Annotated in this window: 57 protein-coding genes and 1 other RNA gene (2 of these 58 running past the window's edge); 36 read left to right on the top strand and 22 right to left on the bottom strand. The window is 72.6% G+C overall.

From position 1 onward, the window contains the following. The 5 genes from rpoD to HJG45_RS00780 all read left to right on the top strand — a co-directional run. Positions 1–628, top strand: the 3' end of a protein-coding gene (gene rpoD / locus HJG45_RS00800) for an RNA polymerase sigma factor RpoD (protein WP_171610181.1). It extends 1,292 nt beyond the left edge of the window; the window shows 628 of its 1,920 coding nt (coding positions 1,293–1,920); its start codon lies beyond the left edge, outside the window; its stop codon occupies positions 626–628. Between the two features lie 67 nt (positions 629–695). Beyond that, positions 696–1,211, top strand: coding sequence for a GNAT family N-acetyltransferase (locus HJG45_RS00795; protein WP_171610641.1), 516 nt, complete (start codon positions 696–698; stop codon positions 1,209–1,211). A gap of 203 nt (positions 1,212–1,414) precedes the next feature. Further along, positions 1,415–1,621: a cold-shock protein gene (locus tag HJG45_RS00790; protein WP_171610180.1), complete on the top strand. Its 207-nt coding sequence runs from the start codon at positions 1,415–1,417 to the stop codon at positions 1,619–1,621. Between the two features lie 86 nt (positions 1,622–1,707). After that, the gene (locus HJG45_RS00785) at positions 1,708–1,932 is read left to right on the top strand and encodes a hypothetical protein (RefSeq protein ID WP_171610179.1); all 225 of its coding nucleotides are present in this window, start codon (positions 1,708–1,710) and stop codon (positions 1,930–1,932) included. A 12-nt stretch (positions 1,933–1,944) separates the two neighbouring features. Continuing rightward, positions 1,945–2,118, top strand: a complete 174-nt coding sequence (locus HJG45_RS00780; protein WP_171610178.1) for a hypothetical protein — start codon at positions 1,945–1,947, stop codon at positions 2,116–2,118. Positions 2,119–2,357: 239 nt separating this feature from the next. Here HJG45_RS00780 and HJG45_RS00775 read toward each other — a convergent pair whose 3' ends face one another. Then, on the bottom strand, positions 2,358–4,475 hold the full coding sequence (locus HJG45_RS00775) for a sodium-translocating pyrophosphatase (protein WP_171610177.1): 2,118 nt from the start codon (positions 4,473–4,475) through the stop codon (positions 2,358–2,360). A 300-nt stretch (positions 4,476–4,775) separates the two neighbouring features. On the opposite strand from HJG45_RS00775, the gene HJG45_RS00770 reads away from it, so the two are divergent. Then, positions 4,776–5,963 (top strand): homoserine O-acetyltransferase, encoded by a 1,188-nt coding sequence (locus HJG45_RS00770; protein WP_171610176.1) that lies wholly within the window; start codon positions 4,776–4,778, stop codon positions 5,961–5,963. Between the two features lie 28 nt (positions 5,964–5,991). Here HJG45_RS00770 and HJG45_RS00765 read toward each other — a convergent pair whose 3' ends face one another. From HJG45_RS00765 to HJG45_RS00750, 4 genes are all read right to left on the bottom strand, one after another. Then, positions 5,992–6,423, bottom strand: coding sequence for a response regulator (locus HJG45_RS00765; RefSeq protein WP_171610175.1), 432 nt, complete (start codon positions 6,421–6,423; stop codon positions 5,992–5,994). Between the two features lie 158 nt (positions 6,424–6,581). Next, positions 6,582–7,811 (bottom strand): glycosyltransferase, encoded by a 1,230-nt coding sequence (locus HJG45_RS29320; RefSeq protein WP_171610174.1) that lies wholly within the window; start codon positions 7,809–7,811, stop codon positions 6,582–6,584. Further along, on the bottom strand, positions 7,808–8,452 hold the full coding sequence (locus tag HJG45_RS00755; RefSeq protein ID WP_171610173.1) for a DUF4214 domain-containing protein: 645 nt from the start codon (positions 8,450–8,452) through the stop codon (positions 7,808–7,810). The genes HJG45_RS29320 and HJG45_RS00755 overlap by 4 nt, the downstream gene beginning before the upstream one ends. A gap of 51 nt (positions 8,453–8,503) precedes the next feature. Next, complete coding sequence (locus HJG45_RS00750; RefSeq protein WP_171610172.1) at positions 8,504–9,883, bottom strand: glycosyltransferase family 1 protein; 1,380 nt, start codon at positions 9,881–9,883, stop codon at positions 8,504–8,506. A gap of 299 nt (positions 9,884–10,182) precedes the next feature. Here HJG45_RS00750 and HJG45_RS00745 point away from each other — a divergent pair, with 299 nt between their 5' ends. After that, positions 10,183–12,378 carry a glycosyltransferase gene (locus HJG45_RS00745; RefSeq protein ID WP_368040498.1) on the top strand — a complete coding sequence of 732 codons (2,196 nt, stop codon included), beginning with the start codon at positions 10,183–10,185 and terminating at the stop codon, positions 12,376–12,378. A gap of 187 nt (positions 12,379–12,565) precedes the next feature. Here the strand turns inward: HJG45_RS00745 and HJG45_RS00740 are convergent, their stop codons facing one another. The 5 genes from HJG45_RS00740 to HJG45_RS00720 are packed head-to-tail and all read right to left on the bottom strand — an operon-like array spanning position 12,566 to position 17,202. After that, a complete protein-coding gene (locus HJG45_RS00740) occupies positions 12,566–14,320 on the bottom strand; it encodes a polysaccharide biosynthesis/export family protein (protein ID WP_254452209.1) in 1,755 nt (584 codons plus the stop codon). Beyond that, complete coding sequence (locus tag HJG45_RS00735) at positions 14,310–15,512, bottom strand: capsule biosynthesis protein (RefSeq protein WP_171610170.1); 1,203 nt, start codon at positions 15,510–15,512, stop codon at positions 14,310–14,312. Before HJG45_RS00735 ends, HJG45_RS00740 begins: the two co-directional genes overlap by 11 nt. Then, positions 15,469–16,116, bottom strand: coding sequence for an ABC transporter ATP-binding protein (locus HJG45_RS00730; RefSeq protein ID WP_171610169.1), 648 nt, complete (start codon positions 16,114–16,116; stop codon positions 15,469–15,471). The genes HJG45_RS00735 and HJG45_RS00730 overlap by 44 nt, the downstream gene beginning before the upstream one ends. Before the next feature lie 4 nt (positions 16,117–16,120). After that, complete coding sequence (locus HJG45_RS00725; protein WP_171610168.1) at positions 16,121–16,918, bottom strand: ABC transporter permease; 798 nt, start codon at positions 16,916–16,918, stop codon at positions 16,121–16,123. After that, positions 16,915–17,202: a DVU3141 family protein gene (locus HJG45_RS00720; protein WP_254452208.1), complete on the bottom strand. Its 288-nt coding sequence runs from the start codon at positions 17,200–17,202 to the stop codon at positions 16,915–16,917. The genes HJG45_RS00725 and HJG45_RS00720 overlap by 4 nt, the downstream gene beginning before the upstream one ends. A 255-nt stretch (positions 17,203–17,457) precedes the next feature. Here HJG45_RS00720 and HJG45_RS00715 point away from each other — a divergent pair, with 255 nt between their 5' ends. Continuing rightward, entirely contained in the window at positions 17,458–19,239 is a 1,782-nt protein-coding gene (locus HJG45_RS00715; protein WP_171610166.1) for a beta-3-deoxy-D-manno-oct-2-ulosonic acid transferase, read from the top strand. A gap of 87 nt (positions 19,240–19,326) precedes the next feature. Here HJG45_RS00715 and HJG45_RS00710 read toward each other — a convergent pair whose 3' ends face one another. After that, on the bottom strand, positions 19,327–19,563 hold the full coding sequence (locus HJG45_RS00710) for a hypothetical protein (RefSeq protein WP_171610165.1): 237 nt from the start codon (positions 19,561–19,563) through the stop codon (positions 19,327–19,329). Positions 19,564–19,637: 74 nt separating this feature from the next. After that, on the bottom strand, positions 19,638–20,606 hold the full coding sequence (locus HJG45_RS00705; RefSeq protein ID WP_171610164.1) for an AEC family transporter: 969 nt from the start codon (positions 20,604–20,606) through the stop codon (positions 19,638–19,640). 89 nt (positions 20,607–20,695) lie between these two features. On the opposite strand from HJG45_RS00705, the gene HJG45_RS00700 reads away from it, so the two are divergent. The 4 genes from HJG45_RS00700 (at position 20,696) to HJG45_RS00685 (ending at position 25,967) form a co-directional block, all read left to right on the top strand. Next, positions 20,696–21,763 (top strand): LLM class flavin-dependent oxidoreductase, encoded by a 1,068-nt coding sequence (locus tag HJG45_RS00700; RefSeq protein WP_171610163.1) that lies wholly within the window; start codon positions 20,696–20,698, stop codon positions 21,761–21,763. An 87-nt stretch (positions 21,764–21,850) separates the two neighbouring features. Next, on the top strand, positions 21,851–22,837 hold the full coding sequence (locus HJG45_RS00695; protein ID WP_171610162.1) for a TAXI family TRAP transporter solute-binding subunit: 987 nt from the start codon (positions 21,851–21,853) through the stop codon (positions 22,835–22,837). A 182-nt stretch (positions 22,838–23,019) separates the two neighbouring features. Then, positions 23,020–24,918 (top strand): TRAP transporter fused permease subunit, encoded by a 1,899-nt coding sequence (locus tag HJG45_RS00690; protein WP_171610161.1) that lies wholly within the window; start codon positions 23,020–23,022, stop codon positions 24,916–24,918. An 11-nt stretch (positions 24,919–24,929) separates the two neighbouring features. After that, positions 24,930–25,967, top strand: a complete 1,038-nt coding sequence (locus HJG45_RS00685; RefSeq protein WP_171610160.1) for an amino acid ABC transporter substrate-binding protein — start codon at positions 24,930–24,932, stop codon at positions 25,965–25,967. Between the two features lie 150 nt (positions 25,968–26,117). Here the strand turns inward: HJG45_RS00685 and HJG45_RS00680 are convergent, their stop codons facing one another. Further along, positions 26,118–26,894 (bottom strand): SDR family NAD(P)-dependent oxidoreductase, encoded by a 777-nt coding sequence (locus tag HJG45_RS00680; RefSeq protein ID WP_171610159.1) that lies wholly within the window; start codon positions 26,892–26,894, stop codon positions 26,118–26,120. A 15-nt stretch (positions 26,895–26,909) separates the two neighbouring features. Continuing rightward, positions 26,910–27,923 (bottom strand): lysine-2,3-aminomutase-like protein, encoded by a 1,014-nt coding sequence (locus HJG45_RS00675; protein WP_171610158.1) that lies wholly within the window; start codon positions 27,921–27,923, stop codon positions 26,910–26,912. 126 nt (positions 27,924–28,049) lie between these two features. Here HJG45_RS00675 and epmA point away from each other — a divergent pair, with 126 nt between their 5' ends. Next, positions 28,050–29,093 (top strand): EF-P lysine aminoacylase EpmA, encoded by a 1,044-nt coding sequence (gene epmA, locus HJG45_RS00670; RefSeq protein WP_171610157.1) that lies wholly within the window; start codon positions 28,050–28,052, stop codon positions 29,091–29,093. A 142-nt stretch (positions 29,094–29,235) separates the two neighbouring features. Here epmA and HJG45_RS00665 read toward each other — a convergent pair whose 3' ends face one another. The 7 genes from HJG45_RS00665 to HJG45_RS00635 all read right to left on the bottom strand — a co-directional run bounded on the left by HJG45_RS00665 (position 29,236) and on the right by HJG45_RS00635 (position 33,834). Further along, a complete protein-coding gene (locus tag HJG45_RS00665; protein WP_171610156.1) occupies positions 29,236–29,547 on the bottom strand; it encodes a DUF2171 domain-containing protein in 312 nt (103 codons plus the stop codon). A 50-nt stretch (positions 29,548–29,597) separates the two neighbouring features. Next, entirely contained in the window at positions 29,598–30,320 is a 723-nt protein-coding gene (locus tag HJG45_RS00660; protein WP_171610155.1) for an FkbM family methyltransferase, read from the bottom strand. Between the two features lie 70 nt (positions 30,321–30,390). Then, positions 30,391–31,275: a PhzF family phenazine biosynthesis protein gene (locus HJG45_RS00655; RefSeq protein WP_171610154.1), complete on the bottom strand. Its 885-nt coding sequence runs from the start codon at positions 31,273–31,275 to the stop codon at positions 30,391–30,393. Continuing rightward, positions 31,265–31,684: a VOC family protein gene (locus HJG45_RS00650; protein WP_217362780.1), complete on the bottom strand. Its 420-nt coding sequence runs from the start codon at positions 31,682–31,684 to the stop codon at positions 31,265–31,267. The genes HJG45_RS00655 and HJG45_RS00650 overlap by 11 nt, the downstream gene beginning before the upstream one ends. Positions 31,685–31,695: 11 nt before the next feature. Then, positions 31,696–32,325: a thiamine phosphate synthase gene (gene thiE / locus HJG45_RS00645; RefSeq protein ID WP_171610152.1), complete on the bottom strand. Its 630-nt coding sequence runs from the start codon at positions 32,323–32,325 to the stop codon at positions 31,696–31,698. A 103-nt stretch (positions 32,326–32,428) separates the two neighbouring features. Beyond that, positions 32,429–33,352, bottom strand: a complete 924-nt coding sequence (locus HJG45_RS00640) for a class I fructose-bisphosphate aldolase (protein WP_171610151.1) — start codon at positions 33,350–33,352, stop codon at positions 32,429–32,431. 77 nt (positions 33,353–33,429) lie between these two features. Beyond that, complete coding sequence (locus HJG45_RS00635) at positions 33,430–33,834, bottom strand: hypothetical protein (RefSeq protein ID WP_171610150.1); 405 nt, start codon at positions 33,832–33,834, stop codon at positions 33,430–33,432. Positions 33,835–33,953: 119 nt separating this feature from the next. Here HJG45_RS00635 and HJG45_RS00630 point away from each other — a divergent pair, with 119 nt between their 5' ends. From HJG45_RS00630 to HJG45_RS00605, 6 genes are all read left to right on the top strand, one after another. Next, entirely contained in the window at positions 33,954–34,220 is a 267-nt protein-coding gene (locus tag HJG45_RS00630; RefSeq protein ID WP_171610149.1) for a hypothetical protein, read from the top strand. 4 nt (positions 34,221–34,224) lie between these two features. Beyond that, entirely contained in the window at positions 34,225–34,557 is a 333-nt protein-coding gene (locus tag HJG45_RS00625; protein WP_171610148.1) for a cell division protein ZapA, read from the top strand. A gap of 75 nt (positions 34,558–34,632) precedes the next feature. After that, positions 34,633–34,787, top strand: a non-coding RNA gene (gene ssrS, locus HJG45_RS00620) — 6S RNA. Continuing rightward, entirely contained in the window at positions 34,774–35,367 is a 594-nt protein-coding gene (locus HJG45_RS00615; RefSeq protein ID WP_171610147.1) for a 5-formyltetrahydrofolate cyclo-ligase, read from the top strand. Before ssrS ends, HJG45_RS00615 begins: the two co-directional genes overlap by 14 nt. A 171-nt stretch (positions 35,368–35,538) precedes the next feature. Continuing rightward, complete coding sequence (locus HJG45_RS00610) at positions 35,539–36,360, top strand: TIGR00282 family metallophosphoesterase (protein WP_171610146.1); 822 nt, start codon at positions 35,539–35,541, stop codon at positions 36,358–36,360. A 134-nt stretch (positions 36,361–36,494) separates the two neighbouring features. Further along, on the top strand, positions 36,495–36,740 hold the full coding sequence (locus HJG45_RS00605) for a hypothetical protein (protein WP_171610145.1): 246 nt from the start codon (positions 36,495–36,497) through the stop codon (positions 36,738–36,740). Positions 36,741–36,935: 195 nt separating this feature from the next. On the opposite strand, the gene HJG45_RS00600 is transcribed toward HJG45_RS00605, so the two are convergent. Further along, positions 36,936–37,565 (bottom strand): MSMEG_1061 family FMN-dependent PPOX-type flavoprotein, encoded by a 630-nt coding sequence (locus tag HJG45_RS00600; RefSeq protein ID WP_171610144.1) that lies wholly within the window; start codon positions 37,563–37,565, stop codon positions 36,936–36,938. A 125-nt stretch (positions 37,566–37,690) separates the two neighbouring features. Between HJG45_RS00600 and HJG45_RS00595 the strand changes: the two genes are divergently transcribed. The 17 genes from HJG45_RS00595 to HJG45_RS00515 all read left to right on the top strand — a co-directional run. Next, on the top strand, positions 37,691–38,440 hold the full coding sequence (locus HJG45_RS00595; RefSeq protein ID WP_171610143.1) for a YebC/PmpR family DNA-binding transcriptional regulator: 750 nt from the start codon (positions 37,691–37,693) through the stop codon (positions 38,438–38,440). Positions 38,441–38,477: 37 nt separating this feature from the next. After that, positions 38,478–38,990: a crossover junction endodeoxyribonuclease RuvC gene (gene ruvC, locus HJG45_RS00590; protein ID WP_171610142.1), complete on the top strand. Its 513-nt coding sequence runs from the start codon at positions 38,478–38,480 to the stop codon at positions 38,988–38,990. After that, positions 38,987–39,613: a Holliday junction branch migration protein RuvA gene (gene ruvA, locus HJG45_RS28320; RefSeq protein ID WP_171610141.1), complete on the top strand. Its 627-nt coding sequence runs from the start codon at positions 38,987–38,989 to the stop codon at positions 39,611–39,613. The genes ruvC and ruvA overlap by 4 nt, the downstream gene beginning before the upstream one ends. An 89-nt stretch (positions 39,614–39,702) precedes the next feature. Beyond that, the gene (ruvB, locus tag HJG45_RS00580) at positions 39,703–40,725 is read left to right on the top strand and encodes a Holliday junction branch migration DNA helicase RuvB (RefSeq protein ID WP_171610639.1); all 1,023 of its coding nucleotides are present in this window, start codon (positions 39,703–39,705) and stop codon (positions 40,723–40,725) included. After that, positions 40,722–41,234, top strand: a complete 513-nt coding sequence (locus tag HJG45_RS00575) for a YbgC/FadM family acyl-CoA thioesterase (protein WP_368040484.1) — start codon at positions 40,722–40,724, stop codon at positions 41,232–41,234. Before ruvB ends, HJG45_RS00575 begins: the two co-directional genes overlap by 4 nt. Positions 41,235–41,285: 51 nt before the next feature. Beyond that, complete coding sequence (gene tolQ / locus HJG45_RS00570) at positions 41,286–42,041, top strand: protein TolQ (RefSeq protein WP_171610140.1); 756 nt, start codon at positions 41,286–41,288, stop codon at positions 42,039–42,041. A 4-nt stretch (positions 42,042–42,045) separates the two neighbouring features. Continuing rightward, positions 42,046–42,564 (top strand): protein TolR, encoded by a 519-nt coding sequence (gene tolR, locus HJG45_RS00565; protein ID WP_171610139.1) that lies wholly within the window; start codon positions 42,046–42,048, stop codon positions 42,562–42,564. Between the two features lie 382 nt (positions 42,565–42,946). Further along, entirely contained in the window at positions 42,947–44,137 is a 1,191-nt protein-coding gene (locus HJG45_RS00560) for a hypothetical protein (RefSeq protein WP_171610138.1), read from the top strand. A gap of 67 nt (positions 44,138–44,204) precedes the next feature. Beyond that, positions 44,205–45,581, top strand: a complete 1,377-nt coding sequence (gene tolB, locus HJG45_RS00555) for a Tol-Pal system beta propeller repeat protein TolB (protein ID WP_254452207.1) — start codon at positions 44,205–44,207, stop codon at positions 45,579–45,581. Positions 45,582–45,730: 149 nt separating this feature from the next. Beyond that, positions 45,731–46,210 carry a peptidoglycan-associated lipoprotein Pal gene (pal, locus tag HJG45_RS00550; RefSeq protein ID WP_171610137.1) on the top strand — a complete coding sequence of 160 codons (480 nt, stop codon included), beginning with the start codon at positions 45,731–45,733 and terminating at the stop codon, positions 46,208–46,210. A 495-nt stretch (positions 46,211–46,705) separates the two neighbouring features. Further along, positions 46,706–47,581 (top strand): YbgF trimerization domain-containing protein, encoded by an 876-nt coding sequence (locus HJG45_RS00545; protein WP_171610136.1) that lies wholly within the window; start codon positions 46,706–46,708, stop codon positions 47,579–47,581. A 35-nt stretch (positions 47,582–47,616) separates the two neighbouring features. Further along, a complete protein-coding gene (gene tilS / locus HJG45_RS00540) occupies positions 47,617–48,894 on the top strand; it encodes a tRNA lysidine(34) synthetase TilS (RefSeq protein WP_171610135.1) in 1,278 nt (425 codons plus the stop codon). 102 nt (positions 48,895–48,996) lie between these two features. Continuing rightward, a complete protein-coding gene (gene ftsH / locus HJG45_RS00535; protein ID WP_171610134.1) occupies positions 48,997–50,919 on the top strand; it encodes an ATP-dependent zinc metalloprotease FtsH in 1,923 nt (640 codons plus the stop codon). 15 nt (positions 50,920–50,934) lie between these two features. Further along, a complete protein-coding gene (gene folP, locus HJG45_RS00530) occupies positions 50,935–52,032 on the top strand; it encodes a dihydropteroate synthase (RefSeq protein WP_254452206.1) in 1,098 nt (365 codons plus the stop codon). Between the two features lie 73 nt (positions 52,033–52,105). Further along, entirely contained in the window at positions 52,106–53,470 is a 1,365-nt protein-coding gene (glmM, locus tag HJG45_RS00525; protein ID WP_171610133.1) for a phosphoglucosamine mutase, read from the top strand. Beyond that, entirely contained in the window at positions 53,467–54,279 is an 813-nt protein-coding gene (gene thiD / locus HJG45_RS00520; RefSeq protein WP_171610132.1) for a bifunctional hydroxymethylpyrimidine kinase/phosphomethylpyrimidine kinase, read from the top strand. Before glmM ends, thiD begins: the two co-directional genes overlap by 4 nt. Continuing rightward, positions 54,279–54,954, top strand: the 5' portion of a protein-coding gene (locus HJG45_RS00515; RefSeq protein ID WP_171610131.1) for a PhzF family phenazine biosynthesis protein. The gene runs 215 nt beyond the window's last position; only the first 676 of its 891 coding nucleotides appear in the window; it begins with the start codon at positions 54,279–54,281; the stop codon falls past the right edge of the window. The genes thiD and HJG45_RS00515 overlap by 1 nt, the downstream gene beginning before the upstream one ends.

The raw sequence follows: 54,954 nt of genomic DNA, 5'->3' as shown, positions 1-54,954 counted from the left end.
CCAGGAGGGCAATATCGGTCTGATGAAGGCGGTGGACAAGTTCGAGTATCGCCGCGGCTACAAGTTCAGCACCTACGCCACCTGGTGGATCCGGCAGGCGATCACCCGCTCCATCGCCGACCAGGCGCGCACCATCCGCATCCCGGTCCATATGATCGAGACGATCAACAAGCTGGTGCGGACCTCGCGGCAGATGCTGCACGAGATCGGCCGCGAGCCGACGCCGGAGGAACTGGCCGAGAAGCTCGGCATGCCGCTCGAGAAGGTGCGCAAGGTCCTCAAGATCGCCAAGGAGCCGATCAGCCTCGAGACGCCGATCGGCGACGAGGAGGACAGCCATCTCGGCGACTTCATCGAGGACAAGGCCGCGATCATCCCGCTCGACGCCGCCATCCAGTCGAACCTGCGCGAGGCGACGACGCGGGTGCTCTCCTCCCTCACGCCGCGCGAGGAGCGCGTGCTGCGCATGCGCTTTGGCATCGGCATGAACACCGATCACACCTTGGAGGAGGTCGGCCAGCAGTTCAACGTGACGCGCGAGCGCATCCGCCAGATCGAGGCCAAGGCGCTGCGCAAGCTGAAGCATCCGAGCCGCAGCCGGAAGCTCCGCAGCTTCCTCGACAATTAGGCCGCGGCCCCTGGCCGTGGCGACGGAGCCCATCATTCCGGTCGCGGTCGACGTGACCTTCCTGCGCATGGACCGCCGGCCGGAGATCCATGCGCGACCGCTGCCCGCCGGCACCGCGGTCGTGCCGGCGCGGCGCTGCACCACCGCCTTCTACCGCTACCTCTATCACACGGTCGGCCAGGATTATTGCTGGTGGCTGCGCCGAACGCTGTCCGAGGGCGAGCTCGCGGCGATCCTGCGCGACCCCGCCATCAGCATCCATGTCCTCTACCAGGATGGCGAGCCGGCCGGCTTCTACGAGCTCGACCGGCGCAACCGCCCGGTCGTCAACATCGCCTATTTCGGGCTGATGCCACATGCCATCGGCCATGGGCTTGGCCGCGCCTTCCTGCGGCACGCGGTGGATGCGGCCTGGGCCGAGGCGCCGCGCGGCGTCACGGTGAACACCTGCACCGCCGACCATCCGCGGGCGCTGCCGAACTACCTCGCCGCCGGCTTCACCCGGCTGCGGACGGTGCGCGAGATCTGGCAGGTGCCGGCGCGGCTCGGCCTGCCCATACCCGAGCGCCTGCGCCACCGCTGAGGGGGTAAATTCCCCCTATTTGGGGGCGAATGGCTTGTGCTCTCGGCGCATTGGGCGCATGGTGCGCCGGTCAACCCGTCTGGTTCGGCCCGTTTCGCTTGCTCATGCCATTGAGCGCCGAGCCTGGTTCCCGTCCCGTCATGGCAGATTGGCCTGTCCCGCGGCGTTCGCGGGACGGAACCCATGCATTATGGATTTTTCCTATGTCCACTGGCACCGTGAAGTGGTTCAACGCGACCAAGGGTTATGGCTTCATCCAGCCCGAGGACGGCAGCGCCGACGTCTTCGTCCACATCTCCGACGTGCAGCGCGCCGGCCTGCAGAGCCTGAATGACGGCCAGCGCATCTCCTTCGACGTGCAGCGCGGCCAGAAGGGCAAGCTCTCGGCCTGCAACCTGAAGCTCGACTGAGCCGAAGGCCCGCCGCCCGGGGGAACTGGCTGCAGCCCCGGGCGACCTGCATCCGTGCCCTGCGCAGCCCGAAAGGCAGGATGATCATGGTCGCACCGCATCGCTTCAGCGTCGGGCAGCTGGTCGAATTCGTTCCCCATCGCTTCGACGGCAACATCCCGCGCGGCCCCTATACGGTCGTGCGGCAGTTGCCGGGCCCGGATACCGACCGTGAGTATCGGGTGAAGCACCAGCGGGACGGGCATGAGCGCGTGGTGCTGGAAAGCCAACTGCGCGGCGGTCCCGTCGCCGCTTTTCCCCTGACACCCTGATCGGAGAACAGCGTGGCGCGGCGACCGAATTATGGACAGCAGCGGGCCGAGATAAATCGCGGCAAGCAGGCCAAGCAGGCCGAGAAGCAGCGCGAGCGCGAGGAGGCGGTCGCCCGTCGCAAGGCGGAACGCGATGCCGAGCCTGATGCGCCGCCGCCGCAGCCGGATCGCGCGACGTCCGAGTGATGCCGCTGGACCGGTCGCCTGGCCGGTCCGCTGGATATGCCACGAGATCGGTCGTTCGACCGGTCCGAGGCCCCGAACGGGGCCCGCCGGCCGCGCCGCGAGGCGCGCCTGACGGCGCGACGCGGCGAAGGCCCAGGCAAACCGAAGGTTTGCGCCCGGCGCCTGAGGGCCTTGGTATGAAAATGAGAAGGGCCGGCGGGTCACCCCGCCGGCCCTTTCCATGTTCGGATCCCCGGCGCTCAGCTATGCGCCAGGATCGCCAGCAGCAGCAGCGCCACGATGTTGGTGATCTTGATCATCGGGTTCACCGCCGGCCCGGCCGTGTCCTTGTAGGGATCGCCGACCGTATCGCCGGTCACCGCGGCCTTATGGGCCTCGGAGCCCTTGCCGCCGTGATGGCCTTCCTCGATGTACTTCTTGGCGTTGTCCCAGGCGCCGCCGCCGGTGGTCATGGAGACCGCGACGAAGAAGCCGGTGACGATGACGCCGATGAGCATGGCGCCCAGCGCCTCGAAGCCCGCCGCCTTGCCGGCGATCGCCTGCACGCCGAAATAGACCACCAGCGGAGAGAGCACCGGCAGCAGCGAGGGGATGATCATCTCCCGGATCGCCGCCTTGGTCAGGATGTCGACGGCGCGGCCGTAATCCGGCCGGTCGCGGCCCTCCATGATGCCGGGCTTCTCGCGGAACTGCCGCCGCACCTCCTCGACCACGCTCATCGCCGCGCGGCCGACGGCGGTCATCGCCATGCCCCCGAAGAGGAAGGGCAGGGCGCCGCCGAAGAGCAGCCCCATGACGACATAGGGGCTGGACAGGCTGAAGGTCAGCGTGCCGACGCCCTGGAAGTAGGGGAAGGTCGCGGCGTTCGCGGCGAAGTAGGTGAGGTCCTGGGTATAGGCGGCGAAGAGCACCAGCGCGCCGAGGCCCGCCGAGCCGATCGCATAGCCCTTGGTCACCGCCTTGGTGGTGTTGCCGACGGCATCCAGCGCATCCGTGGTGACGCGGATCTCCTTCGGCAGGCCGGCCATCTCGGCGATGCCACCGGCATTGTCCGTCACCGGCCCGAAGGCGTCGAGCGCGACGACCACGCCGGCCAGCGCCAGCATCGTGGTGACCGCGATGGCGATGCCGTAGAGCCCCGCGAGGTTGTAGGTGACGAGCACGCCGGCGATGATGATCAGCGCCGGGACGGCGGTGCTCTCCATCGAGACGGCGAGGCCGCGGATGACGTTGGTGCCGTGGCCGGTCACCGAACTCTCGGCGATGGCCTTGACGGGCCGGTAGTCGGTGCCGGTGTAGTATTCCGTCACCACGATGATGAGCCCGGTCACCGCCAGGCCGACGATGCCGCAGAGAAAGAGCGAGAACGGGCTGAAGACGACGCCGCCCGCGGCGATCGGGCCGCTGCCGAAGATCAGGTAGGTGAGCGGCAGCAGCACGACGAGCGAGAGCACGCCGGTGACGATGAAGCCGCGATACATCGCCCCCATGATCGAGTTGTTCGCCGGCAGCTTGACGAAATAGGTGCCGATGATGGAGGTGATGACGCAGACCGCGCCGATCGAGAGCGGATAGAGCATGCCGAGCGCGAGCCGGTCCACCGGGAAGGCGATGGCCGCGAGCACCATGGTGGCGACCATGGTCACCGCATAGGTCTCGAACAGGTCGGCGGCCATGCCGGCGCAGTCGCCGACATTGTCGCCCACATTGTCGGCGATGGTGGCCGGGTTGCGGGGATCGTCCTCAGGGATGCCGGCCTCGACCTTGCCGACCATGTCGCCGCCGACATCGGCGCCCTTGGTGAAGATGCCGCCGCCGAGCCGGGCGAAGATGGAGATGAGGGAGGCGCCGAAGCCGAGGGCGACGAGCGCGTCGATCACCGTGCGGTCGTTGGGCGCCAGCCCGGCGATGACGGTCAGCACGAAGAAGTAGACGGCGACGCCGAGCAGGGCGAGGCCGGCGACCAGCAGCCCGGTGATGGCGCCGGACTTGAAGGCCACGTCGAGGCCGGCGGCGAGCGACTGGGTGCTCGCCTGCGCGGTGCGCACATTGGCCCGCACCGAGACGTTCATGCCGATGAAGCCGGCGGCGCCCGAGAGCACCGCGCCGATCAGGAAGCCGATCGCCACCGGGAAGCCGAGCGTGAGGATGATGAGCACGAAGAGCACCGCGCCGACGATGCCGATCGTGGTGTATTGCCGCCGGAGATAGGCCGAGGCGCCTTCCTGGACCGCCCTTGAGATTTCCTGCATCCGGGCACTGCCGGCGTCGAGCGCCATGACCTGCCTGGCGGTGATCACGCCGTAGGCGATGGATGTCGCCCCCAGCACGATCACCAGCAGCAACGTTAAGGTCATCAAAGTCGCAACCCCCCTCTGTCTTGTCTGGCGCCTGGCCGGGCGCTGGCCGACCCGCGCAGCCACCGGGAGGAGGCCGAGCGCCGCGGTGGCGGTCGGCCGGCCCGGTCGGGTCGGACGGCGCGCCATCGCGCGGCGCAGGCAGGCAAGGCTAAGCGGGGCTGCGGCAGGGGCGCAACGGTAAGAACTCCCCACAAAGCCGCTTCGCGGCGTTGCGGGACGGTCGGGGATCGGGCCGCGGTCTTGCTGCCGCCATGATTGCCTCCCACCATGTGCCGCGGGACAGGGGAGAGCAGGGGCATGATCCGACGGCGGGGCCTCCTGACCGCGGCAGGGGCCGCGGCGGGCGTGGCCGGCATGCTGGCGGCGCCGGCCGCGCAGGCGCAGGGGGTGGTGGAGAAGCGCGTCTTCGAAGCGAGCAATTTTCAGACCCGCGGCGGCGCGACAATCCCGAAGGTGCGCATCGGCTACCAGACCATGGGCGAGCTCACTGCCGCGGGGGACAACGCCGTCCTCATCTGCCACTTCTTCAGCGGCAACAGCCATGCCTTCGGCCGGCTCCAGCCCGGCGGCCCCGCCGGCTACTGGGATGCGATCATCGGCCCCGGCAAGGCGATCGACACGGGCCGGTTCTTCGTCGTCTCGGCCGATACGCTGGTGAACGTTAACGTGCCCGACGCCAATACGGTGACGACCGGGCCGGCGAGCATCAATCCCGATACCGGCCGCCCCTGGGGCATGGGCTTTCCCGTCATCGCCATGCGCGACTTCGTCGAGGTGCAGAAGCGGCTGCTCGACGGGCTCGGCGTCAAACGCCTGGCCCTGGTGGCGGGCCCCTCCAATGGCGGCCTGCAGGCCATCGAATGGGCCGCGGCCTATCCGGATTTCGTCGTCCGGACGATGCCGGTCATCGCCGCCGAGATCGATGCCTGGCTGCAGGGTTGGCTCGATCTCTGGGAGAGCCCGATCCGGCTCGACCCGAACTGGCGCGAAGGCGATTATTACGGCCAGGGGCGCGAGCCGCCGCTGCGCGGCCTGGCCGAGGCCTGGAAGCTCGTCACGCTGCAGGCGCGCGACCGGGTCTGGGCCCGGCAGTTCGACCGCCAGCTGCCCGAGGGCCAGGATCCGGCGCGCCGGATCGGGGACCGCTTCGCCATCGAGAAATGGCTCGACGATGCGGCGATGGCCCGGGCGCGGACCTCGGATGCCAATGCCTTCATCTACATGGTCCGCGCCAACCAGCTCTTCCTGAACGACTATCCCAGCCTGGCCGCGGCGGTCGCCGGCGCGGCGCCGCGCTGGCTCGTGGTCTCCAGCCCGACCGACCGCGTCTTCCTGCAGTCCGGAGTCGAGGAGTTCATCGCGGCGCTGCGCAGCGCCGGCAAGCAGGTGCAGACCGCCGAGGTGACGGGGCCGCTCGGACATCTCAACGGCGTCGTCGCCATGGCGCCGGTCGCGGCACAGATCAGCGCCTTCCTCGCGGACTGAGAGCCGGTGAGGCCGGGCGTCATGCCGCTCAGCAGGGCATGGCCGCCGGGGCGGGCCGCCCGCTGCCGCCGGAGAGGACGGGCGGCGTGATCCGTGCCAGCGCCGCGGTGAGCTGGCGGAGGTCGAAGGGCTTGAGGAGCAGCGCGGTCGCTGCCGGCCCGGCCTCGGCGAGCAGCCGCGCCCCGGCCGGCGGCAGGTAGCCGGTCATCACCAGCACCGGGAGGCCGGGCTGCTCCGCCCGCAGGCGCGGGATCAGCTCGAGCCCCGAGACGCGCGGCATGGCGAGATCCGTCACCAGCAGATCGAAGGGGCAGGTCGCCGCGATGTCGAGCGCCGCCGCGCCATCCTCCGCGTGCATGACGTCATGGCCCATCTCGGCGAGCGCCTCGCCCACCACCAGCGCGGCCAGGGGTTCGTCCTCGGCCAGGAGCACGCGGATACCATCGCCGTGACTGCCCATGCGATCTTCCCTTCCATTCGGTGGTCTTGGCCTGGCGGGCCGGGGTCCCCCGATACTTCGCAAGGTCTAAACAACCATGGGTGGAGAAACACGTCACGGTCACGCGATAGTTGCGAAATCCCGGAGCGGGCACTTCGGTGCCAGCGAAGGGACGCCGCTCAACCCCAGGCGGCGATGGCCGCGCGATAGGCCCGGGCCGAGGCCTCAAGGTTGCAATGGCGGCGAAGATGCTCCCTCGCCGCCGCGCCCTGCGCCGCCCGCCGCGGCGGGTCCCGCAGCAGTGCGGCGAGCAGCGCCGCGAGACGGGGCGCCGCCTCCGGCCCCGGCGCCAGCCGCGCCACCGTGCCCTCCGGCATCTCCGCCGCCGGCCCGACGGCATCGACCACCGCCGGCAATCCCATGCCGAAGGCACGGACGAGCGCCCCGGAGCTCTCCCCGGCCTGGGGATGGCGGAGATTGACGAGCAGGTCGGCGGCCCGGGCCTGCCAGAGGAAGTCGGCATCCGACAGCCAGCCGGTCACCCGGACGCGGTCCCGCAGCCCGAGCCGGTCCAGCAGCCCGGCGAGGTCCAGCGCCGGATCGGGGGCGCCGGCGATCACGTAGAGCAGGTCAGGGATCTCCGCCGCGAGCCGCGCGACCGCCTCGAGCACGAGGTCGATCCGCTTGGCCGGCGTCGCATGGCCGAGGGAGAGCAGGATCGGCGCCGCCGCCGGCAGGGCGAGCCGTGCCCGCGCCTCTGCCTGCCCCAGCCCATCCAGCCTGGCCACGTCCGGCGAGAGGTGGTGCGGCACGATGCGCAGCGGCGGACCATCCGGCCGCTGCACCCGCCCGGCGGCGAAGCGGCTGTGCAGGATGACGCCCCGGGCCCGGCGCAGCACCTGCCGGTGCATCGGCAGCAGGAAGCGGAGCATCGGGTCGAAGAGCCCGGCGGCGCGCTGCCGGGCGATGCGCCGCCCGGCCTCGCCATGCTCGGCGACGAGCGCGGCCTCGTAGGCGGCGGCATTGCCGCGGGCGAGGGTCAGCGCCTCCACCAGATGGTGCAGCACCGGGTCGTGCAGGGTGACGATGCCGGGCCGGGACAGCGCGGCGGCGTAGGCATGCGCATGGTCGAGGCTGTTGCCGACCTGATGCAGATGCGGCCAGCCATGCAGCGCCGGCCGTTGCCGATAGGCAAGGAGAGGGAGCACCTCCACCCCGGGCAGCGGCTCGACGCCCTGGTGCTGCGCCACCACCGCGACCACCGGCCTGTCGCGGGCGAGGGCCGGCAGCAGCTCCGCGGCATAGCTGGCGACTCCCGAGCGCGCCGGCGGCAGGGGGGTGAAGACGACCAGCCCGCGCTCCGCCCCGTCGGGGTTGGGATCCGACAGCGGCGCCCCCGCCCGGCTCACGCGGCGGGCCGGGCTTCGAGGGCCAGGAGCCGCGCCTCCAGGCTCCGGAGCCGGGCCTCGAATTTTGCCTCCGCCGCCGCGACCAGCGTGCCGGCATGGTCGGCGACCAGCCGCGCCAGCGCCTCCACCGCCGCGTCGCGCCCCGCCGCGGCCTCCCCCGGGGCCGGTCCTAGCAACCCGTCGAGGCGCTCCGTCACCTCGCGCCGCAAGGCGTTGATCTCGAAATGCAGCGCCGCGTCGCGCGCCTCGATCAGCGCACCGGCCGGGCCGGCCCCGGTGAGCAGCCCCGTCGCCTCTTGCAGCCGGGCCACTTCACGCTGCAGCCATTCGGTGCGCAGCGACAGGGAGAGGGCGAGGACCCGATGCGGCCCCGGCGGCAGGGGCGGGGCGTCCTCGAAGCCGATCCGCGTCCCGTAGCGGCCCGCCTCGGCCGAGCTCGCCATCTCGCGCAGCATGGCGAGCCGCCGCTCCGGCTGGCCGGCAATGGCGTCCCGGTAGTGCCGGTAGCCGACGGCATCCGGCCAGCGGCCGAGAAGGGCGAGGTAGAGGTTGACGACGAAGTCGTGGTCCTCGCCGCCGAGCAGCTCGGTGGCGGCGAAATGCCGGCTGTCGGTGGCGCTGTCCACGCTGTCGTTCCCCATGCGGGCTCCGGTCCGTCGTCCCGGAGTCTCCTCGTCCGGTCGGGCTCTGCGCTACTCCGCGGCCATGCGCATCTCCGGCGCGCCGCCGGCCTGCGCGGTCCCGGCCGGCACGCCGAGCCGGGCATAGAGCGCCTCGAGCCGCGCCGCATAGCGCTCCGGGCTGAACTGCGTCGCCTGGCGCGGACCGGCATCGGCGAGGCGGGCGCGCAGCGCCGGGTCGCGGTCGATCGCCCGGATCGCCTGCACCAGGTCGGAGATGTCGTAGGGATCGACCTTCAGCGCCGCATCGCCCACCACTTCCGGCATGGAGGCGGTGTTGGAGGTGATCACCGGCGTGCCCAGCAGCATGGATTCCAGCGCCGGCAGGCCGAAGCCCTCGTAGAGCGAGGGGAAGAGCACCGCCCGCGCGCCGCGGATCAGGTTCACCAGCAGGCGGAAGGGCGCGTAGTCGAGCAGCATGACACGGTGCCGCGTGCGCAGGACGGAGCCTTCCTGCACGAGGTAGCGCACATGGTCGTCGTGCAGCAGCCGCAGCTCCTCCTCCGACTTCCAAGCCTTCTTGCCGACGATCACGAGCGGCCCCTCGACATTGCTGGCGAGATAGGCCTGGATCAGCCGGCCGACATTCTTCTTCGGCTCGATGGCGCCAAAGAACAGCCAGTATTTTCCCGCCTCCAGGCCGAAGCTGCCGCTGATCTCGGCCTGGACCTGCTCCATCGGCAGGTCGCGCAGCCGACGCGGGATGTCGACCGCCTGATAGGTGTTGGTGACTCGCTCCTCGGGCACGCCGAGGAGGGAGACGATGTCCCGCTTCGAGGCCTCGGAGACGGTGACGATGTGGTCCGCGACCTTGCCGAGCATGCGGTTGAGGCGGAAGTAGCGGCGCTTGTTGTCGAGGGTGGTGTAGGGCAGCCGCAGCGGCACCAGGTCGTGCATGGTGTAGATGTTGCGCGCGCCGCGCGCCCGCAGCGCCAGCGGATAGGTCCAGTGCATCAGCTGCGGCGTCGCCGGGATGTCGACGGCGAGGCGGGTGCCAAAGATGCGTTGATGCATGAAGGATTGCTGGAACAGGTCCTGGGTGTTCCAGATCTCGTCGAAATGCGGCAGGCGATCGCGGAAGGTGGTCGACACCACCCTCCCGGTGATCGGCACCGGCACGCCGAGCTCGCCGAATGGCGCGCGCAGCAGGCGGCGCGTGCGGCGCAGGGCGACGAGCCATTTCGGCGGGGCGCCGACGCGCTCGTCGAAGAAGGCGATCTCGCGGATCAGCTCGGCGGTGGAGGGCGCGGCGCGGGTGCCGTAGAGCACGCCGACCTCATGACCGAGGCGGCCGAGGGCGAAGCTCAGGTTGCGCGCATAGGTCGCGACGCCCGTGCCCTGGCTGAGCGCGAGATTGTAGCCATCCAGGAATACCCGGGCGGGACGCGTCATATTCGATCTCCATCGCTCGCCATCGCCGATCCGACATGGGATGCCGGCGCCGGCCGGCGCCCGCTGCACCCGATCCCTGGAAGCGGCATGCAGTGCGATGCCGGGGAATGGTTATCGCGCGGTTAATCGGTGAGGCGGTGTCATCGCGTTGTTGCGATTGCGGCGCGAGAGGGTCGCATTCATGAAGAGGTAAGCGGAACCGCGCGTCCACTGCCCAACGGCGCCATTTTCCGCCGCGGTGCCGGCATCATTAGGATTCAGAAATGGACATGCCGCTGCAGGATGCAGTCTTGGACGAAGTGCGGTCCGGGGGCGAGGCGCGGTCCGGGCTTGATGCCATGCGGGAGAAGGGCGACCGGCTGCGCGACGCACGTGCCTGGGCCGATGCCGCGGAAGCCTATGGCGCCTATCTCGCCGTATGTCGCGACGACGCGCCGATCATGGTCCAGTACGGGCATTGCCTGAAGGAGCTCGGCGATCCGCGCGGGGCGCTGGTCTGCTACCGCGCGGCGGAGAAGCTGCTGCCGCAGGACAGCGACATCCAGCTGCAGCTCGGCCATGCGCTGAAGCTGCTGGGGCGGCAGGAGGAGGCGACCGATGCCTATGCCCGCGCGCTCAGCCTCGACCCCGGCAATCCCGGCGCCCGGCACGAATTGTTCGGCGCGCCCGTCGACGACGCGCCGACCGGACCGGACTCCGTGGCGATGCCGCCAGCCAGCCCGGTCACCGCCGGACCGGCGGCGAGCAGTCGTGTCGGCGCCGATGCGCTCCTCTTCGATGCCTCCGACCTGCTCGACTATGTGCGCCACAACCGCGCCCCGACGGGCATCCAGCGGGTGCAGCTCAACGTCATCCGCGAGGCCCTGCAGGGCGAGGCGGCGCCGGCGCTGGTCTGCGCCTTCGATCCCGCGGCCGGGGCCTGGCGCCTGGTGCCGGCGGCGCTCTTCCTCGAGCTGGCGCGCCTATCCGCGACCGGCATCGACACCGCCGATCCCGCCTGGGAGGCGGTGGTCGCCGCGACGCAGCAGGCAGTCCAGGGCGGCACGGTGCTCGACTTCGCCCCCGGGGCGGCGCTCGTCAATCTCGGCACCTCCTGGTGGCTGCCGGACTACCTGTCGCGGGTACGGCAGGCGAAGGCGCGCTTCGGCATCCGCTACATCCCCTTCCTGCACGACTGCATCCCGCTGATCGTGCCGGAGCACTGCGCCGAGGGGCTGATCGAGGAATTCGCGCGCTGGTTCGCCGGCCTCTGCCTGCATGCCGATCGCGTGCTGGTCAACTCAGCCTGCACCGCGGCCGACTTCCGGCGGCTGCAGCGGGCGCTGCTGCCGGGACTCGAGATCCCGAGCAGCGTCGTGCCGCTGGATGCCGCGCCGGATGCAGTCGAGCCCGGCGCGTTGCCGTCGCGGCTCGCCGATGGCCGGCCCTTCATCCTCTTCGTCGGCACCATCGAATCGCGGAAGAACCACCTGCTGGTCTTCCAGGCCTGGCTGAGCCTGGTGCGCCGGCATGGTGCGGAGCGCGTGCCGGACCTGGTCTGCGTCGGCAAGCGAGGCTGGCTGGCGGAGGAGGCGCTGCGGCTGCAGGCCCGCTCCGACATCCTGCGCGCCAAGGTACACCTGCTGCACGACATCCCGGACACGGTGCTGGCGGCGCTCTACCGCGGCTGCCTCTTCACCCTCTACAACAGCTTCTACGAGGGCTGGGGGCTGCCGGTCACCGAGAGCCTGGCGCATGGCAAGGTGGCGCTGGTGCCGGAGCATTCCGGCCTGCGGGAGTCGGGCGCGGCGGGCGCGGTCTTCTTCGCGCCGAACAGCGAGCCCGATCTGGTCGAGCAGGTCTGGCGCCTCAGCACCGATGCGGCGCATCGCGCCGCGCTGGAGCAGCGCGTGGCGGCGCAGTTCCGGCCCCGCCGATGGGCGGAGATCGCGGCGCGGATCAGCCGGGAGAGCGCCCTCGGCGAAGCGCCGCCGCTGCCGCCGCCGCTCGCGCGCATCGCCCCGCCCCTCGGGGCGTCGCACCGTCTCGCGCTGCTGCCGGGCAGCGCGCCGCTGCGCGCCATGGCGCTTGCCGATGCGATGCGCGAGGGCGAGGGCTGGTCGGCCCTGGAAGGCTGGGGATGCTGGGCGCGGCCCGGCGAGAGCCGGCTGCGGCTGCCCCTGCCGGCCGAGGCGGCGGGCGCGGCGCTGCGGGTCCATCTCGAGATCCAGGCGCCGGCGGAGCCGATCCTCCTCCTGCTGCGGGCCGGGCGGGAGGATGGCGCGGCGCCCGTGACGCAGCGCCTCGAGATCCCCGGCGGCGGGCGGATCATCGCCGTGCTGGCGCTGCCGCCGGAGAGGGCGGGCGACCTCGTCATCGCCATCGATCCCGCCTGCGCCGCCGGCATTGGCGCCGAGCGGGTCGGCCTCTGCAGCGTGATGGCCTGCCGCGAGGAGGATCTCGCGGCGCGGCTCGCCTATCTCGAGCCGCGGGCCATCGCCACGCCCGCCGACTGACGGCGGCGCCCGCGCGCCCGTCCGGGCGCCGCCCGAGGCTGATCCATCGCTCGGTGCTGCATCCTCCGGGTCGGCTCGCCGCCCCGGCCCATTCGCCTGCCTCCGCCGCGGGCGCGCCCGCCGGCCAGCAGCAAGAAGGGCCGGGACCTGCCGGTCCCGGCCCTTCCGATCAGGCGCGCCGGCCGCGTCAGAGGAAGACGCGCGTCGCCACCGCGATCTGGTAGATCAGGCCGAGCAGGTCGCTGCCGATCTGGAAGATCTTGGGATCGAGGCGGGGCAGGACGATGAGCTCGTCGCCCGGCCGCGGCACCTCCTGCGGGTCGAGCAGCAGCTCGCCGCTCGCCCGGCGGATCATCAGCGAGCTGTCGCTGCCGCGCGGCGTGTAGCCGCCGGCCGATTTCACGTAATCCGCCAGCCGCAGCTCCGGCCGCCAGACCACCGCCCGCGGCGCCGTGACCTCGCCGGCGACGAGCACCGTCTGCGACCGCTCGGGGATGACGATGACGTCGCCATCCTCCAGCCGCACCGGCGCGCACTGGCCTTGGGTGTCCATCACCACCAGCCGCCCCTCCGGCTGGGTGCGGCGGGCGCGCTGGATGTAGGAGGAGACGAGGTTCGCCTCGCTCGCCCGGATGGCGGCGACGCCGGTGGTCGGCGAGACCGCCATGAAGAGCTGCCGCTCCAGCCGGTCCAGCGCCTCGTCGATGGCGCGGCGCTGCTGCATCGCCACCGAGGGCCGCAGCAGGAAGACCGAGCGGGTATCCGCCAGCACCGGGTCGACGGCGATGTAGTCGAGCATCTGGCAGAGCTGCGCGTCGCGGTCGGCGACCAGCACCGAGGGGCCGATGCGGCTGCCCTCCACCGTGACGCGCACGGTGCGGGCCGGGCTGTCGGTGATGAAGCTCACCGTGTCCTGGTCCTGCAGCACGAGGCCGGGCACCTCGGCCAGCGTGACGTAGCGCGAGAAGGGCTGGCCGTTGCGCGTGCCCTTCACCACCGCATTGGTGGCGGAGGGGAGGGGACGGGCATATTCGATCAGCTCGCGTCCGGTCATGGCGCGGGCCGGCACCTCGAAGAGGTAGTTGTTGCGCACGGCGCCGTCGGCGCCGACCACGGCGCGCTGCCGGGCGACCACCAGCGTGTCGCCCTCCTGCAGCCGCAGCGGCGGCAGGCGGCCGTCGAGCAGGAAGCGGTAGAGGTCGATATTGGCGATGGCCCGGCCGCCGCGCTGCACCGCGATCTCGCGGTAGGAGCCGCGCCCGGCATCGACGCCGCCGGCCCGCACCAGGAAGTCCACCACGCTGTCGGCGGCCGAGCCGGCGAAGCGGCCGGGGGTGCGCACGAAGCCGGTGACGAAGACGCCGATCCGCTGCGTCGAGAGCAGCGTGGCATAGGCCTGCACCTGGTTGGTGTAGACCTTCTGCACCTCGGAGCGCACCGCCGCCTGCAGGTCGCCGGCGCGGATGCCGGCGACGCGGATCGGGCCGATATTGGGGAGGAAGAGCATGCCGGAGGGATCGACCTGGTCGACCACCTCCGCCTCCACCGCGCCCCAGACCCGGACCGAGACGCGGTCGCCGGGCACCAGCACGTAGTTCGGGTTGGGGGCGTCGCTGACCGCCGTCGCCTCCCGCGTGAAGAGCGAGGCGCCGAAGACGGCGGTGGCGCCGGAGGCGCGGTTGTCGTCGCCGAGCGGGCCGCTGACGATCGGCCCGCCCTCGGACTGGGTCGCGGTGCCGGCGCGGTTCACCACCACGCCGCCGCTGCCGCCGACCAGGGTCTGCGCCGATTGCACGTCCGGCGCGGCCGAGGGCGGCGAGGCGAGCCGCGAGGCGGTGCCGAGCGACTGCATCTGCTGCACGTACTGCATCGGCGTCTGGGCCGATGCCGGGACGGCGGCGATCAGCCCGGCGAGCGCTGCAATTCCGAGGTTAGGACGCATGTTCCCGCATTCCTGCAATGAGCAGCCAGGCCAGCCCGTAGAGGACCGACAGGCAGATGAAAATGTAGAGGGTGGTCAGGGTCGCCTTGGGATAGCGCGCGTATTCCGCCAGGTTCGGCTCGACGACGCGCAGCAGGAAGATCTGCTGGCGCTGCGCATCGGCGCGGGCGCGCTCGAGCGAGGCATTGGCCGAGGCGAGCTGACTGAGGGCGAGCTCGCGCTCCACGCTCAGCCGCTCGAACTCGCCAACCTGCTGCGACACGCCCTCGCTGGTGCTGCCGAGCCGGTGCCGCTCCTCGACCACCTGGCCGGTCAGCGCCGCGACCTTGTTGCGGAGCGGCAGCAGGGAGGGGCTGTCGGGGCGGGAGAAGCGCTGCGCCTCCGCCAGATCGGCGCGGGCCTGGGCCAGCGCCCCTTCCAGCTTGCCGATATTCTCGAGGGTGAGGCCGGCCGAGCGGGTCGGGTCGACCGACCGCTCGCGCTCGCGGAACCGGCCGACCTCGAGCTGGATGGTCTTCAGCCGGGTCTCGGCGCGGGCGACGTCGTCGCGTGCGACGCGCAGCCCGTCCTCCTGCATGCGCAGGTTCAGCCGGTTGACCAGCTCCTCGGACAGCCCCAGCAGGTTCTGCGCGATCAGGCGCGAATCCTCGGAGCGGAAGCTGCGGACCCGCAGCGTCGTGATGCCGCTCGTCGTGTCGTATTCGGCGCTCGCCATGCGCTTGAAGTAGTCGAGCAGCCGCTCGGCGGTCGGGTCCGACCACCACAGCCGGGCCAGCGCGTCGGCCTCCGGGCGGCGGAAGATCTCAATCACCGGCACGCGCTGGCGCAGCGCCGCGACGGCGTCGTGCGATTCCAGGTAGTCGCGCACGCCCATGGCGTCCTCGGAGGCCGGCTTGAAGCCGGAGCCCTGCGCCATCTCGGCCAGCGCCCCGGCCCCGCCGCCGCCGCCGCTGGATCGGCCGCGGACGAGGAAGCGGGCCTCGGTCTCGAATTGCGGGGCCGCGATGCCGAAGAGGTAGATCGCGGCCAGCAGGGTCGGCAGCAGCACCATCAGCTTGAAGGCGTTGCGGCGCGCGAAGCGCCGGGCGCGCACCAGCAGGCCCGGCATCGGCACCGGACCGGACCAGCCGGCCGGATCGATGGCGGCCTCAGGCAGCCTGGTAGGCTGCGATCGCTTGGTCCAGATCGTCATAACGAATCAACCTGCCATCCTGGAGGATTGCTGCGGTCTTGCAGAAGGCGCGCACGGTCTCGGCCTGATGCGAGACGAGCAGCAGGGAGGCGCGCGCATTGAGGTCGGCCAGTGCCGCGCGCGCCCGCTCCGCGAAGCGGCTGTCGCCGACCGCGATCGCCTCGTCGACGAGGTAGCAGTCGAACTGCACGGCCAGGGACAGCGAGAAGCCGAGGCGCACGATCATGCCGGAGGAGTAGGTCCGGACCGGCATGCGGAAGTAGTGCCCGAGATCGGCGAAATTCTCGACGAACTCCACCGTCTCCCGGATCGGCTTGTCGTAGATCCGGGCGAGGAAGCGGGCATTGTCGGCGCCTGAGATGCTGTAATGCATGGCGCCCGCGAAGCCGAGCGGCCAGGAGACGCTCATCCGGCGCTCGATCCAGCCGCTGTTCGGATGCTCGACGCCGGCGATCAGGCGCAGCAGCGTCGACTTGCCGGCGCCGTTGCGGCCGAGGATGCCGACCTTCTCGCCCGGCTCGAAGGTGATGTCGACGCCGCGCAGCACCTCCTTGGCGCCGAAATGCGTCGGGTAGCTCTTGTGGACGTCGTGCAGGCGGATCATGGCGTCAGACGATCAGGTGCCGCCGCGCCTTCCGCAGCGCCGCCATGCCGAGCATGTTGAGCGCCGCGACCCAGCCGGTCACGTAGGGGATGTCGAAGCTGGTCGGCACGAGGGTGCCGTAGAGCCCGTTCCGCACCAGCTCGAAGCAGTGGACGGTCGGGATCGTCAGCACCGCCTTCTGCATCTCGGTCGGCAGCCAGAACACCATGAAGAAGGCGCCGGTGAAGCTGATCGAGAGATAGGTGGCGAGATGGGTGATGCGGTCGAACAGCTCGGTGTAGACGCTGCCGGCCGCGATCAGCAGCGCGATGCCGTGCGACAGGCCGAGCATTAGCGCCATGCCGAGCACCATCTTGCCGGGCTCCGCCGGCCAGATGTTGGCGGTCGCGCCGAAGAGGAGGATGTAGCCGGCGAGCGCGGTTCCCACCGCGGCGCCCTCGAGCAGGTGCCGCGACAGCATGATGTCGAACACCGTGATCCGGCGATGGTAGAGCAGCGACTGGTTGCCGACGATGCCGGCGGGCGCGCGGTTCACGATGCCGCGGAACAGGTAGTAGGGGATGTAGCCGATCACCCAGAAGGTGAAGGGCTCCAGCCCGCCCGGTAGCGAGTGGCCGGTCACGTGGTGGATGGCGCCGATCGCGCCGCCGAGCATCATCGGCTCGAGGAACAGCCAGACATAGCCGAGATTGTCGCGGCCGAAGCGCGTGCCCATCTCGCGCAGCATCAGCGCCCCGATCACCCGCGTCTGGATCCGGAAGCAGGACCACAGGCTCGCCTGCGGCCCGATCGCCTCGCTCACGGCCGCGCCGCGCCGCTTCCCAGCAGCAGCGGACGCGTCGTCGTCCAGCCCTGCTCGGATCGGCAGTAGAGGCTCGACCGGCCGGCGCCGACCAGTACCTCGCGGCATTCGCGGCCGCTCGCCGCGGCGTAGCTGCGCACGACCTGCATCTGCGCCATGCCGCCATCGGCGAGCACGACCCGGCCACTCTGGCCCTGGGCGGCGCCGCCGAGGAACTGGCCGAGGCCATCCCGCGGGGCCGCCGCCACCGGCGGGAGAGGCGCGGCGGCCGGCGTCTCCCGCATCCCGCCGCAGCCGGCGAGGAGGAGTAGCCCACCGAACGCGGCAGCGACCGGCCGGACCGTGAAGGCCCGGCATCCGGACATGCCCGAGACCAGATTCATATGTTCGCAGCCTCCGCGGCTTCCTCTACCAACACTTGAATGAGGAGCAACCAAATTCCTGGGAACGTTTTGCACCCTCTGGAGCGCTGCGCCCCGAAGCAGATGAACCGGACCTGTCCGATGGATGGGACTCGGCCTTCGGCACGCCCCGTGACCATGCCGTTGCATGCTGTCCAGACTGTTGATGCGCGCCGACCGGACGGGTCGACGGAGGGGCCGTTCCGCGCGCCGCGCTTCGGCCGCGCCTTCGCGCCGGTGGCGCAGGTCGACGGCTCGACCGCCGCGGTCATCGCCCGGGGATTGGCGGCCGCCCTGGCCGATCTGGCGGCGCGGGACGCGGCGCGCGAGGTGATGCGGCAGCTGCGGGCGGCGCGGGTCGGCGGCGCGCCCGGCCTGCCGGATCCCGGCCCCGCCGGGCTCGGCCTGCTGCGGGACCCTGCGGCGTTGGTGCTCGACCCGGGCGACCCGGCGCGCCGGCCGGCGGCCCTGGCCATGCTGCGGACGGCAGAGGCGTCGGGCCAGGAGGTGCTGCTGGCCCTCGACCCGGATGCGCCGCCGGGCGCCGCGCCGGTCCTGGCCGGCAAGGGCCGGCGCTGCCTGCCCGGCCGTCTGGCCCCCTGGACCTTGCTCGACCTCGCCGCGGCGCTGCACACGCTTTCGCCGGAGATGGCGCTGCTCGCCGGCGCGGCGGGGCTGGCGGTGCGGCTCGACGGCGCCATCCCCTGGGGCGGGGCGCCGCCCGAGGCGGCCTTCGCCGCGCTGCTCGCCGCCACGCGCTGGACCGACCCTTTCCGCGACCGGCCCTGGACCGCCGGGGAGGGCATCGCTCAGCTCGCCGCCTGGCGGGAGGCGGAGGCGGCGAACCGCCGCATCGTCGCCTGCACCGGAATCGAGTGGTTTAAGCACCGGGCGATGCTGCAGGCGCTCGCCGGCCAGTCCGGGCCGCCCCGCATCGTCATGCGCGGCAGCACCGCGATCCGGCTGGCGCGCGCGGCGGGCGGCGATGCCGCGGTCTGGGCGTCGGTGATGCCGGAGACCCTGCCCGCCCGCGCCGCCGCGGCGGGGGTGGGGCTGGTGCGGATCGAGGACGGCTTCATCCGCTCGGCTGGCCTCGGCGTGCACCGGGCGCGCGCCGGCTCGCTGGTGCTGGACGGGTTCGGCATCCATTACGATGCCGCCTCGGAGAGCGCGCTGGAACGGTTGCTGGCCGGCACCGAGTTCAGCCCGGCGCTGCTGGAGCGCGCGGCCGGGCTGCGCGCCATGCTGCTGCGCTCGGGGGTGACCAAGTACAACCTCGCCGGCGAGGCGCGGCTGCCCGCCCTGCCGGCCGGCCGGCGCGTGATCCTGGTGCCCGGCCAGGTGGAGGACGATGCCGCCATCCGCCTCGGCGGCGGCCGGCTGCGGAGCAACCTCGCCCTGCTGCGCGCGGTGCGCGAGGCGAATCCGGATGCCGTGATCCTCTTCAAGCCGCATCCGGATGTCGAGGCGGGGATGCGCCGCGGCCGGGTGCCGCGGCGGGAGCTGGCGCGCTTCGCCGATCATGTGCTGCGCGAGGTGCCGATCGGCCCGCTCTACGGCGTGGCGCAGGAACTGCACTGCCTCTCCAGCCTGGCCGGCTTCGAGGCGCTGCTGCGCGGCCTGCGCGTCACCACCTGGGGCCGGCCCTTCTATGCCGGCTGGGGGCTGACCGAGGATCGCGACCCGCCGCCGCGGCGCGGCCGCGCCCTCACCCTCGACATGCTGGTCGCCGGGGCGCTGATCCTGCACCTGCGCTGCATCGATCCGGTGACCGGCCTGCCCTGTCCGCCGGAGGTGCTGGTCGAGCGGCTGGCGGAGCGGCGGGGCCCGGCGGCGCCGGCGCCGCGGATGCCGGCGGCGCTGCGGGCCTTCACCGCCCGCTGCTCGCGCGCCCTGGCGGCGTGGTGGGCGGCCCGGTGACGCCTTCTGCCAGCGGACCGGTCACGCCGTAGGCCCAGGCGAACCGGAGGTTCGCGCCTGGCGTCTGCGGGCAGAAATAGATCCCGATCAGCCGAGATGGTCGTGGAAGCTGTCGTCCGGGACGCGATAGCGCTCGGGATTGACCGGCGGGTCGGACAGCCAGGCCGGACGGGTCGAGGCGGGCTCGCGCAGCCGCGGCGGGCCGACGCCGAAGGCCGGGAGGGTATCCCCGGCGCTGGCAGCCGTGGGGGCGACCTGGCTGCAGGCGCCGAGGACGGGAAGCAGGGCCACCAGGGCCGCCAGGATCGCGCTTCGGCGTGTCATGTCCTCTCCGCCTACCGAGCCTGCCGCCTGCCGCGCAAGTGACGGTGCAGCGACCTCCCTCCCGGACGAGCCCGTTACGGCCCTGGCCCCGCCGGGGTGAGCAGCCAGGCCGTGGCCGGGAAGGCCAGTGCGGCGATGACTGTCGAGAGCAGCACGACCGCCGAGACCGCCTCGGCGCCTGTATGGAAGCGCTGGGCCAGGACGAAGGCATTGGTCGCGGTCGGCATCGCCGCGAGCAACACCCCGGCCTGGACCCAGAAGGCCTCGAGCCCGAGCACCGGCCCGAGCAGCAGCCAGACCAGCAATGGATACGCAAGAAGCTTGCCAATGGTTGCCGCCCCCGCGACGGCCGCCAACCGCCATTCGAGGCCGAGGCGGCCCAGCACCCCGCCCAGGGCGAAGAGCGCCGTCGGGCCGGCGCTGGCGCCGAGGAAGGCGAGGAAGCGCTCGGCCGGGTCGGGCAGGGGCAGGCGAAGCGCGCCGAGGATCGCACCGCCGCCGATCGCCAGCAGCACCGGGTTGAGCAGCAGGGAGCGCAGCACGCGGGTCATCACCCCCCGCTCGCCGATAGGCGCCATCAGCACGCTGCCGAGGGCGATGACGATCGCGACTTCCGACATGATCGCCATGGCGACCGGGCCGGCCGCGCGCTCGCCGATCAGCGGCAGCAGCAGGGGCGGACCGAGATAGCCGACATTGCCCATGGCGGCGGCGGCGGCGATGGCGGCCGCCTGGCCGCGGCGCCGCCCGGCGAAGCCCATGGCACCGAGCATGACGGCCGAGAAGACGATCAGGCAGGCGCCGAGATAGCCGCCGAAGAAGCGGATGTCGAAGCTCTCAGCGAGGGGCTGCGCCGCCATCAGCCGCAGCAGCATGGCCGGCAGGGCGAAGCTGAAGGCGAAATTGCCGACCGCATCGGCCACCGCCGGCGTGATGGCGCCGCGACGCAGGGCCACCCAGCCCAGGCCGACCACGGCGAAGATCGGCAGGCAGAGCGAGAGGAAGCCGAGCACGGCGGCAGCATAGCCCGGACCGGTCCCCATGCCAGCGGCCCATGCCGGAGGGCCTTGCCAGCTTGCCGCGGCGAGCCGGGCGCGCTTTGCTGGCCGGGAAGGTCCAGGGAGGGACGACCATGGAATTCGGGATCGCCATGCCGACCGATGCCGAGAGCTGGCGGCTGGCGGAACGCGCCGAGGCGCTCGGCTTCCGCTCGGCCTGGTTCTACGACACGCAGATGCTGAGCGCGGACTGCTTCGTCGCCATGGGCGCCGCGGCGATGAAGACCAGCCGCATCCGCCTCGGCACCGGGGTGCTGATCCCCTCGAACCGCATCGCCGCCGTCACCGCCAATGCCTTCGCCTCGCTGAACAAGCTGGCGCCGGGGCGGGTCGATATGGGGCTCGGCACCGGTTTCACGGGGCGGCGGGCGATGGGGCTCGGCGCCATGAAGCTGAAGGAGTTCGAGGAGTACATCCGCGTCATGCTGGCACTGATCGCCGGCGAGACGGTGGAGACCGAGATCGAGGGGCAGCGGCGGAAGATCCGGCTGCTGAACCCCGATCTCGGCTTGATCGACACGCGGACGCCGATGCGCCTGCACCTCGCCGCCGCCGGGCCGCGGGCGCGGGCGCTCACCGCGCGGCTCGGGGCGGGCTGGATCAACTTCTTCTCCGACGTGCCGGCGGCGGTCGCGATGCTCGGCGAGATGCGCGGGGCCTGGCAGGCGGCCGGCCAATCGGCGGCGCTCGAGGCCACGGCCTTCGTGCTCGGCTGCGTGCTGGAGGAGGGCGAGCCCTATGACAGCCCGCGCGCCATCGCCCAGGCCGGGCCGCGCGCGGCGGTGATGCTGCACCGGGCGGCGGACGAGGCGCTGACCGGCCTGCACAACATCTCGCCGGTGCCGGAGAGCTGCCGCGCCGCGGTGGAGGGCTATGTCGCGCTCGCCCGCGGCTTCGAGCCGAAGGATGCGCCCTGGCTCGAGAATCACCGCGGCCATCTGATGTTCGTCAAGGCGGAGGAGCGGCCCTTCGTCACCGCCGACCTGATCCGGGTGAGCAGCTTCACCGCGACCGAGGCGGAGCTGAAGCGTCGGGTCGGCGACCTGCGCGATGCCGGCTACACCGAGTTCACCGTGCAGATCGTCCCCGGGCAGGAGCAGGCCATCGAGGATTGGGGCCGGATCATGCGCGCCTTCCGCTGAGGCGCCGTTCCGCCCGCACCGCGCCGGTTGCCGGCCGGGGGCGGGCGCCGCATCATTCCTCCCCGATACACTGGGAGACCCTGGCCAATGAGCCATCTCTGGACGCGCCGCGTCCTCGCCGGCGGCCTGCTGGCCGCCCCCTTCCTCCGCCCCGCGCGGGCGCAGCAGAGCCTGGAATGGGTCGCCGGCTCGCTCGGCGGCGGCTGGTACACCATGGCCGCCGGCCTCTCGGCGCTGGTGAAGGACGAGAACCCGGACATCCAGATCCGCGTCGTCCCCGGTGGCGGCCTGGCCAATGCGACGCGGGTGAATCGCGGCCAGTCGCCCATGGGCTGGGGCATCGACGCCTTCGCCGCCGCGGCGCGCCAGGGCGAGGAGCCCTATTCCGAGAAGCACCTGGCGCTGCGCTGCCTCGGCAGCGGCTATTCGCCGACCGAGCACAATTTCCTGCGCCGCGCCGATGGCGGGCCGGCCGACATGAAGGCGATCCTGACCCAGAAGGGGCTGAAGCTCGCCTGCCCGCAGCGTTCCTCGACCGATGAGATGACGCTGCGCCGCATCCTGAAATTCTACGGCACCAGCCCGGAGAAGATCCGCGCCGAGGGCGGCACCTATCTGAACGGCAGCTATTCCGATATCGGCGGCGCCTTCACCGATGGGCAGGTGGACTATCTCTACGTGGCGCTGGCCCGCCCGGCCTCGCTGCTGACCGAGATCGCCCAGGGGCGGCGCACCGGCAGGCTGGTCGAGTTCCCGGCCGATCTCCGCAAGCACCTGATCGACCAATATGCCTATGCCGAGGGGGTCATCCCGGCCGGCACCTATCCGGGGCTGCAGACCGGCGAGATCAACGTCACCACCATGGACAGCGTCATCATGGTGCACGAAAGCTTCGCCGAGGAGGCCGCCTACAGGATCACGCGCACCCTGATCCGCAACAAGGGGCCGCGCCTGACGGCGATCCATTCCAGCATGGGCGCGTGGAACCCGGCGACCTCCTGGAAGTACCAGGGCCTGCCGCTGCATCCCGGCGCGGCGCGGGCCTTCCGCGAAGGCGCCGGGATGCCGGCCTGATCCGGGCCGAGCCGGCGGCTCGGCCCAGGGGGCGAAGCCAGGGAAGCCTAGCCAGGAAGGCCAAGCCAGGGAAGCCAAGCCAAGGGCGGGGCCCGGAGACCTGACCGGCGCCCGCCCCGACCGCTGCCGCGCGCGGCGCAAGAAGACCACGCGGCCCCGCGACTCACTCACCAGGAATTCCGATGCGCGACCTGGCCGTGCCCCTCAAACTCGCCGTCACGCTCTGGCTCGCGGCCGCGGCGGCGATCCATCTCTATTTCGGCGGCTTCGGCTTCCCCGAGCCGATCACGACGCGCGGCTTCCACCTGCTGGTCTTCGTGCCGCCGCTCTTCCTGCTCTATCCCGCCCGCAAGGCCTCGCCGCAGGGCCGGCCGAGCCTCCCCGACTGGCTCTGGGCCGCCGCCGCCGCGGCGCCGCATGCCTGGGTGATGGCGCATTGGGCCGAGGTCTCCGACCGCATGGAGTATGTCGACCCCTTCACGCCGACCATGGCGGTGCTGGCGGTGCTCGCCATCGTCACCTTGCTGGAGGCGACGCGCCGCGCGGTCGAGGTCGGCCTCGCCTGGATGGTCATCATCAGCCTCGCCTACATGCAATGGGGCCACTGGCTGCCGGGCGTGCTGAACACCCGGCCCTTCAGCCCGAGCGAGATCCTGGAAGCCTCCTGGCTGGTGCCGACGGCGGGCGGCATCTACGGGCCGCTGACCGGCATCGTCGCCACCACCATCGCGGTCTTCATCATCTTCGGCGCCTTCATGCAGGGCAGCGGCACGGGTCGGCTGTTCAGCAACCTCGGCGCCGCCGCCGCCGGGCGCTTCACCGGCGGGCCGGCCAAGGTGGCGGTCATCACCTCCGGCCTGTTCGGGACGATGAGCGGCAGCAGCGTCTCGAACGTCATCACCACTGGCGCCATGACCATCCCGCTGATGATCCGCATCGGCTACCGCCCGACCATCGCTGGCGGGATCGAGAGCGCGGCCTCGGTCGGCGGCGCGCTGATGCCGCCGGTGATGGGCGCGGCGGCCTTCGTCATGGCCGAGATCACCGGCATCGCCTATGGCAGCATCGTCGTGGCGGCGGCGATCGGCGCCATCCTCTACTACTTCGCCATCCTGGTCGCGGTGCATGTCGAGGCGAAGCGGGCCGGCATGGCGCCGATGCCGGCGGCCGACATCCCCTCCTGGCGGGAGGTGGCGCAGGATGCGCATCTCGTCCTCCCTGTCGCCCTGCTGGTCTGGCTGATGATGGACCGCTGGAGCGGCAATTTCGCCGCCTTCTGGGCGACCATCGCCATGATCGCGGTCGCCGCGCTGCGCCGGCGCAGCCGCATGGGCTGGCGCGCCATCCTGCAGAGCCTCGCCAATGCCGGGCTGACCATGGCGCCGCTCGCCGTCTCCATCGCCGGCGCCGGCATCGTGGTCTCGGCCCTGACCGCGACGGGGATGGTCGTCGCCCTCGGCGGCATCATCAAGGATCTCGCGGCCGGCAGCTTCCCGCTGCTGCTGGTGCTGCTGGCGGTGACGGTGCTGGTGCTCGGCATGGGGCTGCCGACCACGCCCTCCTACATCATCGCCGCGGCGATCGGCGTGCCGCAGATCCTCGAGCTCGGCTCGGCCGCGCTCGGCGTGCCGCAGGCCGATCTCCTCCTGCCGGCGCATCTCTTCATCTTCTACTTCGCGGTGCTGGCCGATGCCTCGCCGCCGGTGGCGGCGGCGGCCTTCGCCGCGGCGGCGATCGCCCGCGCCAGCCCGCTCGTCACCAGCATGGAGGCGACGCGCTTCGGCATCGCCGGCTTCACCGTCGGATTCGCCTTCCTCTACGATCCCGGGATCATGCTGCATGGCGGCCTCGGCGGCATCCTGCTGGCGACGGCGATCCAGGTGGTGGCGCTGACCGCGCTCTGCGCCGCCTATGCCGGCTTCCTGCTGCGGCCGATGGGGGCGGTGGCACGGCTGTTGCTGGCGGCCGGCGGGGCCTTCGCCGCCTTCTACCACGGCGTGCCGGACCTGCTTCGCCTCGGTATCGGGGCCGGGGCATTGCTGCTGCTCGGCGCAGGACCGCTGCTGCTGGCGCGACGATGAGGAGGATCGGCATGCTGCGACGCTCGGCCCTGTCCCTGGCCCTGTCCCTGGCCCTCCTGCTTCCGGCCATGGCCGCGGCGCAGCCGGCCGCGCCGGGCCCGACGCTCACTGCGGTGCGGGCGCGCGGCGCGCTCTCCTGCGGCATCTCGACCGGCGATCCGGCCTGGAGCCAGCCGGACAGTCGCGGCATTTGGCAGGGCATGGATGCCGATCTCTGCCGCGCCTTCGCCGCCGCGGTGCTCGGCAGCGCCGACAGGCTGGTCTGGCAGCACCTGACCGGGCAGAACCGCTTCCCGGCGCTGGTCACCGGGCAGGTGGAGGTGCTGACCCGCACCACGACCTGGACCTTTATGCGCGACGCCCAGCTCGGCCTCAATTTCACCGCCCCGAATTTCTACGACGGCCAGGGCTTCCTGGTGCGCGCCGATAGCGGCGTGACGAGCGCGAAGCAGCTCGACGGCGCCACCATCTGCTTCGTCTCGGCCAGCACGCATGAGCTGAACCTGCAGGACTGGAGCCGGAACACGGGCGTGCGCTTCACCCCGGTGATCTTCGCCGACAAGGACGAGGCGCGCCGCGCCTATGAGAGCAACCGCTGCGACAGCTACACCGGCGATGCCAGCCAGCTCGCCGCCATCCGCGCCGCCTTCCCGGACGCCCAGGCGCACCGCCTGCTGCCCGACCGCATCAGCAAGGAGCCCTACGCGCCCTCGGTGAAGCAGGGCGACGACCAGTGGTTCGACATCATCCGCTACGTGGTCTACGGCCTCGTCGAGGCGGAGGAGCTCGGCATCACCCGCGAGAACGCCGGCAGGATGCTGGCCGAGAGCCCGAGCCCGGCGGTGCAGCGGCTGCTGGGCAAGACCGGCGAGCTGGGCCCGGCGCTCGGCCTCGACCGCGGCTGGATGCTGAACGCCATCAGGGCCGTGGGCAATTACGGCGAGATCTACGACCGGCATCTCGGCAAGGACAGCCCGGCGCAACTCCCGCGCGGGCCGAACGACCTCTGGACCCGCGGCGGGCTGATGGTGGCGCCGCCGATGCGGTAGATCCCCACGAAGCCGCTGCGCGTCTTCGCGGGGGCCCCGTGATTCGCTGCGAGCCCGGAATCCGTCACAGCCTGGCGCGGCGAAGCCGCGGCAGGGCAACGGGTAGCGACGGTTCCGGCTCGGGGCCTCGGGCGGGCGGCCTATTGCTGCCTACAGGTTGCGCCGCGCCTGCCGCAGCGTCGGCAGGCCGATCCCGGCAGCGTCGAAGCCACCATCCACGGCGATCTCCTGGCCGGTGAGGTAGCTCGCGCGCTCGCCGCAGAGGAAGACGATGACCTCCGCCAGCTCCTCCTCCAGCCCGTAGCGGGCCAGCGGGATGGCGTCGTGATAGTCGCGCCGGATCTCCGGCGTGTGCACCGCCTTGGCCATGGCGGTCTCGACCGGTCCTGGCGCCACGGCATTGACGCGGATGCCGAGCACGGCGAGCTCCACCGCCTGCTGCCGCGTCAGATGCGCCAGCGCCGCCTTGCTGGTGCCGTAGGCGACCCGCAGCGTCGAGGCGCGCAGGCCGGAGATGGAGGTGACGTTCACCACCGCGCCGCCGCCGCCCTCCGCCATCAGCGGCGCCGCCGCCTGGGTGGTGAGGAAGGGGCCGGTCAGGTTCACCGCCAGCACACGGCCCCATTCCTCGGGCGTCGTCTCCAGCAGCGGCTTGAACACCGCGGTGCCGGCATTGTTCACCAGCGCGTCCAGACGGCCGAACTGCCCGGCCGCGCGCCGCACGGCAGCGAAGACCGCCTCGGGCTCGGCCACGTCGCAGGGCAGGGCGAGCGCTGCCGCCGCGGCGCCCAGCCCGGCGACCGCCGCCTCCAACCCCGGGGCGTCGATATCGAGCAGCGCCACCCGCCAGCCCTCGGCGAGGAAGCGCCGTGCCGTGGCGAGGCCGATGCCGCGCGCGGCGCCGGTGACGAGGGCGACCTTCTGCATGCCGATCTCCGAACTCTATTCCCCGTTCGCCGCGTAGTCCGGCCCGAGCGGCACCTTGCCGCCGCCCTCCGGCCGCTCCTGCACATAGACCGGCCAGGCGAGGCCGGTGACGCGACCGCGCAGCGCCCGCAGGATCGCCCTACCTTCCTCGACCGGCACGGCGAAGCGCGCGGTGCCGGGCGCCGGGTCGAGCTGGTGCAGGTAGTATGGCTTCACCCGCGCCCGCAGCATGGCGCGGAACAGCGCCTCCAGCGCCTCCGGGCGGTCATTCACGCCGCGCAGCAGCACGCTCTGGCCGAGCAGCACGGCGCCGGCGCGGTGCAGCCGCCCGAGCGCCGCCACGGCCTCCGGCGTGAATTCCCGCGCATGGTTGGCGTGAACACAAAGATAGAGCGGCGTCTCCATCGCCAGCGCCGCGGCCAGCGCCTCGTTCACCAGCCCCGGCGCGGCGACCGGCACGCGGCTGTGGATGCGCAGGATCTCGATATGCGGCAGCGCCGCCAGCCGGGCGAGGATCATGCCCAGCCGGCGCGGCGAGAGCATCAGCGGGTCGCCGCCGGTCAGGATCGCCTCGCGCACCGCCGGCGTCCGGGCGAACCAGTCGAGCGCCGCCTCCAGCGCCGCCTCGCCGAGCAGCCCGCCATCCGGCCCCACCGCCTCGCGCCGGAAACAGAAGCGGCAATAGACCGGGCAGGCCAGTAGCGGCTTCAGCAGCGCCCGGTCGGGATAGCGGTGGACCACGCCGGGGACCGGGCTGTGCGGCGCGTCGGCGGTCGGGTCGGCCAGCTCGTGCGGCGCCGTCACCAGCTCCGCCGGGTCGGGCAGGTATTGCCGGCCGATCGGGTCGTCCGGATCGGCCGGGTCGATCAGCGCCGCGACGGCGGGGGTGACGGAGAGGCTGTAGCGCGCGGCGACCGCCTCGGCCCCGGGCAGCGCCGCAGCGGGGATCAGCCCGGCCTGCCGCAAGGCGCGCGGGGTGGTCAGCGTTCGGGCGGGCGGACCGGGGCGGGGGAGGGGGCCATCGGGCATGATCGGGCCCCCTATAGGCCCGGCGGCCCGCCGCGGGAACGCCGCGCCGCCTGGGACCGACCCGGGATGGCCGGCCCGCCGAGGATGCGGCAGGGTCGGCCGGCCATCCCGATCCACAGGCCCGCCATGCCCGCCACCCCGACCTGGCACCCGGAAAGCCTCGCCGCCCGGCTGCCCTTCCTCGAGCGCCGCGCTGCCCTCGCCGCCATGACCCGCGCCTTCTTCGCCGCCCGTGGCTACCGCGAGGTGGAGACGCCCTGCCTAGTGCCGGTGCCCGGGATGGAGGTGCATCTGCACGCCTTCCGCAGCGAGTATGTGCCGCATCTCGGCGCCGGCACGCGGCGGACCCTGTGGCTGCGGACCTCGCCGGAACTGGCGCTGAAACGGCTGCTGGTCGGCGGCGTCGGGCCGGTCTTCGAGCTGGCCCGGGTCTGGCGCAACGGCGAGGCCGGGCCGCGCCACGCGCCGGAGTTCACCATGCTGGAATGGTACCGGCCGGGCCTCGGGCTCGAGGGCATGATGCGGGAGACGGAGGACTATGTCCGCGCCGTCTGCCCGCCCCTGGTCGCGCATGCGGGGGTGACGACCGATCTGCGCCCTCCCTTCGAGCGCCTGACGATGGCCGAGGCCTTCCGGCGCTGGTGCGGCGGGCTCGACCTGCTGGCGACGGTGACGCCGGAGGGGGCGGGGGATGCCACGGCGCTCGGCCGGGCGGCGGCGGCGATCGGCCTGCCGCCGCGCGAGGGGGAGGGGTGGGAGGACCTGTTCTTCCGCCTGCTGCTGGAGCGGGTGGAGCCGCGCCTCGGCCGCGAGCGCGCCACCTTCCTCACCCATTGGCCGGCGCCGCAGGCCGCGCTCGCCCGGCGCGACCCCGGTGATCCGCGCGCCGCGCTGCGCTTCGAGCTCTTCGCCGGCGGGATCGAGCTGGCCAATGCCTTCGACGAGCTGACCGACCCGGCCGAGCAGCGCGCCCGCTTCACGGCCGATGTGGCCGAACGCCACGCCCGCTATGGCGAGGCGGGCTGGGATGTGGACGAGGAATTCCTGGCCGCCCTCGCGCATGGCATGCCGGAGGGCAGCGGCATCGCCCTCGGCTTCGACCGGCTGGCCATGCTCGCCTCCGGCGCGCGCCGCATCGAGGACGTGCAATGGCTTCCCTTCGAGCCTTGACTGCGTGGCCCCGTGAAGCGCCCGCCCGAACCGTCGCCGCCCGTTGCCCTGCCGCGGCTTCGCCGCCGCAGGCCGTGACGCATCTCGGGCCCTGGGCGACTCATGGGGCCCCCGCGACGGCGCGCAGCGACGTCGTGGGGAATCAAGCGCGCGGTCTCCCATCGTCGGGCTGGCCGAATTCCTGGCGGCCATTCGGGTCGAGCGCCATCCGGCGCTGCGCCTCGTCCTCGTCGAGCGCCGCCGCCTCGGCATCCCCGGCGGTGACCGAGAGGCGCACCACCCCCGGCTCCAGCCCGGCGATCAGCGCGCAGGCCAGCCAGCGGAAGCGCCCGCCGGCGGCGGCATCGCTGCGGGCGAGCTTCAGATAGGCGCCGTCGCGGTGCTCCACCTGGCCCACCAGGTGATCGTCGCTGCCGACCACCGCCATGCCCGTCTCGATCGCCGCCTCGTCCATGCCGCGCCTCCCCGACCCTCGCCGGCAGAACGGGACGGCACCGCCGGGGTTCAGCCCGCCTCGGCGGCGCGCAGCCGCGCCAGCATGGCCCCGGCTTCCTCGCGTGGCAGGAAGTAGAAGACGAAGACATAGGGGTCGGAGGCCTCGAACACCGCCGGGTTGGGGCTCGCCCGCTGCATCCGGTCGCGGTCGAAGCCCGCCATGGGCTGCCAGTCGCCCCAGAACTCCCAGAAGGCGTCGTAGCCCAGCGCGTCGAGATAGGCCGGCACCGCCCAGGTGGAGCCGGGCCGGTGCCTCTCCTCGATCTCGATCGAGAGGATGGGCCGGCAGCGCAGCAGCGTCTCGCGCGCCCCGCGCAGCACCTCGTACTCCGCCCCCTCGGCATCGAGCTTCACCGCGGTGAGGTCGGACAGGCCGAAGCCGTCAAGGCGGCGGACCGGCACCTGCCAGCGCTGCTCGGCCACGCGCGGGTCGAGGCCGGCATAGGTCTTGGCGGTGCTCGCCCATTGCTCCTGCGGCTCGCCGTCCAGCACCGGCAGGGCGAGGGTGATCTCGCCCTCCGCCGCGCCGAGCGCCTCCGGCCGCAGCGTGACATTGCCGAGCCCCGCGGTCGCCGCCCGCAGCCGGGCGAAGGCGCCCGGCAGCGGCTCGAAGGCGAGGACGCGGCTGTCCGGCAGGGCGGCGAAGGGCAGGGTAAAGGCGCCGTCATGCGCGCCGATATCGAGCAGCGTGCCGGGCCGGTGCAGGGTGCGGTGGAAGCCGAGCTCGTCCAATCCCACCTCCGTCCCGCGCCGCCGGCAGGCTGCGCCGGCGCCCGGCGGCTGGCAAGGCGGGCCAGCCGGCTCAGCCGGCCTCGATCCAGCCCTCCGAGACGGCGACCACGCCGCCGCCGACCGCGCAACGGATGGCGCCATCGTCGGCCCGCCAGGCCCGCAGCGCGAGGCGGGAGGGGCGGCCCATCTCGATGCCCTGCTCGATATCGAGCGACAACGTCGCGCCGCCGCCCGCCCGCAGCAGCAGCCCGGCCAGGGCGAGGTTGGCGCTGCCGGTCGCCGGGTCCTCCGGCACGCCGGCCAGCGGGCCGAACATCCGCGCCCGGCGCCGGCCATCGGACAGGGCGACATGCAGGTGCAGCCCGACCACGGCGCCGGCCGGCAGGTGGCGGCGGAAGGCGGCGATATCGGGCGCCGCCGCGGCGAGGGCCGCGAGGTCCGCCAGCTCGGCCAGGGCGAAGGGATTGCCGCAGCCGGCGATCACCGGCGGATGCGTCGCGCTGCGCACCGCCGCGACGGGCAGGCCGAGGCAGGCGGCGACCGCCTCGGGCGCGAGCGGCGCCAGCTCGGCGAAGGGCAGCGGCGCCTCGATCTCGGCCCCCGTCACCGCGCCGCCGGCATCGCGCAGCAGCCGCGCCGCGACCCGCCCCGCCGCCTGGTCGAGGGCGATGCCGGTGCCGGCCAGGCCGAGGCGGCGGGCGAGCGTCACCGCCGTGCCGACATTCGGATGGCCGGCGAAGGGCAGCTCCGCCCCGGGGGTGAAGATGCGGATCCGCGCCGCGGCGCCGGCAGCCTCCGGCAGCAGCACGAAAACGGTCTCGGAGAGGTTGAACTCGCGCGCGATGCGCTGCATCGCGGCGCCGCCCAGCGCCTCGCCGCCCCACACCACGGCGAGCGGGTTGCCGCCGAAGCGGGCCTCGGTGAAGACGTCGCAGGTAGCGAATTCAAGCCGCATCGGGGACTTCTGGCTCGTCGAGCTCTTGCGAGAAGCGCAGCAGGTAGCCGTCGGGGTCCTGTACCAGGAACTGCCGAACCGTGACGCTGGTGTCGCTAACCCGGTAGGTCCTGGTCTCGGGCCCCATGAAAAGCGGCCAGTTCAGCGCACCCAGCGCCGCGAGGATCGGTTCGAGCGCAGGGACCGCTATCTCGAAGTTCACGTGCCGTCCAAAGGGGCGCTCGGTTGGGGCGACTTCCCAGCGATGCGGGCGATGTAGCGGCAGTTCATCCAGCATGAGGCGGGAGCCGTCGCGCTCTATGCAGGCGAAGCCCTCCTCCTGCCGGTCGAAGAGCACGTGGAAGCCGCAGGGGCCGCACCAGAAGGCGAGGCTCCGAGCGATGTCGGTGACCATCAGCTCCGGCACCAACACTGGAGATCTCATTCCAGCGCCTCCGCGATCGCCCGGTTCATCGCCCGGACGCCGGCCGCCGGGCCCTCGGGATGGTTCCAGACCGCCCCGACCACGGCCAGGAAATCCGCCCCCGCCCGCACCAGGGGGGCGCAATTGGCCGCGGTGATGCCGCCGATCGCCACGCAAGGGATCTCGAACATCTCCGACCACCATTCCAGCAGGTCGGTGCCGGCGCGGTGCCTCGCCTCCTTCGTCGTGGTGGGGAAGAAGGCGCCGAAGGCGACGTAGTCGGCGCCCGTCTCGCCCGCGAGCATCGCCAGGTGGCGGCTGTCATGGCAGGTGATGCCGAGGATGCGCTCCTCGAGCAGCCGGCGGCCCTCGGCATGGTTGCCGTCCTGCTGGCCGAGATGCGCCCCGTCGCAACCGAGCTCGGCGGCCAGCGCCGCGTCGTCGTTCAGCAGGAAGGCGGTGTTGCGGGCCTGGGCGATCGGCATCAGCGTCTCGACCGCGCGCCGCACCGCGTCCGGCGGCGCGTCCTTCAGCCGGAGCTGCAGGCAGGCGACGTCGCCGGCATCGAGCGCCGCCGCCAGCCGGTCCGGGAAATCGGGCGGCAGGACGGGCGGGGTGATGAGGTAGAGGCGGCAGGGTTCGTCCATGGCGGCTGAATGCCGCGCCGGGACGGGTTTGGGAAGCGCGGACGGGGCCGTCCGGCAGGGAGCGGGCGGCGGCGCGGCGCTGCGCCGCCGCCCGCTCCCGGTCTTAGCCGGCCGGAGCCTGGTAGATCTCGATGATCGAGGAGAGCAGGTTCAGCGCATCCGCCTTCGAGCGCTGGAAGGCGTTGCGGCCCATGATGGAGCCGTTGCCGCCCGCGGCATGGATGGCGCGGACCTCCTTCAGGATGTCCTCCGTGCCCTTCGCCTCGCCGCCCGAGAAGACCACCAGGCGCCGGCCGCCGAAGCAGGCCTGCACCACGTGCTTGAAGCGCGCGACCTCGTCGTTCACGTCGACCGGGTACTTCTCGTAGGTCTTCTTCGCGGCATCGAGCGAGATCGCCGAGGTCGGCGGCTTCACCTTGATGATGTGGGCGCCGAGCAGCGCCGCCATATGCGCCGCATAGGCGCAGATATCGAGCGCCGTCTCGCCGGTCTTGTCGAGCATCGGGCCGCGCGGGTAGCTCCAGACCACCACGGCGAGGCCGACGGACTTCGCCTCCTCGGCCAGCTCGCGCAGCTCCTCCATCATCTCGAACTGGTATTCCGAGCTCGGATAGATGGTGAAGCCGATCGCCGAGCAGCCGAGGCGCAGGGCGTCGGAGACGCTGCCCGTCACCGCCTGGTCCTTGGTGGTGGAGAGGCTGTTCGAGGAGTTGACCTTCAGGATGGTCGGGATGGCGCCGGCATAGGTGGAGGCCCCCGCCTCGATCATGCCGAGCGGCGCGGCATAGGCGTTGAGCCCGGCCTCGAGCGCCAGCTCGAACATGTAGCGCGGGTCGTAGCCGGCCGGGTTCGGCGCGAAGCTGCGGGCCGGGCCGTGCTCGAAGCCCTGGTCCACCGGCAGGATCACCACGCGGCCGGTGCCGGCCAGCTTCCCCGCCATCAGGATGCGGGCGAGGTTCGCCTTGGTGCCGGGATTGTCGCTCTCGTACCAGGAGAGGATCTCTTTCACCTTTGGCGTGAGCTGCATGGCGTATACCCTTTCGCTGGTGGCGAGTCTGGAGCGGTGAGTCTGGTCGCGGGATGTAGCGCGGGGTTGCCGGCCTGTCACCCGGCGCCTGCCAACCATGCCGCGAGCCGGGCTCGGCCGCCGGCACGCGTGAGGTCGAGGCGGCCAAGATCGAGCGAGACCGGCCGCGCCGGGCGGAGCCTCGCCGAAAGCTCGCCCGCGGCGCTCGCGACGGCGGCGAATCCGGGGCAGCGCGGGTCGAGCACCAGGTCGCGCAGCCCGGCCCGGAGCGCCGTCAGGGCCAGGCCCGGCGCCGCGGCGCAATCGAGCACCGCGTCATGCGGCACGCCCGGCGCCGCCGCCCGCGCCGCCGCCAGGATGGCGAGGAACCAGGGCGCGCCGAGCGTGGCGGCGGCGCCGGGGGCCGAGAGCAGCGTCACGCCCGGCCCCGACAGGCTACCGGACAGGCGCAGGACGAGCGACGCCCCGGCCGCATCGTGCACCGTTACCGCCGGTGGTGCGGGCTGTCGCCGTTGACCCGTCCCGGTCGCCATGCCAAGCCTTGCAGCACGCCCGGAATCCCGCGTCCAGCGCGGCCGGCGACGGCAGTTGCGGGATCGGCATGAGCGAGGATCCGAGGGACCCGGTGACGATGGCGACGGCACGGCTGGAATCCGCCGTCGAGACGCTGGTTGCGGCGCTGAGCCGCCCCCGGCCGCCGGTGGAGGAAGGCGAGATGGTGCCCCGCGCCGAGGTCGCGGCCATGGCGGAGCGGCTGGACGCGACCATCGCGCGGCTGCGCCTGGCCTTGGCCGAGGAGTTGCGCGGCGGCGAGGCGCCGATGGGTGAGGCGCAGGCGGGCGGTGCGCCGCAGGGCGGGGGGGAGTAGCGGCGTGGGGCAGGTCACCGTCCGGGTCAATGGCTACCAGCACACCATCGGCTGCAAGGATGGCGAGGAGGCGCATGTCCTCGACCTGGTGCAGCAGATCGAGGAGAAGGTGCGGCTGATCCGCGCCATGGGCGGCCAGTTCTCGGAATCGCGGATGCTGCTGCATGTCGCGCTGCTGCTGGCCGATGAGGGCGCCGACCTGCGGACGGAGATGGTGCGCGCGCGCGCCGGCCTCGCCCCGGCGGCCCCGGCGGCGCCCGACCCGCAGCTCGCCGAGCGGCTGGCGCGCATCGCCGAGCGCATCGAGGGCCTGGCCCAGACGCTCGACCGCGGCTGAGACGCGGCTTTTTCGCCCCCGGTTTTTCATCCTTGGCCGCTGGCCGCTGGCCCCGCGGCGCCCTATATCGAGAGGGCGGGGCTGCCCGGCGCGTCAGGTAATTCATCCCCGGGGCCAATAAGCATCCTCCGGGAGCTGGCTCTGTCCGGATCGTGGTCCGGGTATCTGGTGCCCACCTGCGCTAGCAGGCCTTGGGAGGGTGAGACGCCAACGGCCATGGTGGCTCCGCACTTTTCCACATCGCCGCATTGCGACGTGCTCCTGCGGGAGATGAAGGCCGAGGCGCGGCGCCTCGCGCTCGCCCGGCGGGTCGGCTGCGCCCCGGCCCTGGGCGCGGCGCTGGCCGAGCATGTGCTCGCCGGCCTGCCGCCGCCGGCCGGGGCCATCGTCGCCGGCTTCTGGCCCATGGGCGGCGAGATCGACATCCGGCCGCTGCTGCTGGCCCTTGCCGGGCGCGGCCATCCCATCGCCCTGCCGGTCACGCCGAAGCGCGGCCTGCCGCTCGCCTTCCGGCACTGGCGGCCGGGCGAGGCGCTGGGGCATGGTCCGATGGGCACCCGCCAGCCGGTCGCCGGCGAGGCGCTCCGTCCCGACTGGCTGCTGGTGCCGCTGCTCGCCTTCGACCGCGCCGGGCGGCGCCTCGGCTATGGCGGCGGCTATTACGACCGGACCCTGGCCGGCCTGCCGGGCGCGACCGCCATCGGCTGCGCCTTCGCCTGCCAGGAACTGCCGGAGGTGCCGGCCGGGCCGGAGGACTGGCGCCTGGATGCGGTGGCGACCGAGGCCGGCATCCTCCGCATCAAGGAATAACGCTGTCCTTCAGGCGCCGGGCACGGGACCCGCTTCGTTGGCGGCGCGTATTCACCCGGCCGTTGCCTCACCCTGGCCGGCGATCGGCCCTAGCATGCGCCGGTCCCGCGCGGTGGGCTGGTCAGGGCCGGACCGGAACGGCCCGGGACGACCAGGGAGGGGAGACAGGGCTTGCGCATTCTCTTTCTCGGCGATGTGGTCGGCCGCAGCGGCCGGGATGCCGTCATCGCGCGGCTGCCGGGGCTGCGCGCGGCGCTGCGGACGGACCTCGTCGTGGTGAATGCCGAGAATGCCAGCCATGGCTTCGGCCTCGCCCCCGACATGGCGCGGGCGATCCTCGGCGCCGGGGCGGATGCGATCACCCTCGGCAACCATGCCTGGGACCGCAAGGAGATCATCCCGGTCCTGGAGCAGGAGCCGCGCATCCTGCGGCCGCTGAACTTCCCGCCCGGCACGCCTGGCCGCGGCGCGGTGGCGGTGGAGGTGCCCGGCAACCGCAAGGCGCTGGTGGTCAACGTCATGGGCCGACTGTTCATGGACGCGCTGGACGACCCTTTCCGCAGCGTGCAGGCCGAGTTGCAGCGGCACCGGATGGGCGCGGGCGGCACCATCCAGGCGAGCATCATCGACCTGCATGCCGAGGCGAGCTCGGAGAAGCAGGCCTTCGGCCATAGCTTCGACGGGCTGGCGAGCCTCGTCATCGGCACCCATACCCATGTGCCGACCGCCGATCACCAGATCCTGCCGGGCGGCACCGCCTACCAGACCGATGCCGGCATGTGCGGCGACTATGACAGCGTCATCGGCATGCAGAAGGGCGGCGCCGCGCTGCGCTTCTGGCGCAAGATGCCGGGCGAGCGGCTCGCCCCGGCGGAGGGCGAGGCGACGCTCTGCGGCCTCTTCGTCGAGACGGATGACGCAACCGGGCTGGCGCGGCGGGTGGAGCCGGTGCGGCAGGGCGGCCGCCTCTCGCAGATCCTGCCGCAGGTCTGACGATTCGCCCCGGGACCGAGACGATACTGCAACCTGGGGAGGATTTATTACGTTTGTATACAAATATAACTTTGCCCTAGCATTGCGCCTTCGCGTCGGGGCAAAGTCTGTCCTCGCAGAGCGGGGAGGTGATCATGGATCGCCGACGAGACCAGCGCTTCGCGCCGGGAGCCTCCGTCCTCGGCGGTGCCGCCGGGGGCCTCAGCTATGAGGGACTGATGCGCGACGCGGTCGCGGTGGAGGAACGGTCACGCTGGCACGAGGCCGGCCGGATCCGCATCCTCCCTCGCAGACAGGTCCAGGCTCCAATTCAGGCGCCGGTCCAAGTCCAGGTCTCCGAACCCGACCACCAGGACCAGGCCCGCATCGCCGGCCGCTGACCGCCGCCACCTTCGTTGCCCGTCGCCCCGACATGGCTTCGCCGCGGCAGGCTGCGGCGCGTCTGGAATCAGCAGCGACGTCGTGGGGGTCACTAGACCATGGTCCGCTCACACAGGGTCGCGGGTCATGGCCCAGGCCGTTGCTTGATCGCGTGATTCACGCTTCTCGGTGAGTCCACCTCAAGCGATCACGCTCTAATACATCGTATCCCGCAGCCGCTGCGGCGCCTCGACATCGTAGCTCTCCGGCGCGACCAGCCCGCCGGTATGGGCCTGCAGCATCTCGCCCATGCTCGGCACCGCCCGCGGCCGCTCCCGCCCGCCCCAGATCCTCGAGCGCAGGATCGACTTGGCGCATTGCATGTAGACCTCGCCGACCGTGACCAGCACCACCGTCGCCGGCGCCTTCTCCTGCACCGTGAAGCGGGTGCGTAGCGTCGGGTCGGCGGTGATCCGCGCCTGGCCGTTGATGCGCAGTGCCTCGCCGACGCCGGGGATGAGGAAGAGCAGCGCGACGGCCGGGTTGGCGATGATGTCGCGCAGCCCGTCCAGGCGGTTGTTGCCGCGCCGGTCCGGCAGCGCCAGGGTGCGGTCGTCGAGCGCCTCGACGAAGCCCGGCGCGTCGCCGCGCGGCGTCGCATGCACCCCTTGCGGCCCGACCGTCGCCAGAACGCAGAAGGGCGAGGCGGCGATGAAGGCGAGGGTCCGCTCCTCCAGCCGGTGCGCCACCTTCTTCAGCACCAGCTCGCGCGGCGGATCGTAGATCCGGGCCAGCTCCTCGAGGGTGGTGACGGCGAAGGGGTCGGCGGGGGCGAGGCTGTCCATGCCGGCAGCCTGGACCAGGCGGGGCGGATCCTGCAAGCGTAAGGCACGCCGCCGGTGGCGCGGGCCGGCCCATGCGGCTATAAGCCCTTCCTCATCCGCAATCTGAAGATGCTGGAGCCCCTTCCATGGCGGGCCATTCGCACGCCAAGAACATCATGCACCGCAAGGCGGCCCAGGGCGCCAAGAAGGCCCAGGCCTTCGGCAAGCTGATCCGCGAGATCACGGTCTCGGCCAAGCAGGGCCTGCCCGATCCGGCGATGAACCCCCGGCTGCGCGCCGCGGTGAAGGCGGCGCTGACCGCCAACATGACCCGCGACACCATCGACCGCGCCATCAAGCGGGCCGCCGCCGCCGGCCAGGGTGAGGATTTCCAGGAGGTCCGCTACGAGGGTTACGGGCCCTATGGCGTCGCTGTCATCGTCGAGGCGCTGACCGACAACCGCAACCGTACCGCCGGCGACATCCGCAGCGCCTTCGCCAAGGCCGGCGGGGCGCTCGGCGAGACCAACTCGGTCAGCTTCCAGTTCGAGCGGAAGGGCGTGATCTGGTTCCCCGGCCTCGCCGATCAGGCCGAGGCGATGCTCGAGGCGGCGATCGAAGCCGGCGCGCTCGATGTCGAATCGGACGAGGAGGGGCATGAGGTCACCTGCGCGCCGGAGGATTTCTTCGCCGTGCGCGACGCGCTCGAGGCCCGCTTCGGCACTCCCGAGAGCGCCCGCATCGAATGGGTGCCGACGGTGCGCATCGATCTCGACGAGGAAAAGGCGCGCGAGATCCTGAAGCTGCTCGACCGCCTCGACGAGAGCGACGACGTGCAGAACGTCTATGCCAATTTCGAGGTGTCGGAAGACGTCTCGCAGCGGCTCTCGGCCTGAGCATGCGCGGCGCGGGGCGCCGATGAGACAAGGTGCCATGCAGGCCGTGCGGCTGCTCGGCCTCGATCCCGGCCTGCAGCATACCGGCTGGGGCTTGGTCGAGAGCGCCGGCAGCCGGTTGCGGCATCTCGGCGACGGCGTCATCTCGACCGCCGCCGCCGAGCCGCTGGCGGCCCGCCTCTGCACCCTGCACCGGGCGCTGGCGGCGCTGCTCGAGCAGTGGCAGCCGGACGAGGCGGCGGTCGAGCATACCTATGTCAACAAGAATCCCGGCGCGGCGCTGAAGCTCGGCCAGGCGCGCGGCGTGGTGCTGCTCGCCCCGGCGCTCGCCGGCCTGCCCGTCGCGGAATACCAGGCGATGGAGATCAAGCGCGCCGTGGTCGGCACCGGCCATGCCGAGAAGCCGCAGGTGGAGGCGATGGTCCGCCGCCTGCTGCCCGGCGCGACCATCCGCCGCGCCGATGCCGCCGACGCGCTGGCGGTGGCGATCTGCCACGCGCATCACCGCGGCTCCCGCCTCGCCCTCGCGCGCGGCTATGCTCCGGCATGATCGGCAAGCTCACCGGCCGGCTCGACGGCGTGCATGAGGGCGGCTGCGTGCTCGATGTGAACGGCGTCGGCTACCTCCTCGCCTGCTCGCGCAAGACGCTCGACGCGCTCTCGGCGCGCGAGGGGGTGCAGAAGGTGCTGGTCGAGACGCATCTGCGCCAGGACGCCATCACCCTCTACGGCTTCGCCGATGCCGCCGAGCGCGAGGCCTTCCTCGCCTTGATCGAGGTGAAGACGGTCGGACCGCAGAAGGCGCTACTGGTCCTCTCCGGCCTCCGCCCGGAGGAATTGGCGCGGGCGATCGCGGCCAAGGAGCGCAAGCGCCTGGCCGAGGTGAAGGGCCTCGGCGCGGCGACCGCCAACCGCATCATCGACGAGCCGGCGATGCAGAAATGGGCGGTCGGCCGCGCCACGCCCGAGGCCGATGGCAGCGGCGCGGCCGGCATCGCGGCGCCGGCGCCCGCGGTGGACGACGCGACGGCGGATGCCGTGTCGGCCCTGGTCAATCTCGGCTGGAAACGGCCGGAGGCGCTGGCGGCGGTGACTCGCGCCCGCACCCGGCTCGGCGAGGGCGCGCTGCTCGAGGGGCTGATCCGCGACAGCCTGAAGGAGCTGGCCCGGTGAGCGGGACAGGCGGCCGGAAGGCCCGCGGCGGCGCCCGCGACGCCGCCCCGCAGCCGACCTCTCCACCGGGGCCGGAGGCGGAGGACCGCATCACCACGCCGGTTCGCACCGAGGAGGATGCCGCCGAGGCGACGTTGCGGCCGCAGACCCTGGCCGACTTCACCGGCCAGCAGGCCTCGCGGGAGAATCTCGCCGTCTTCATCCAGGCGGCCCGCGACCGCGGCGAGGCGCTCGACCACGTGCTGCTGCACGGCCCGCCCGGCCTCGGCAAGACGACACTGGCGCAGATCGTGGCGCGCGAGCTCGGCGTCGGATTCCGCGCCACCAGCGGCCCGATCCTGCAGCGCGCCGGCGACCTGGCGGCGATCCTGACCAACCTGCAGCCGCGCGACGTGCTCTTCGTCGACGAAATCCACCGGCTGCAGCCGGCGCTGGAGGAGACGCTCTATCCGGCGATGGAGGATTTCCAGCTCGACCTCATCATCGGCGAGGGGCCGGCGGCGCGCACGGTGCGCATCGACCTGCCGCCCTTCACCCTGGTCGGCGCCACCACCCGCTCCGGCCTGCTGGCGCAGCCGCTGCGCGACCGCTTCGGCATCCCGCTGCGCCTGCAATTCTACACGCCCGAGGAGCTGTTGCGGATCGTCACCCGCGGCGCCTTCAAGCTCGGCTTCGCGCTGTCGGAGGAAGGGGCCTGGGAGATCGCCCGCCGCTCCCGCGGCACGCCGCGCATCGCCGGGCGGCTGCTGCGCCGGGTGCGCGACTTCGCCGCGGTCGGCGGCGTCGCGGCGGACCGGGCGATGGTGGATGGCGCGCTGACCCGGCTCGAGGTGGATGCCAAGGGGCTGGATGCGATGGACCGGCGCTATCTCCGGCGCATCGCGGTGCACCACAATGGCGGCCCGGTCGGGGTCGAGACGCTGGCCGCGGCGCTGGCCGAATCGCGCGACACGCTCGAAGACGTCATCGAGCCCTATCTGATCCAGGAGGGGCTGGTGCTGCGCACGCCGCGCGGCCGCATGCTCGGCGTGCCGGGCTGGCAGCATCTCGGGCTCAGCCCGCCGGCCGGCTTCGCCATCCAGCCCGACCTGCTGGCCGGGGGCGAGTCGTGAGCCGCGCGGCGCGGCCGGGCCTGCGCCAGGCGCCGGACGCGCCGGCGCATCGCTGGCCGCTCCGGGTCTATTTCGAGGACACCGATGCGGGCGGGATGGCCTATCACGCCAACTACTTGCGCTGGGCGGAGCGGGCCCGGACGGAATCGTTGCGCGCCATGGGCTTGCCGCATCAGATGCTCATGGAAGGTCACCATTCGATACTCGTGGTGCGGCGCATTGAAGTGGAGTATTGGCGGCCCGCCAGGCTCGATGACGCAGTCGTGGTTGAAACCAGGGTGGTTTCCGTCCGGGGTGTCACCCTGCTGCTGGACCAGCGGGTGGTGGCGGATGGGGAGCCGGATGCGGTGGCGGGACCGCTGGCGGCGCTGCGGGTCGAGCTGGCCTGCATCGACCGAGACGGGTTGCGGCCGCGGCGCATCCCCGAGCCCTGGCGCTCGGCGCTGGAGGCGGCGGCGGCCCGTGATCCTGGGGGGATGGCCCGGAGGCGGGCGGAGACGGCGGATTAGGCGGGTCGGCCGGTCGGGGGGATTGGCCGCCGCAGCGGATGGAGTGATGCGGTGGATCGCAGCGTGACCGCGACGGATCTGGGTGCAGCGATGCACGACCTGTCGCTCTGGGGCCTGTTCGTGCAGGCGGACTGGGTCGTGAAGCTGGTCATGCTCGGCCTGCTGCTCGCCAGCGTCTGGGTCTGGGCCATCGTCTTCGAGAAGGTGACGAGCCTGCGCCGGGTGAACCGCGCGGCGGATGCCTTCGAGGATGCCTTCTGGTCCGGCGGCAGCCTGGACGACCTCTACCGGAAGGAGGGCGACCGGCCCTCCCACCCCATGGCCGCGGTCTTCGTCACCGCCATGCGGGAATGGCGCCGCGGCGCCCAGCGGCTCGGTGGCTCCGACCTCGTCGCCGCCGGGCTGAAGGAGCGGATCGACCGCACCATGGCCGTCACCGTGCAGCGGGAGATGGAGCGGCTGGAGCGCTGGATGGTCTTCCTCGCCTCGGTCGGCTCGGTCGGGCCCTTCGTCGGCCTCTTCGGCACGGTCTGGGGCATCATGAACAGCTTCGCCGCCATCGCCGGCATGCAGAACACCAACCTCGCCGTGGTGGCGCCGGGCATCGCCGAGGCGCTCTTCGCCACCGCGATCGGCCTCGTCGCCGCCATCCCGGCGGTGCTCGCCTACAACAAGATCAACACCGACCTGGCGCGCTTCGCGGGCCGGCTCGAGGGTTTCGCCGCAGAGTTCGGCGCCATCCTCTCGCGCCAGACCGAGAGCGCCATCGGCGATCCGGCGCGCAGCGCAGCGCCCGTCGCGGAGTAGCGCCATGGCCGTCTCGCTCAATGCCGGCCGGGGGCGCAGCCGCTACCGGCCGATGGCCGAGATCAACGTCACCCCGCTGGTCGACGTGATGCTGGTGCTGCTCATCATCTTCATGGTGGCGGCGCCGCTGATGACGGTCGGCGTGCCGGTCGACCTGCCGAAGACCCAGGCCAGCGCGCTCAACCAGGACAACGAGCCGATCACCATCACGGTTAATCCCGAGGGCAAGATCTTCCTGCAGGAGACCGAGGTGCCGATCGAGAACCTGGTCGCGCAGCTGCAGGCGATCGCCCGCGAGCAGCCGGAAGGGGCGCCGGAGCGGCGGATCTTCGTCCGCGGCGACAAGGCGATCAGCTATGGCCGGGTGATGGAGGTGATGGGCACGATCAGTTCCGGCGGCTTCAGCAAGGTGGCGCTGCTGGCCGAGCAGCCCGCCGGCCGGCCGGCCACCGCGGTGCCGGCTGCTCGACCCGGCGCGCCGGCTACTCCCCCGGCTGGCCGGCCGCAGCCGGCGCCGCGCTAGAGCGTGATCGCCTGAGGTGGACTCACCGAAGGCGCGAATCACGCGACCAAACAACGCGCTAGATCATGGTCCGCGAACCTGTGTGGGCGGATCATCGTCTAGGGCACCCGCACCCTCCGCCACGTGCCGCGGATCGGCAGGACCGGGGCGCCGGGGGCGGATCGCGGCTTCCATCCGTGGCACCCCCACCATGGTGAGGCGCGGTCAATAGATCGGAGCGGCTTCCATGGCTGAAGGGCCGCGGACCCCGCTCCGGCGAGGCGCCGGCCTCGTGGCGAGTCCCGCCGGGCGCGGGCCGCCGCGGACCGGCGGGCTGATCGGATAACCAGGATTGCGTGGATTGGATATGGCGCCGGGGGGCGCGGCAATGCCGCCGAGGGGAATGCGGTTCTGGGGTCTGGTATCGGCGGCGCTGCATGTCGCGCTGCTGGTGCTCGGCCTCGTCTTCGGCCTGCCGCGGCCGTTGCAGGAACCACAGGAGGAGGCGATCGCGGTGGAGGTGGTCACGGCGCCGCAACTGGCCCAGGGCGAGCAGCCGGCGCCGGTCGCCGGGCCGCCGAGCGTGACCCAGCCGGCCCGGCCGGAGCCGCCGGGCGAGACGACGGTGGCCGATGCGGTGCCGAGCCCGCCGCCGCCGCCACCCCCGCCGCCGCCGGCGCCCATCCCGGCCCCGGCGCCGCAGGCGCCCATCCCGGCCCCGGCGCCGCAGGCCCTGCCGAAGCCGAGCGCCCCGCCGCCCGAGCCGGCGCCGAAGCCGCCGCAGCAGGTGGCGGAGGCGAAGCCGCGCCCGGCGCCGCCGCCCGAGCCGACGCCGAGCCCGCTGCCCCTGCCGCCGCCGCCCATCCCGGTGCCGGCGCCGCCCAGGCCGGTCGCCGAGACGCGGCCGGAAAAGGCGGAGAAGCCGGACAAGCCCGAGAAGGTGGAAAAGCCGGAGAAGCCCACCGAGAAGCCGGCGCCGAAGCCGCAGCAGGTGGCCGAGGCGAAGCCGGAGAAGGCCGAGAAGCCGAGCCCCACCCCGGCCCCCGCGCGGCCCGAGGCCACGGTGCCGCGCCCGCCCGCCCCGACGCCGCCGCAGCCGAGCAAGGAGGCCGGCACCGGCCGGACGCCGCCGGTCCAGAAGCCGCAGGCGGACAGCCGCAGCGTGCTCAACACGCTCGACAAGCTGATGCAGTCGGCGCAGCAGAACCGGCCGCCGACCGGCAAGCCGAGCCCGGCCGCCGGCACCCCGCAGCAGGGCGGCGGCGCGCCGACCGGCACGGCGACGCTCTCCGCCGGGGAGAAGGCCGGGCTCGCCGACAAGATCAGCGAGTGCTGGTCGGTCGATGGCGGCGGGCTCGGCATCAACAGCGTCGTCGTCGAACTCCGCGTCGATGTCGATGCCGGCGGCGTGGTCCGCAACGTCCGTGCCAATGGATCGCCGCCGAGCGACCCGCGGGCCCGCTCGGTCTACGAGGCGGCGCGGCGGGCGCTGCTCGACCCGAAATGCAACCCCTTGCCGCTGCCGCGGGAGCGGCTGGCGGCGCTGCGCGACACCATCTTCCGTTTCAACCCGCGCGACCTCGGCCTGCGCTGACCCGCCGTGCCCTTGCATCGCGGCGGCCCGCCGGCCGCCCTCGCGCCACATCTTCAGGAGGATACGCATGACCCCGGACGAGAAGGCGATGGCGGGCTTCCTCACGCGCCGGGCCGCGCTGTTCGGCGGCCTGGCCCTCGGCCTGCCGGCGATCGGCGGCCTCGGCAGCCAGGCCCGGGCGCAGAGCTCGGTCGTCGACATCACCCGCGCCCGCACCGATCCGATCCCGATTGCCGTGCCGGATTTCGCCGGCAGCGGCGACGGCCAGCGCGTCGGCCGCGACATCGCCCGCGTGGTGGTCAACAACCTGAAGAATTGCGGCCTATTCCGCCCGGTGGACCGCGCCGCCTTCATCCAGACCGCCGAGGTGGCGGCGGCGGTGCCGCGCTTCCAGGACTGGCGCGTGATCGGCGCCCAGGCGCTGGTCACCGGCCGGGTCGATGCCGGCAGCGACCGGGTGCGCGTCGAGTTCCGGCTCTGGGACGTGCTGCCGGAGCAGCAGATCCAGGGCACTGCCTTCACCGCCCCGGCCGCCAATTGGCGCCGCATCGCGCATCTGATCTCGGACGTGATCTATGAGCGGCTGCTCGGCGAGAAAGGGTATTTCGACACCCGCGTGGTCTATGTGGCCGAGACCGGCCCGCGCGACCGCCGCACCCGGCGCCTCGCCATCATGGACCAGGACGGGGAGAACCACCGCTTCCTGACCGATGGCTCCTCCGCCGCGCTGACGCCGCGCTTCCACCCGAACGCGCAGCAGATCGCCTTCATGTCTTATGCGCGCGGCGAGCCGAAGGTCTATCTGTTCAACCTCGATGGCGGGCGGCCGGAGCCGCTGGGGAATTTCCCCGGCATGACCCTCTCGCCGCGCTTCAGCCCGGACGGGCGCAGCGTGGTGCTCTCCGCCACCCGCGGCAACGACGCGAACATCTACGTGGTCGATCTCGGCTCGCGGCGGGAGCGGCAGCTCACCTCGGGCGGCGGGCTCGACGTCTCGCCCTGCTTCTCGCCCGATGGCAGCCAGATCGTCTTCAACTCCGATCGCGGCGGCGATCAGCAGCTCTACGTCATGTCGGCCGATGGCGGCGGCATCCGCCGCATCTCCTTCGGCCGTGGCCGCTATGCGACGCCGGTCTGGTCGCCGCGCGGCGACCTCATCGCCTTCACCCGCTTCGGCGGGGCGGGGGGGCAGTTCGGCATCGGGGTGATGCGGCCGGACGGCTCGGGCGAGCGGATCCTCACCGAGGGCTGGGGCATGGAGGGCCCGACCTTCGCGCCGAACGGCCGGGTGATGATGTTCTTCCGCGAATCGCCGGCCCGCGACGCCCGGGGCAGCGGCTATTCCTCGCGCCTCGCTTCGATCGACGTCGCCGGCTTTAACGAGCGCCAGATCCTCACCCCGACCGACGCCTCGGACCCGGCCTGGTCGCCCCTGCTGTCGTGAGCGGGGGCGGGGGGCTGGCCGCCGCTTATCCCTTTGCTGCGAGCCCCTTCGTTCCAGGATGGATATCCTTGACCGTCTCGACTGCGAGTTGTAACGGCGCCGGTGGATGTTCCGCAGCCGAGTGCTGCTTCATCGGAAGGACCAGAGGGATGACCAACACCAAGCTGCTCGGCGCCTTCGCCGCAGTTGCTCTGCTCGCGGCCTGCGAATCCTCGAAGGATTCGGCCGCGACCGGCACTGGCGCGGCGACCACGGCCAGCACGATCCAGCCGGGCAGCCAGGAGGATCTGATCGCCCAGGCGGGCAGCGATCGCGTCTTCTTCGATTACGACAGCAGCGCGATCCGCGCCGATCAGCGCTCGACCCTGCAGCGCCAGGCGAGCTGGCTCGGCAGCAACCCCTCTGTCACCGTCACCGTCGAGGGCCATACCGACGAGCGCGGCACGCGGGAGTACAACCTCGCCCTCGGCCAGCGCCGGGCGAATGCGGCGCGCGACGCGCTGGTCGCGGGCGGCGTGGCCGGCGGCCGGATCTCCACCATCTCCTACGGCAAGGACCGTCCGGCGGCGCTGGGCTCGAACGAGGATGCCTGGGCGCAGAACCGCCGCGCGGTGACGGTCGTCCGCTAGAGCGTGACCGCTTGAGGTGGACTCACCGAAAAGCGTGACTCACGCGCTCAAGCAACGGCCTCGACCATGATCCGCGACCCTGTGTGAGCGGATCATGGTTTAGGGAATTCCCCACGAAGACGCGCAGCGGCTTTGTGGAGGGGCCGTGGCGTCCCTCCTGCCTCGGGATCCGCACAGCCTGCCGCGGCGAAGCCGCGGCAGGACAACGGGCAGCGGCGGTTTCGATAGGCGCATCATGCCATCGGGCGATGCCGCGGCCGCATCGGAGCGACGCATCCCGGGCGCCGCCACTCGGTTCGAAGCGCTGGTCCCGCTTCGGCCGACCGGGCCCTAAGCCATTGGCCGGCCGTGCAAATCACATGTTTCGGTGATTCCACCGCAGGCGATCACGCTCTACAACCCGGCATACCCGGCACCGGCGGCGTGCGGGGCCGCGCCATGCCATCCGTCATGCCTCGGCCCCGCCCTTCCGCCATGAGCCCGATCGGAGAATCGATGCGACGCGCCCTGGCTGCTCTCCTCCTCGCCACGCCGCTGCTGCTGCCCGGCTCCCAGGCCTGGGCGCAGGCCGAGAGCCGCGAGGGGATCTACCTGCAGAACCAGATCCTGCAATTGCGGCAGGAGCTCGATCAGCTGCGCCGCGGCGGCGGGGCGGCCGCGATCCCGGCGCCGATGCCGCGCGGGGCGGCGCCGGGCGCGCCGCAGGGCGAGCTGGTCGGGGCGCTGCTGGATCGCGTCTCGACGCTGGAGGAGGAGACGCGCCGGCTGCGCGGGCGGCTCGACCAGGCGGAGTACCAGAACCGCACCCTGATGCAGCAGGTGGAGAAGCTGCAGGGCGACCTCGATTATCGGCTGCAGCAGGTCGAGGGCGGCGCGCCACGATCGGCGCCCGCCGCCGCCGCGCCGCCGCCGCGCAGCCCGAGCCCGGCGCAGTCGCTGCCGCCGGTGGCCGGCGGCGCCGCGGCGAGCGCCCCGGCCGCCGCGGCGCGGACGCCGGAGCGGGCCCTGGCCGAGGGCCAGGCGGCGCTCAGCCGGCGCGACTACGCCGCCGCCGAGGCCGCGGCGAAGGAGGTGCTCGCCGCCCGCGGCAGTCCGCGCAGCTATGACGCGCGGCTGCTGCTCGCTGATGCGGAATACGGCCAGCGCAATTGGCAGGACGCGGCCGTCGCCTATGGCGAGGCCTACAAGGCCAACCAGAAGGGCAGCCGCGCCGCCGAGGCGCTGATCGGCTTCGGCAGCGCGCTCGCCAACCTCAACCAGAAGCGCGAGGCCTGCGATGCCTTCGCTCTGGTGCAGAGCGAGCATCCGCAGCTCCGCGGCCCCCTGAAGGAGCGGCTTGAGGCCGGGCGGCAGCGGGCCGGCTGCCGGTGAGGCCGGGACCCGCCGCGCCGTGACGCCGCCGCGCCATGGGCGGGGCTGAGACACCGATCGGGCCGGCGGAATTCGCCGGGCTGATGGCGCCGCTCGGCCCCTTCGGTCCAGCGCCGCGCCTCGCCGCCGGCGTCTCCGGCGGGCCGCACAGCCTGGCCCTCGCCCTGCTTGCCGATGCCTGGGCCAGGGCGCGCGGCGGCGGCCTGCTGGCGCTCATCGTCGATCACGGGCTGCGGCCGGAGAGCGCCGCCGAGGCGGCCGGCGTCGCGGCGCAGCTCGCCCGGCGCGGCATCACCGCCCGCATCCTGCCGCTCGGCCTCGGCGGCGGCGCGGCGCTGCAGGCGCGGGCCCGCGCCGCCCGCCATGCCGCCCTGCTGCAGGCCTGCGGCGAGGCTGGCACGCCCTGGCTGCTGCTCGGCCATCACCGGGCCGACCAGGCCGAGACCCTGCTGCTGCGGGCGCTGCGGGGGAGCGGCGCGGCGGGGCTCGCCGCCATGGCGGCGCTGCGTGCGGCGCCGGAGGCGCTGCTGCTGCGGCCGCTGCTCGGCCAGCCGCCGGCGCGGCTGGAGGCGGTGGTGCGGGCGGCCGGGCTCGCGCCGGTGCGCGACCCGAGCAATGCCGATCCGCGCTTCGGCCGCGTCGCCCTGCGCCTGGCGCTCGGCGATCCCGCGGGCACCGGTCCGGCGGTCGAGGCCCTGGCCGGGGCGGCGGCCGGATTCGCGGCGCGGCGGGGGCGCGGGGAGGGGGCGCTGGCCGGGCGGCTCGCCCGTGCGGCGCGGCTGCTGCCGACCGGCCATGCCGAGATCGACCCGGCGGCGCTCGGCGAGGATGCGCTGGCCGATGCCGCCCTCGGCGCGCTGTTGCGCCTGGTCGGCGGCGGCGCCTTCCCACCGCCGCGGGCGGCGGTTGCCGCGCTCCGCCGGCGGGGCGTCGGGACGCTCGGCGGCGCGGTCCTCGGGCGCTGGCGGGGCGGCTGGCTGCTGGCGCGCGAATCGGCGGCGGTGGCGCCGCCCGTCGCGGCGGTGGCCGAGGCGCGCTGGGACGGGCGCTTCCGCCTGCTCGCCGCGGGGCGGCCCGGCTGCCTGCTGGGCGCCCTCGGCGCCGAGGCGGCGCGGCTGCGGCGGCAGGCGCCCGGCCTGCCCGCCCTGGTCCTCGCCACCCTGCCGGCCATCCGCCGGAACGGCATGCTGGTCGCCGTGCCTTGTCTCGGCTATCCTGACGCCGAATGCTGCGCCGAATTCCCCATGCATCTCGACCCGTGTGCCGGACCGGTGACCGGGGGAGCCGAATGGCGAGCTCGTGTGCCCCATTAATTGCCGGGGATGTCTCCCTATCTACTGCCCGGCGGACTCACGGGCATGGCGCCCAAGGGATCATGGCCCGCAAGGGCCGTGGCGGGAACAGGATATGAATCGGTGAACAATTTCGGCCGCAACCTGGCACTTTGGGTCATCGTGGCGCTGCTCCTCGTGGCGCTCTTCAACCTGTTCCAGCCGAGCGGCTCCGGCCAGCGCGGGGCCCAGCAGGTCGCCTATTCCGACTTCCTGAACGAGGTCGGCGCCGGTCATGTCCGCGACGTGGTGATCCAGGGCCGGACGGTGAGCGGCCAGCTCTCGGACGGCCGGACCTTCCAGACCTACACGCCGGAAGACCCCGCTCTGGTCGGCAAGCTGACCGAGAAGGGCATCCGGGTGGTGGCGCGGCCGGAGGAGAGCGACGTCAACCCGCTCTTCCACTACCTGCTCTCCTGGTTCCCGATGCTGCTGCTGATCGGCGTCTGGGTCTTCTTCATGCGCCAGATGCAGTCGGGCGGCGGCCGCGCCATGGGCTTCGGCAAGTCCCGCGCCCGGCTGCTGACCGAGAAGCAGGGCCGCGTCACCTTCGAGGACGTGGCGGGCATCGACGAGGCCAAGGGCGAGCTGGAGGAGATCGTCGAGTTCCTGCGCGACCCGCAGAAGTTCCAGCGCCTCGGTGGCAAGATCCCGAAGGGCGTGCTGCTGGTCGGCCCGCCCGGCACCGGCAAGACCCTGCTGGCCCGCGCCATTGCCGGCGAGGCGAATGTTCCCTTCTTCACCATCTCGGGCTCCGACTTCGTCGAGATGTTCGTCGGCGTCGGCGCCTCCCGCGTGCGTGACATGTTCGAGCAGGGCAAGAAGAACGCCCCCTGCATCATCTTCATCGACGAGATCGACGCCGTCGGCCGGCATCGCGGCGCCGGCCTCGGCGGCGGCAATGACGAGCGCGAGCAGACCCTGAACCAGATGCTCGTCGAGATGGACGGCTTCGAGTCGAATGAGGGCGTGATCCTCATCGCCGCCACTAACCGCCCGGATGTGCTCGACCCGGCGCTACTCCGCCCCGGCCGCTTCGACCGGCAGGTGGTGGTGCCGAACCCGGACGTGCAGGGCCGCGAGAAGATCCTCCGCGTGCACATGCGCAAGGTGCCGCTGGCCTCGGATGTCGATCCGAAGACCATCTCCCGCGGCACGCCCGGCTTCTCCGGCGCCGACCTGGCCAACCTGGTGAACGAGGCGGCGCTGCTCGCCGCCCGCACCGGCCGCCGCACCGTCGGCATGCATGAGTTCGAGCAGGCCAAGGACAAGGTGCTGATGGGCGCCGAGCGCCGGTCGCTCGTCATGTCGGAGGACGAGAAGCGGATGACCGCCTATCACGAGGCGGGCCATGCCCTCTGCGCCCTCAAGCTCCCGGAATGCGACCCGGTCCACAAGGCGACGATCATCCCCCGCGGCCGGGCGCTCGGCTTGGTGATGTCGCTGCCCGAGGGCGACCGCTACTCCAAGCACAAGTCGAAGCTGCTCTCGGAACTGGCCATGGCCATGGGCGGCCGCGTCGCCGAGGAGCTGATCTTCGGCTCCGACAAGGTCTCGAACGGCGCCTCGGGCGACATCAAGATGGCCACCAACCAGGCCCGCATGATGGTCACCGAATGGGGTATGTCCGAAAAGCTCGGCATGATCGCCTATGGCGAGAACAGCCAGGAGGTCTTCCTCGGGCATTCCGTCACCCAGTCGAAGAACCTCTCGGAGGCGACGGCGCAGCAGATCGACGGCGAGATCCGCCGCATCATCGACGAGGCCTATGCCAAGGCGCGGTCGCTGCTCTCGGAGAACATCGACGAGCTGCATCTGCTGGCCAAGGGGCTGCTGGAGCACGAGACCCTCTCGGGCGACGAGATCCGGCAGGTGATCCGCGGCGAGCCGATCATCCGCAACCGCCCGGACGAGCCGGTGCCGCAGGGCCGCGGCAGCGTGCCGAGCAGCGGCCGGGCGCCGCGGCCGAGCGGCGGGCTGAACCCCGGCCCGGCCCCCGCGACCTAGTCCCCTGAGGCCCGGATGCCGCGCGCATCCGGGCCGCTGGCCGCCCGCAGCATGACCGAACGCTGGATCGAGCCGCTGGGCCTGTTGCAGGGTCCGGCGGCTTCCGCCTGTCTGGCCCAGGGCATCGCCCTGCCCCTGCAGGGCGGGCCTCTGGCCTTCCCCCTGGTCCGGCTGTTGGCCGAGGGACGCAGCATCGGCATCCTGCCGGTCCAGGCCATCCCCGAGGCCTGGCGCAGCCTGCTGCTGTCGCTGACCCGCCGGCCGCCGGACTTCGCCGGTATCGCCCCGCGCCTCCCCGGCCGGCCGCTGGTGATGGGCATCCTCAACGTCACCCCGGACAGCTTCTCCGATGGCGGCGCGGCGGCGGATGCCGAAGCTGCCATCGCCCGCGGCCATGCCATGCTCGCCGCCGGCGCCGACCTGCTCGATATCGGCGGCGAGAGCACCCGGCCGGGCGCCGATCCGGTGCCGCCGGAGGAGGAGATCCGCCGCATCCTGCCGGTGGTGCGCGAGCTCGCCCGCGCCGCGCCGGTCTCGGTCGACACCCGGCACGCCGCGACCATGGCGGCGGCGCTGGAGGCCGGGGCGGAGATCGTCAACGACGTCACCGCCCTGCGCCACGATGCCGGGGCCGCCGCCCTGGTCGCGGCGGCCGAGGCGCCCACCGTGCTGATGCACATGCCGGGCACTGAGCCACGGACCATGCAGGCCGAGGCGCGCTACGGCGATGTCGTGCTCGAGGTGGCGCGGTTCCTGCGCGAGCGGGTGGCGGCGCTGGAGGCCGAGGGCATCCCCCGCGCCCGCATCGCCGTCGATCCCGGCATCGGCTTCGGCAAGACCATGGCGCACAACCTGGCGCTGCTCGAGCGCCTGCCGCTCTTCGCCGGGCTCGGCTGCCCGGTCCTGGTCGGCCTCTCGCGCAAGCGCTTCCTCGGCCGGCTCAGCGGCATCGCCGAGGCCGGGCGGCGGGCGGTGCCGAGCGTCGCCGGCGCGCTCTTCGCCGCCTCCCGCGGCGCCGCCATCCTGCGCGTGCACGATGTCGCCGAGACGGTGCAGGCGCTCGCCGTCTGGCAGGCCGCGGCGGCGGGCATGGTGCCGGAGGCGGCGGTCTGACGGACCGTTTGATGGACCGGAGGCCCGGCTTTCGCTACTTGGGGGATCGGATCTTCCGCGCAATGGGGCCGACATGACCGCATCCACCCGCCGCCTCTTCGGCACCGACGGCATCCGCGGCACCGCCAACCGCGCGCCCATGGACGCCGCGACGGCGCTGCGCCTCGGCCAGGCGGCCGGCCGCATCTTCAACCGCGGCACGCATCGCCACCGCGTGGTGATCGGCAAGGACACGCGCCTCTCCGGCTACATGCTGGAGCCGGCGCTGACCGCGGGCTTCATCGGCACCGGCATGGACGTGGTCCTGGTCGGGCCGCTGCCGACGCCGGCCATCGCCATGCTGACGCGCAGCCTGCGCGCCGATCTCGGCGTCATGATCAGCGCCTCGCACAACCTCTTCGAGGATAACGGAATCAAACTGTTCGGCCCGGATGGGCTGAAGCTCTCCGACGCGCAGGAGATGCAGATCGAGGCGCTGATGGAGGGCGACCTCGCCGCCGCCCTGGTGCCGCCGGCCCGTCTCGGCCGCGCCAGCCGCATGGAGGATGCGCCCGGCCGCTACATCGAGGCGGCGAAGCAATCCTTCCCGCGCGGCCTGACGCTCGAGAAGCTGCGCATCGTGGTCGATTGCGCACATGGCGCCGCCTACAAGGTGGCGCCCACCGTGCTGTGGGAGCTGGGGGCGGAGGTGGTGCCGGTCGGCGTCTCGCCGGACGGCTTCAATATCAATGACGGCGTCGGCTCCACCGCCCCGGCGAAGCTCGCCGAGGTGGTGCGAGAGCGCCGGGCCGATCTCGGCATCGCGCTCGACGGCGATGCCGACCGGCTGGTGATGGTGGACGAGGCCGGCAACATCGTCGACGGCGACCAGATCCTCGCCCTCATCGCCGGGTCCTGGCAGGCGCAGGAGCGGCTGCGCGGCGGCCATGTCGTCGCCACCGTCATGTCGAACATGGGGCTCGAGCGCTACCTGCGCGAGCGCGGCGTCGGCCTGCTCCGCACCGCGGTCGGCGACCGCTATGTCGGCGAGCGCATGCGCGAGGTCGGCTGCAACCTCGGCGGCGAGCAGTCGGGCCACATGATCATGACCGATTTCGGCACCACCGGGGACGGCCTCATCGCCGCGCTGCAGGTGCTCGCCGTGCTGGTCGAGGAGCGGCGGCCCGCCAGCCAGGTCTGCCGCCGCTTCCAGCCGCTGCCGCAAAAGCTGGTGAATGTCCGCTTCAGCGGCTCCTCGCCCCTGAAGGATGCCGCCGTGCAGCGGGAGATCGCGGCGCAGGAGGAGCGGCTCGGCGAGCGCGGGCGGGTGCTGATCCGCGCCAGCGGCACCGAGCCGGTGATCCGCGTCATGGCCGAGGCGGAAGATGAGCGGCTGGTGGAGGAGACGGTGGCGAGCCTCGCCGAGACCATCCGCTCCCGCGCCAAGGTCCCGGCGTGAAGGGCCGCGTCCTCATCGTCGCCGGCTCGGATTCCGGCGGCGGAGCCGGCATCCAGGCCGACCTCAAGGCGGTGACGGCGCTCGGCGGCTATGCCGCGACGGCCATCACCGCGCTGACGGCGCAGAACACGGAGGGGGTGCAGGGCGTGCTGCCGGTGCCCGCCGACTTCCTGCGTCAGCAGATCCGCCTGGTGCTGCGCGACATCGGCGCCGATGCGTTGAAGACCGGCATGCTGCACGATGCCGAGACCATCGAGGCGGTCTGCGACGAGCTGGCCGCCGAGGCGCCGGGCGTGCCGCTGGTCGCCGATCCGGTCATGGTGGCCAAGGGCGGCCACCGGCTGCTGCAGCCCGAGGCGGTCGAAGCGCTCACCCGCCGCCTGCTGCCGGTCGCCGCCCTGATCACGCCGAACCTGCCCGAGGCGGAGGTGTTGCTCGGCCGCCGCATCCCCGATGCGGCGGCGATGCCCGAGGCGGCCATGGCGCTGCTCGGCCGAGGCGCGCGGGCGGTGCTGCTGAAGGGCGGCCATCTGTCGGGCGAGCTGCTGGTCGACATCCTGGCGACGCCGGCCGGCGTGACCCGCTTCGAGGACCGGCGCATCGAGACGCGCCACACCCATGGCACGGGCTGCACCCTGGCCTCGGCCATCGCTGCGGGGCTGGCGCAGGGCATGAGCCTTGTCGCGGCCGTGGCCCGCGCGCGCGCCTATGTTCGCGCCGCCATCCTCGCCGCGCCCGGGCTCGGCAAGGGGCACGGGCCGCTCGACCATGGCGTGACCATCGATCCGGCGCGGCTCGGCGCCTTCTGATGCGCCGCTTCCGCTTCGTCACCCTCGACGTCTTCACCGACCGCCGCTTCGGCGGCAACCAGCTTGCCGTCTTCCCCGAGGCGCGCGGCCTGGACGAGGCCGAGATGCAGGCATTGGCCGCCGAGTTCAATCTCAGCGAGACCACCTTCGTGCTGCCGCCGCAGGACCCCGCCAATACGGCGCGGGTGCGGATCTTCAACCGCGTCGCGGAGATGCCCTTCGCCGGGCATCCGAGCGTCGGCACGGCCTGGGTGCTGGCGCAGCAGGCGCCGGCGGGTGCAGGGCGGCTGCGGCTCGAGGAGGTCGCCGGGATCGTCGAGGTGGAGCTCTGGCGCGACGCCGCCGGCGCGGTCCGCGGCGCCGCCATCGCCGCGCCGCAGCCGCTCGCGGTCGGCGCGGCCATGCCTGTCGAGGCGATCGCCGCCTGCGCCGGCCTCGATCCGGCGATGGTCGTCACCGCGCGCCACCCGCCGCAGCTCGCCGCCGATGGCGGCAATCCGCGGGTGCTGGTCGAGGTCACGGCAGAGGGGCTGGCCGCCGCCCGGCCCGATCTCGGCGCCTTCCAGCGCTGCGTCGCGGCGCATCCGGCGCTATGCGGCCGGCTCTCGCTCTACCTCTACCGGCGCGAGGGCGAGGGGCTGCGGGCGCGGATGTTCTCGCCGCTGACCGGCACCT

Origin of the sequence: Roseicella sp. DB1501, assembly GCF_013112485.1 — a bacterium.
Taxonomy (GTDB): Bacteria; Pseudomonadota; Alphaproteobacteria; order Acetobacterales; family Acetobacteraceae; genus Paracraurococcus.
This window is presented reverse-complemented; position numbering and strand designations above follow the sequence as displayed.

What these genes read in the sequence shown, in the direction of transcription:
- HJG45_RS00795 (WP_171610641.1), top strand. Translation starts at nt 696, where the DNA reads ATGGACCGCCGGCCGGAGATCCATGCGCGACCGCTGCCCGCCGGCACC.
- HJG45_RS00790 (WP_171610180.1), top strand. Translation starts at nt 1,415, where the DNA reads ATGTCCACTGGCACCGTGAAGTGGTTCAACGCGACCAAGGGTTATGGC.
- HJG45_RS00785 (WP_171610179.1), top strand. Translation starts at nt 1,708, where the DNA reads ATGGTCGCACCGCATCGCTTCAGCGTCGGGCAGCTGGTCGAATTCGTT.
- HJG45_RS00775 (WP_171610177.1), bottom strand. Translation starts at nt 4,475, where the DNA reads ATGACCTTAACGTTGCTGCTGGTGATCGTGCTGGGGGCGACATCCATC.
- HJG45_RS00770 (WP_171610176.1), top strand. Translation starts at nt 4,776, where the DNA reads ATGATCCGACGGCGGGGCCTCCTGACCGCGGCAGGGGCCGCGGCGGGC.
- HJG45_RS00765 (WP_171610175.1), bottom strand. Translation starts at nt 6,423, where the DNA reads ATGGGCAGTCACGGCGATGGTATCCGCGTGCTCCTGGCCGAGGACGAA.
- HJG45_RS00755 (WP_171610173.1), bottom strand. Translation starts at nt 8,452, where the DNA reads ATGGGGAACGACAGCGTGGACAGCGCCACCGACAGCCGGCATTTCGCC.
- HJG45_RS00750 (WP_171610172.1), bottom strand. Translation starts at nt 9,883, where the DNA reads ATGACGCGTCCCGCCCGGGTATTCCTGGATGGCTACAATCTCGCGCTC.
- HJG45_RS00740 (WP_254452209.1), bottom strand. Translation starts at nt 14,320, where the DNA reads ATGCGTCCTAACCTCGGAATTGCAGCGCTCGCCGGGCTGATCGCCGCC.
- HJG45_RS00735 (WP_171610170.1), bottom strand. Translation starts at nt 15,512, where the DNA reads ATGACGATCTGGACCAAGCGATCGCAGCCTACCAGGCTGCCTGAGGCC.
- HJG45_RS00730 (WP_171610169.1), bottom strand. Translation starts at nt 16,116, where the DNA reads ATGATCCGCCTGCACGACGTCCACAAGAGCTACCCGACGCATTTCGGC.
- HJG45_RS00720 (WP_254452208.1), bottom strand. Translation starts at nt 17,202, where the DNA reads ATGCGGGAGACGCCGGCCGCCGCGCCTCTCCCGCCGGTGGCGGCGGCC.
- HJG45_RS00715 (WP_171610166.1), top strand. Translation starts at nt 17,458, where the DNA reads ATGCCGTTGCATGCTGTCCAGACTGTTGATGCGCGCCGACCGGACGGG.
- HJG45_RS00710 (WP_171610165.1), bottom strand. Translation starts at nt 19,563, where the DNA reads ATGACACGCCGAAGCGCGATCCTGGCGGCCCTGGTGGCCCTGCTTCCC.
- HJG45_RS00705 (WP_171610164.1), bottom strand. Translation starts at nt 20,606, where the DNA reads ATGGGGACCGGTCCGGGCTATGCTGCCGCCGTGCTCGGCTTCCTCTCG.
- HJG45_RS00700 (WP_171610163.1), top strand. Translation starts at nt 20,696, where the DNA reads ATGGAATTCGGGATCGCCATGCCGACCGATGCCGAGAGCTGGCGGCTG.
- HJG45_RS00695 (WP_171610162.1), top strand. Translation starts at nt 21,851, where the DNA reads ATGAGCCATCTCTGGACGCGCCGCGTCCTCGCCGGCGGCCTGCTGGCC.
- HJG45_RS00690 (WP_171610161.1), top strand. Translation starts at nt 23,020, where the DNA reads ATGCGCGACCTGGCCGTGCCCCTCAAACTCGCCGTCACGCTCTGGCTC.
- HJG45_RS00685 (WP_171610160.1), top strand. Translation starts at nt 24,930, where the DNA reads ATGCTGCGACGCTCGGCCCTGTCCCTGGCCCTGTCCCTGGCCCTCCTG.
- HJG45_RS00680 (WP_171610159.1), bottom strand. Translation starts at nt 26,894, where the DNA reads ATGCAGAAGGTCGCCCTCGTCACCGGCGCCGCGCGCGGCATCGGCCTC.
- HJG45_RS00675 (WP_171610158.1), bottom strand. Translation starts at nt 27,923, where the DNA reads ATGCCCGATGGCCCCCTCCCCCGCCCCGGTCCGCCCGCCCGAACGCTG.
- epmA (WP_171610157.1), top strand. Translation starts at nt 28,050, where the DNA reads ATGCCCGCCACCCCGACCTGGCACCCGGAAAGCCTCGCCGCCCGGCTG.
- HJG45_RS00665 (WP_171610156.1), bottom strand. Translation starts at nt 29,547, where the DNA reads ATGGACGAGGCGGCGATCGAGACGGGCATGGCGGTGGTCGGCAGCGAC.
- HJG45_RS00655 (WP_171610154.1), bottom strand. Translation starts at nt 31,275, where the DNA reads ATGCGGCTTGAATTCGCTACCTGCGACGTCTTCACCGAGGCCCGCTTC.
- thiE (WP_171610152.1), bottom strand. Translation starts at nt 32,325, where the DNA reads ATGGACGAACCCTGCCGCCTCTACCTCATCACCCCGCCCGTCCTGCCG.
- HJG45_RS00640 (WP_171610151.1), bottom strand. Translation starts at nt 33,352, where the DNA reads ATGCAGCTCACGCCAAAGGTGAAAGAGATCCTCTCCTGGTACGAGAGC.
- HJG45_RS00630 (WP_171610149.1), top strand. Translation starts at nt 33,954, where the DNA reads ATGAGCGAGGATCCGAGGGACCCGGTGACGATGGCGACGGCACGGCTG.
- HJG45_RS00615 (WP_171610147.1), top strand. Translation starts at nt 34,774, where the DNA reads ATGGTGGCTCCGCACTTTTCCACATCGCCGCATTGCGACGTGCTCCTG.
- HJG45_RS00605 (WP_171610145.1), top strand. Translation starts at nt 36,495, where the DNA reads ATGGATCGCCGACGAGACCAGCGCTTCGCGCCGGGAGCCTCCGTCCTC.
- HJG45_RS00600 (WP_171610144.1), bottom strand. Translation starts at nt 37,565, where the DNA reads ATGGACAGCCTCGCCCCCGCCGACCCCTTCGCCGTCACCACCCTCGAG.
- HJG45_RS00595 (WP_171610143.1), top strand. Translation starts at nt 37,691, where the DNA reads ATGGCGGGCCATTCGCACGCCAAGAACATCATGCACCGCAAGGCGGCC.
- ruvC (WP_171610142.1), top strand. Translation starts at nt 38,478, where the DNA reads ATGCAGGCCGTGCGGCTGCTCGGCCTCGATCCCGGCCTGCAGCATACC.
- ruvA (WP_171610141.1), top strand. Translation starts at nt 38,987, where the DNA reads ATGATCGGCAAGCTCACCGGCCGGCTCGACGGCGTGCATGAGGGCGGC.
- tolR (WP_171610139.1), top strand. Translation starts at nt 42,046, where the DNA reads ATGGCCGTCTCGCTCAATGCCGGCCGGGGGCGCAGCCGCTACCGGCCG.
- HJG45_RS00560 (WP_171610138.1), top strand. Translation starts at nt 42,947, where the DNA reads ATGCGGTTCTGGGGTCTGGTATCGGCGGCGCTGCATGTCGCGCTGCTG.
- tolB (WP_254452207.1), top strand. Translation starts at nt 44,205, where the DNA reads ATGACCCCGGACGAGAAGGCGATGGCGGGCTTCCTCACGCGCCGGGCC.
- pal (WP_171610137.1), top strand. Translation starts at nt 45,731, where the DNA reads ATGACCAACACCAAGCTGCTCGGCGCCTTCGCCGCAGTTGCTCTGCTC.
- HJG45_RS00545 (WP_171610136.1), top strand. Translation starts at nt 46,706, where the DNA reads ATGCGACGCGCCCTGGCTGCTCTCCTCCTCGCCACGCCGCTGCTGCTG.
- tilS (WP_171610135.1), top strand. Translation starts at nt 47,617, where the DNA reads ATGGGCGGGGCTGAGACACCGATCGGGCCGGCGGAATTCGCCGGGCTG.
- folP (WP_254452206.1), top strand. Translation starts at nt 50,935, where the DNA reads ATGCCGCGCGCATCCGGGCCGCTGGCCGCCCGCAGCATGACCGAACGC.
- glmM (WP_171610133.1), top strand. Translation starts at nt 52,106, where the DNA reads ATGACCGCATCCACCCGCCGCCTCTTCGGCACCGACGGCATCCGCGGC.